Below are 57,671 nucleotides of genomic sequence, written 5' to 3' on the forward strand. Positions count from 1 at the left end.
CCAATGTCATTAACTTTAGAATGAATTAACCAACGCCAAAGATATGTTCGGTTAACTTTAGCATGATACATCATCAATAAGTTCCGAAAGCCAAGCTATTGCACTACCCTCAGCATAATTTATCGCTATAGAAATATTATTATACTGCACATTGACAATTGACAAGCATGACAAAAAGACGAAATCACCTAATGTTAATAGAGAGGTGCCTTCATCAGTATAAATGTTGTATGATTGTATATGGAAATGGTGGAACTCTATTGTTTAATTACGATAGCAGAAACTTATCGGAAGCTTAAACCTGTGCTGGCGGGCAAAGGTTCTTCCAGGCCTGATTGGCTCAATATTTTGAGCAATCAGGCATTCCACCTCCATTACGGTTAGACAGTCATGAATTCTCAGAAAATCTCTGCATATTTTAAAGGCTTCTGCAAAATTTGGCTGATACAGATATTTGGTATCTTGCTGTTCAATTTCTACTCCATTTATGATTTCTGAACTGAAATTATGGAGAATTGCACGTGCCCATATCTCTTGTACGATATACTCATATTTTTTTGAATGAAGTGCCTTAAGGCAAAGCGGATATTTGAGGTCACGGAATGAATTTTCCTCGTTCCATCTCATGTGATAGAGACCTTTAAAATCCTCGAAGTCGAACTCTATGTCTGGGAGATTTGTAACTATGTTCTCGTAGCAACCAGGCATAATTTCGAATCTGACAATGCGTAGCGAGATATTGTATTCTGGATGTTCATCATCAAGATAGTCCATTGGAACAGCCTGACAGATATATCTGTACTGATCTGCAAGGTCAGGCCAGTTGTATTTCTTTTTGGATTGTGTCCTCGTAAGAATGCGGTTGACACGGCAATCAACTTCCTTTAGTCCTTCTATTGAATAGCCGAGAATGCCTTTAAGCCGCTTATCGTTGCATCGAATTAGAAAGTACTGGTCGTTTTCGATAACATGTGCAAAGTTGTTATAGGATGCATATCCCATGTCGGCAAAATAGATTGTGGGAGGTCCGTCGTTTCCTGCCTCATCAAGCATTTCACAAAAGGCGGAATACTCATTGCGTTTTCTTCCGGGTTGGATTACAAGATTTGTAAACCTTCTGTCAAGTATGGAATAGAATGCATTGACATGAACTTGATTGAACCCTCGCGTAGACTTGCCATTAGGTTCAAAGAATGTGTCAGGATCATTGGGATTACGATAGATATCAATTGCTGAACCATCACAGGCGATGATCTGATATTTTTCGTTATAGAGTTTCTTGGAAAGTTTTGAGTTAAATGCAAACAGCAGATTTGCGAGAGCGTTCTCATTTAGCTTTTTTCGTTGCTTATAGAATGCGGCCTTTGATGGTGCTGATGTAGATCTCCCGAAATATCGATACAGTTCTTCTTTGATACAATCGGCCTCCATCGTAAGTAACACCATGATAGTTTCGTGAAATCCAAGTTTGCGATTTCTTGTGAAATCCTTACCCGGATTGACTGCATACAATTTGGGGTTATCTGCGATTTCGCTAATGGTAGCAAGTAACAGTGCCTTAATTGCGTCAGAATGTTTCATATAAGTGCCTCCTTGTAGTGAAAGTAACGTTTATGCCTTCACTACAAGGGCCGCACTCGTTACCTCTAAACAGCATCAGTAACGAGTGCGGCCGCGCATTTTGAACGGCTTGTCAACTATTTTTCATAATAATTTTTGTTAGGGGTAAGAAAAAAGCAGATCTTCGTTATTTACGAAAATCTGCTAAAGTAAATGACATTGGTTCACACCTTACGGCGCTCACAGCAACTGGATTTGCCCATTCCAGTTGCCTTCGGCAAAGGGGCAAATCCTATATTCAAGACGTAGAACATTCTCACGCTCAGCGCAGCAAGTGCGCAGAGCTGTCTGAACAGTAACATTTATGCTTCATATACAGCCCTTAATTCCTTTCTTAACGAAAGGATCATCTCCGCATGATGCTCAGCTTTTTCATAGTCTTCAGTATAATTATAATAGATATCTCTTATCTCTTTTTCATTATAATCTCCCCAGACCATTTTAGCTCTGCAAAGATAAAATAATGCTGCATTAGATGTTATTTCCTCAAGATCCGAGTATTTTAATGCGTGCTTTAACAGAATAAGGACGTGATCGTGCTCGCTCCTTATCAGACTGTGTATATCCCCAAGTTTTTCCAGCTTCATGTAATTTAACATCTGAAGATAATCTTCCGCGCCGACTTCTATAAGCTTTCCTCCGGTAAGAGCTGTCATATCGTCGTACAATCCCCTCATGGCATTACTGTATTGCATGAAGGCATTGAGGGTCAATATGTCCAGTGAAAGCTCATCTGCCCTGTCAGCCTGAATTTTCTTAAGCATTTTCAGCTCATACTCTTTCAGATTATTTTTCAGATTCTCAAAATAATCATCTGCGACCTCCAAAAGTCCTGCGATTCTGGCAAAATCCCTGCGCATATTGTTAGGGATTTCAAGCACGGTTTTGTATCCAAGGTCATGCTCAATTTCAGCCCAGGCATGCTGCAAAATTGTTTTTAGCTGAATCTCGAATTTAAGTTCCGTAAGATTTTCAGGATATCCGGCATCCTTCTTAAGTGAGCAGATCATATGAAGAGAGATATAGCCAAAGCTCGAAGGCGATATCTCTTCCCGCTTATCGCTTGATTTATCACTATCCACATCAAATAATCTGTGGACCACTTTTGCAGATTCATCTACCTGAGATAAAAAGTAGCAGATTATACGCAAACCCAAAATGTCGGTCAGATCCTCCACCTTAGAATATTTGTCCTGCTTCTTTACCAGCTTATCTTCAATAGATTCCCAGGATTTAATTCTGGAGGGAATCTGCATGATATTAATCTTCGCTTCTTCCAGCCCTTTTTCCAAAAGCTCTCCGGCTATTTTCTGTACCTGAGCAAATTGAGGTACCAGCTCATCATAATTTTGTTTTTGTATCTGTAGGCCGAAATTCATTCTATCTACTCCCTCTTAGGACAGTTCACAGTTTCCATAATCTGCTTTATAATAATCAGTATTTGAAAACATCATTCAACTTTCCAAAATTATCAAGCTTCATTTCAGGTGAAAACTCATCTATTGTAAACCTTAAAATTCTTGGTTCAGTTTCCTCTGTTGTAATAAAATCAATATAACTCTTAAGGTCAGATGCATATGGTGTAACTTCTGTTCCCTCTGTCACGTAGAACATGCCTCCTGAATTTGCAGCATCCTCAACGCTTGAAGGGTTGTATCTTCCTGTCTCTTTTATTTTTACCTTAGATCCCTGCAGCCTGTATATATTTGAGACACTTGCAGGAAAACCGTCCACATCAACCTTGAAAGCGCCTGTCGGATACATAAAGCATACTGTTCCGTCAATAACTTCATTCATATTCATGAGAAAATAATCCGGATCAAGGGTAGTGTTCTCTGCCACTGTAAGTCCCAGATCTCCCTGCTCAGGAAGAGTCTCTAATCCGCTCTTTTTAATCTCATATATCACACCGTGAAAGCTCACATCTCCTGTGGGAAGATTGAGATATAGATAATTCTTATTGTTCTTCCTTACAAGATATGCTTCAGGAGCGTGTCCGTAATAAGTAGCTTCACATACGTTTTCTCCGACAATTCCTCTCCAGTAGATATCTTCCTCACCGGGATCTTTGTCGCATTCCATCTTAAATTTCAGTCCGTCATCAATATAATAATCTGTATCGTAATCAAGTCTTGTCAGGGTATCCGCGGGATATATTTTATAAAAATTACTTATAAGTTGTGGATAGTCCTGCAATGAAAGGGTTAAGTGATACCCTCCCGGCGCATCATTTAAGACATATTCATTTATGAAAATATGTATAAACCCGTTTCCAAGGGCAAAACATATATTACCGTCTTCATCAGTTATCGATGCTTCTATGGCTTTAGCTGCTTCTTTTGGGAATCTCTGACCCTTATATTTTTCCAAAAGCTTGTCTGCAATCAGCTCTGATAATTCATCATAATCTCTGAAAACATCCCTAAAGCTCAGTAATTCTCCTGTGGAAGCATCAATGTTATAAGTTTTATAGGTAGTGTTTTCATATTCCTGATCCGCTTCTTCCAAAGAGCATTTCTTTATATAAAGCGATACTACCTCTGTGTCATTTCGTGTTATAAACAAGTCGCTGTCATAATAAAAGCTTTTATCCTGACATCCCTTGCCAAATCTTCCCGAAGCCAGAAAGGCTTCGTCATACTCCTCAGAATTAATCTGATTTATGGCATATCTAAGCTCATCCTCTGCAGGATACTTAAGATCATCCGTCTCCCCAAATACATCATTTCTTCCTATGGTTAGCACAGGATATTTCAGGTATCCACTACCATTTTGTACATCTACCATCTGTAATGAATCAGAAACCGAGACACCTATAACTTCTTTTCCATTGGCGCAGGCTGCCGCAAACAGCTGCACAAGCTCGTCCTCTGCCTCCGGCGGAAGAAAATTATTTGTATTATCACTGGCATAAATACTCTCTCCGGAATCAAATACCACGCTGATCGTAGCGCCATATTCATCCGGAATTCCTTTTGTTTCTGTATCAAGGCCGTTATAGCCTGCCAGGGCAAAGCGATCGATGATACTGAAAAGATCCCCCATGAAAGCTTTGTCTGCTTCGAATCTTCGCTCATCCGATGATTGAAAATCCCAGGCACTGTAGGAGCCCTTCACAAGGCTGCCGTCAAGGTCTGCCCTGAGTTCCCATCTTTTATTACCTAATATGTTTGTTTCATCATAAAGTGTTGAAAATATACAGAAAAAAGATGTGATTTTTGTAGATTCGATTTTTTTGGGAGCTTCAATATCCGTATTATCAATTGTGTATCCGTCCTCTGTGATTCTCTCAGGAACACTGGCTTCTAAAGGTGTCCCGTTATCTTCAATCGTCACATTATTTCCGGGCTTTTGACGTAAGCCGGTTCTATCAAGTGCCTTTAGACTTGACACTTGATAGAATATGGCTATGAATATTCCCAATAATGAAAGAACTGATATAGATAAGACAATTCCCTTTTTCATACGATCACCAAATTTTCCGCATTTTAATAAGTTTTTAATCCTATATATATTCTAAAAAACATGACTAAACTTATTGCGAAATAAATATTAGCTACGTATAAAAATTTCATTAAAAAACTATTTTATATGAATTTAATTTTCGTAACATGGCTGTGTTATCAGCCTTTTCTTCTCTTCATTTTTATAATTCTCCCTCATAAGAAATATTAAAATGTTTATTTCGTAAAAAATCATAAACCTCTACGTCCAACACATGTCCAACAAAGTCATAAACACCTTGTAAAACGGGCATCCACAGCAGAGTGTTTTTTATTCAGGAAATCCAACGGCATTTCCCCCAAAAAAACACATCTCATCCGGAAAAATCCATCATGAAATGTGTTTTGTATGTTATGTATCTATTTATTATATTTGCCCTAACCCATATATTAATTGTAACCGGAAAAAATGTGTAAATCAGCCACCGATTGTCTTTGCGACATATTCTCTTGCGGCAGTTTCATCAAGTTCAACAGCCTCAAAAACCTTGCCTGTTGTATCAACAATGATTCCTGTTGTCAGGTCTTCATTGAAGTAGTATCCGTAGGTCTTGTCACTTCCTGTGATCTTAGCATACTCTCTGCCATCCTCAGTGGTAGCATCTTCAGTTGTGTAAATACCGTAATCGAGACTTCCATCCTCTTCATAAATATAGATGATATCGCCCTGATCATTTCTGAACATTGCTATATCAATGCTCTTTTCAGCATCATCTGCTGTCTTAAGACCACCCATATATACCAGTGTATCCTGAACTGCCTGGATCTCATCATCAATATTCTCTGTGTAATCCTCTTCCTCTGAAGCGGTATCTGCCTTGGGAGTTTCAGCTTCATCAATCTGTGTATCTTCTCCCTGCACATCTTCGGAAACAACGATTGCATCCTGCGGCTGTGCCTGTTCTTCCTTGCTTCCGCATCCAACCATCGTCATTACTGCTATTGCTCCTGCAATTGCAACTGTCAGTGTCTTTCTAACCAATTTGTTTTTCATATTCAGATCCTCCTCATATAATATCTTTTAATAGTGATTTATATTCCCGTTATAGCGGTCAAAAATCATTATTAAAACGTTTATGTGCTATCTGAATATAGGATAACCTGCCCTGTCCAACAAATGTCCAACACCTTTTTTATTTTTTTACTGATGATTAATCATTGATGCAAGATATCCTGCACCGAATCCGTTATCGATATTTACTACGCTAACTCCGCTGGCACAGGAATTAAGCATTGACAAAAGTGCTGACACTCCGCCAAAGGATGCACCATAACCTACGCTTGTAGGAACCGCAATTACCGGGCAATCCGCAAGTCCGCCTATAACACTGGCAAGTGCTCCCTCCATTCCTGCAATGGCAATTATTACTCTGGCAGACATGATCTCATCTCTGTGTCCAAGAAGTCTGTGAAGCCCGGCAACGCCCACATCATAAAGGCGTACCACCTCATTTCCGTAGACTTCCGCTGTTTTGGCAGCTTCCTCAGCTACAGGCATATCACTGGTTCCACCTGTGGCAACTACAATTGTTCCTTTTCCGTCCTTCTTGGGAAGCTCTCCTGCGATTCCTATGTGGCTGTACTCATCATAGGTAAAATCTGAAATATTCGCAGTCAAAAGCTCACCGGCTTCCTTTTTCATTCTTGTTATCAGCACTGTTTTTTGCCCGTGCTCTCTTAAATTATTAGTGATCTTCAATATCTGTTCAGGCGTCTTGCCTGCGCCATATATTACTTCTGCCTCGCCCTGTCTTATTCCTCTGTGATAATCAGGTTTTGCAAATCCAAGATCCTCATAGGGTGCGCCCTTTAGCTTTAAAAGTGCTTCATCTACAGATTCACTTCCTGCAGCTACGTCTTTAAGCAGCTGCTCAAGCTCATGTTTATTCATATAATAACTACCTTCTTACCTTTCTGCTAAGTATATTTCTGGTATAGAAAAATGCCGGAAACAAAAATACATCTGCCAGAATCCACGCAAGAGGACTTGCAAGACATATTCCGGTAAAACCGATGATCGGCACAAGGAAAAGTGATGCACCTGCTCTTGCTATCATCTCACAGACACCTGCAAGAATTGCCAGCATGCTGAATCCCATTCCCTGAATAAGAAATCGTACAATATTAACAAATGCAAGCGGAATATAAAATATACTATTCCAAATAAGATATGTATGTGCCAGAGAAAGCACCGCTTCTTCTCCTGCATCCATAAATAAAAGTGCAAAAGTTTTTCCAAAGAAATAAAGTACCACAAAAGCAAGTATCGCATAAACACTTCCCAGAATTCCCGCTGATCTTAGTCCTTTACCAAGTCTGTCGATTTTACCTGCGCCAACGTTCTGCCCTCCATAAGTTGACATAGTTGAACCAAGGGCATCAAAAGGACACATGAAAAACATTCCGACTTTTCCGGCAGTAGTAACTGCTGCAACAACATCCGCGCCAAGTCCGTTTACCGCAACCTGAAGGAGCACACTTCCTATAGCTGTTATGGAATACTGAAGTCCCATTGGAATTCCCATATTAAAAAGCTTATATACGTGATGCCTTTCAAGTGAAAGATCCCGCCTTCCTACATGCAAAATGTCCACACTTTTTATAATAAAAAGAAGGCACAGTATTGCTGAAATAAGCTGTGATAAAACCGTTGCCAGTGCTGCTCCTGTAACTCCAAGTCCGAAAACAAAAATAAACAGAAGGTCAAGAGCGATATTGATAAAGGATGCTATCACCAGAAACATAACCGGATGTTTACTGTCGCCCACAGCACGTAAAACTCCGGACAACAGATTATACATGTATATTACCGGTATTCCTATAAAGATCACTATGATATATCCGTAAGCATGATCAATTACTTCAGCCGGAGTGTTCATAATGATAAGTATTTTCCTGCAGAAGATGGCTGACAGTAAAGTCATGACAGCAGCAAATATCACACATAAAACGATTGCATTTCCAAAGTATTTTTTTAAGCCGTCAAAGTCCTTTGCACCAAATGTCTGGGCAATGGGAATGGAAAAACCTCCTGACACTCCCATGCAAAAGCCTATTATCATAAAGTTTATCGACCCTGTGCTTCCAACACCGGCCAGAGCGTACTTTCCAAGAAACCGCCCTACTATCATTGTGTCGACAACATTGTAAAACTGCTGAAACAGCATTCCCATAAGCATGGGAACCGCAAATCCAAGTATTAACTTCATTGGAGATCCATTAGTCAGATCCTTGGTAGCTGATTTTTGCATAAATCCTCCATTATACTTTTTTTTCTTCTAAATCCAGAACCTCATTCATACTTCCTGTTCTATAGCCCTGCATATCCATGGATACATATGAAAATCCAAGTTTCTTTATTTCGCCGGCTATTTTTCTTCTGACATCTGATGCCATAAGCTTTTCTATATCATCCTCCGGAACTTCTATTCTTGCCATGTCACCATGAACACGGCATCTTGCCTGCTCAAATCCCAGATTAAATATCAGCTCCTCTGCGGCACCTGCCATTTTTATCTTTTCCTCTGTTATCTCTTCACCATAGACAAACCTTGTTGCAAGACAGGCAAATGAAGGTTTGGACCAGGTAGGAAGTCCAAGTCTTTTGGAGAGAATTCTTATCTCATCCTTGGAAAGTCCTGCATCCTTTAGCGGACTATTGACCTTAAGCTCCTCTATTGCCCGCATGCCCGGTCTGTAGTCTGTGACATCATCAGCATTTGAGCCTTCTGCAACCGCGGTTATTCCATGACTATTAGCAGTGGCAATGATGTTTTCAAAAATAACTTTCTTACATAGATAGCATCTGTCCGGCGGATTATTTTTAAAGCCGGGAATACTCATCTGATCCACCGCAACTATAATCTGTTCTATTCCATTATCCTTGCAGAAATCTTCAGATTCCTTGTGCTCCCTTTCAGGAAATGAGATGGACTTTGCTGTTATTGCCATAACATTTTCGCCAATTACATCCTTTGAAACCTTAAGAAGAAAGGTTGAGTCAACACCTCCGGAAAAGGCAATTGCCAGCTTTCCATAGCTCTTTATACTATCCTTTAGATTTTCATATTTCTCATCAATAGTACTCATAACGTGTTCTCCTATCTCTAAATGCTCCGGGACTCTCACTAAACGCGAAAACACCTCGCTAAGTACTCTGCTCAAAAATAAGTGAGCCAAAGACATAAAATGTCTAAGGCTCATTCTGTTTTAGTCTTCCCTCTTTTTTCCCCAGAAAAATAAAGCTACTGTCCCGGGACCGGTATGACTACCAATAGTAGTTCCGATATCATAAATCTCAATTTTCCCTTTCATGGCAGGTACAAGTGCTTCAATCTCACGTATAAGTTTCTCGGCATCATCCATACATGCCGACTGAGAGATATAGCATTTATCTGCATATTCGGCACCGCCATTAGCATTTTTCAACATTTTTTGAGCAGCTGCGTGAATCACATTTTCCTTTCCACGGTGCTTTGTTCTTGGAACAAGCTTGCCTTCCTTATCAACATCGAGCAGTGGGCAGATTTTCAAAGCGCCGCCAACCCAGCCTGCTGCCTTTGTTATTCTTCCGCCTCTCACAAAATATGTAAGATCTGTTGTAAAAAACCAGTGATTAAGGTATAACCTGTTTTCAATTACCCAGCTTTTTACCTCCTCAATACTCCTGCCCTCATCTCTAAGATCTGCAATCTTATCCATGAGAAGGCCATACCCTGACGAAGCTGCTAAGGAATCAATAATATACAGTTTCCTGTCAGGATACTTTTCTCTAAGCTCATTTGCTGCAACATTAGCAGAGTTTATGGTTCCTGAGATGCCTGAACTTAACGTAAGATGAATTATGTCATTTCCCGCCTTTAGATACTGCTCAAAATGCGCTATATACTCATCTACATTTATCTGAGAGGTCTTAGTCATCGCCCCTGCAGCCATTGCTTTATAGAATTCCGCTATCGGATATTCGCCATCATCAAGGTACGGTTTGCCATCTATTTCATAATGGAAATACGCAACCTTGATATTCCTTTTAACGTAGTGCTCCAGGTTTAGGTCTGACGTAGAGCAACAACTTATCACATAATCTGCCATTTATTTTCCTCAAAAAGATCATTCACATAATTCTGCAAAGACATAAAGCCTTGCATCATTTGTGCGGAACATACGGGTATCCTCGCCATAACCTGTTCCGCCGTAATCGGGATTAAGACGAACTCCGCATCCGTTCAGAATACTTCCGGTGGCGATAGCCTCGTCCTTTTCTCCATGCATCTTATAGTGTCTTGCAATTATTCCATGGAGGATTCCGTCCTGCTTTACATGGATCGGGGCCATAGTATTTATAAGGCTTCCGAAAGCTTTCACATTAATCTTGATCTGACGGTTTGCAACCTCGTAAACCTTATCATCAGCAAGTCCCATGGTCTTAAGTGCCAGATAATCATTGTTTGGTCTGCTCTCCTTCTGGAAAATGAGAGCAACTGCCAGAGTCTTATCCTTTGATACCACCATGAAACGATAGTCATCAAGTCTGTAAAAATCACCAAACTGGAAGACTTTTCTCCACTGCTTATAGAACTCAACCTGATCTGCTACCTGCTTTTTCTGCTCATCACTTAACTCGCTTAAGTTAAGCTCATATCCAAAGCAGCCAAATGCAGCCACTGAAAATCTGGTCTCAAGAGGAACAACATGAAGTGTCTGATGGTTAGGAACAGCAGACACATGCGCACCCTGAGTATTTGCAGGATAACCGTAGCTGTATCCTCTCTGTATGTCCATACGGCACACTGCATCAGTATCATCACTTGCCCATATCTGAGGAAAATATGAAAGTATTCCCAGGTCGAATCTGTTTCCTCCTGAGGAGCATCCCTCAAAGAGGATATCAGGGAACTTCTCTGTGAGCACCTTCATTACTCTGTAAAGTCCGATGTAATATCTGTGCTGGAATTCCTTCATTCTCTCTGCAGGAAGTTCCAAAGAATATCTGTCAGAGAAAATTCTGTTCATATCCCATTTAATGTATGTAATATTGGCTGATGAAAAGACTTTTGACAAGGCATCAATAATATAGTCCTGTACATCAGTCCTGGACATATCCAGTATTATCTGGGTTCTTCCGACTGAATGATGATGCCCCGGAATCTTTACTGCCCATTCGGGATGTGCTCTGTAAAGGTCAGAGTTTTCATTGACCATCTCAGGCTCAACCCAAAGTCCGAAGTTCATTCCAAGGTCATTTATCTTTTCAGCCAGACCCTTCAACCCATCCGGCAGCTTTTTGGTGTTGACATACCAGTCACCAAGTCCGGCATGGTCGTCATTTCTTTGTCCAAACCAGCCATCATCCAGTACAAAAAGCTCTATTCCTGCTTTGGCTGCTTCCTTTGCAATTTTGAGAAGGCTGTTCTGATTGAAATTAAAATATGTAGCCTCCCAGTTATTTATAAGAATTGGTCTTTCCTTATCTCTCCACTTACCACGCACGATATGTTTTCTTACAAAATCATGCATACTGCGGCTCATTCCGCCAAAGCCCTTCTTTGAGTAGGTCATTACTGCCTCGGGAGCTTCAAACTTCTCTCCAGGCTCAAGACTCCACTCAAAGCCTACCGGCTGAATACCGCTCACAAATCTGCTAAGAAATGTTCCGTTAGATGAAAGAGATGTGTAATGATTTCCACTGTAAACCAGATTAAATCCAAAACAATCGCCTGCTGTTTCGGTGGTATCCGGCATACTTACCATTGTAAAAGGATTGCTTCTGCTGCCTGACTCACCTGCTGCAAGCTCTTCGTTTACTACTTTTCCTGCCCTGCAAACAACCTCGGTTTTGCCCATCTCATCAGCCCAGCGTCCGTGGAAACTGGTAAGCTGGAAACCTGTCTGCTGAAAATCCAGCTGATTAGACATGAGCCTGTCTATACGAACCTTTTCATTACTGTCATTTATAAGCTTACTGCTTCTTGTGATGGTGTTGCATTCAGGGTATACCTTGTAGATCAGCTTAAGTCTGATATCATATTCCCTTTCCTTAAGGGTTATTACTAGCTGCTTCGCCTTATCCTGCATATAAGCCGGGATAACTGTATCAATCCCCATGTCGGCAACGCCGTCTTTAATTCCGTCATCATAAGAGCTTGGAAGCGTCTCCAGGGGTGTTATTTCGTCAGAAATAACTGCATTTTCAAAGAGAAAATCACAGGTCGTAACTCCGTCAGCATGGGTCAGTTCCACGAAGGGTTCTCTGATGTCTCCTTTTCCAAAGCCAGATATTTCAAGGGGCATTACCTCAAGGCACATGGGATATGTCTCATCGGAATACACTACCATGTTTCCGCCTTCATTTTTGTGCTTTATCTCAAGAACCTTTGCCATATCTGACAGTACAGAGGATTCCTCATCTTCATTCTTCAATATTTCCTCGTACTGACGCTCTGATAAAAGTGATGCTCCGTAATGAATATGCTCTATATGCCCCGACGGAAGCACCTGCATAAAGTAACTGCTGTTTTTTGTCTGTAGTAAAAATATGTTGTCTTTCCTGATTATCATCTTGTGCAAATTCCTCTCATTAAAATATCTATCATAGTCTGAAGAACATCATCATATGTGGTGTTATCATCAATAATAACATTTGAACTAAGGAATCTCTCGATTGAAGCTTCTGTCATAGCCTTGATCACAGATACCGGAAGAGGTCTTATAACGCCTTCCCTCATACCTTTCTCAATAAGCATAATCGTATCTTCCCAGTCATTCTCAAGTCTGTTCTGAACCTTTATGTAAATCCTGGGATATTTATCCTTTAAGGTAAATACCTTACGAAAATCCACATCCCTGTACTTATCAGGCATGCAAACCATTATACGCTCAATCTTCTCAATTGTAGAGAGAGAATCATCATTAAATATTTCAGCCTCTTTTTCTTTAATATTGTCAAAACAATAATCTACCAGCGCATCGAATATTTTCTCTTTGTCATCGAACTCCTTGTAGATAGTTTTTTTACTCATGTGAAGATCGCTGGCAACGTCATCCATGGTAAATTTGGAGCCTTTTTCTTTAAACTCATTTAATACTGTCTCAAGTATCTTTACTTTCGTTTCGTTCATATTTCCTCCTATAAAACGATAGTTTAAATTCATAATTACAATTTTTTATTAGCAATAAAAAAGTCTCTGACTGCCTGCAATAGTTCTGTTTTAGGCATGGACTTTAAAAGATAACCATTTGGTTTAAGCCCTACAACCTTCATAACGCTTTCCTTATCTCCTTTACCGGTAAGGAAAATAACAGGGGTACTTGATGTACTTGATTCGCTCCTTATCATTTCAAGAACCTGAGGTCCTGAGGTTACGGGCATTTCATAGTCAAGCAGGATCAGATCCGGCGTATTGGTTGCAAGATATGTTATCGCCTGCATTCCGGAGCTGACTATCGTAACCCTGTACTCTTCGTCCAACCAGTTTTTTACAAGCTTTAAAAAGGTCGGATCATCGTCAACAAGCAGAATATTTTTCCTTCTCGACAATTCGTCATTAAGCTGGCACAGCTCCTGTATCCTCTCAGTGACCTTTTTGATATCAAGAGGTCTCTCAAATTTTTCCGCGATAAGGTCACCCGGTATGCTCTTTAAGGTTATGTCATACTCCGAAGCATCGCCGATCATGCAGAGAATCTTTTCATTCTCAACGCATATGTCCCTTAGATAGATCAGTGGCTCGGGAATGTCATCCACATATGGTCCAAGGTAAAACAGAAATACATTTGGTTCACTTCTGTATTTCTCAAGCTCATCTACTTTCGGTTCACAGGATATGACCTCCAGCCCTGCCTCTGTCAGGTTTTTCTTTATAGCATTGACCATAAAGGTTGACCCGCTACTTATCAGAAGAACTCTATTATCCATCTCTTCCTCCAACTCTCATACCGGCTTATGATTCAATCAGCTGTGCAAGTCTGTCCCGTTGTGCAATCACTTTAGTTATAAGATCTGTATAGTCCATATCAGTTCCTGCCCGCAAAAGCTCGGTCATTTCGCTGGTTGGATCATAAATAGGCGTAAGGGCGAGATTCCCCAACACTCCTTTAAGTGCGTGGGCTGCTTCAAAAGCTTCAGAGAGTTTCTTTTCATCAAGAAGTTTTTGAAGTTCCTCATAACGTTCCCTCTCAAGAGCCTCCGGGATAAGCTCCAGATAAAATTCTTCATCATCAAGACATCTGGCAAGTCCCTCTTTGGTGTCTGCTCCGAACTCATTTAAAACATCAATGGTAAGCATGGCATCTCCCTTCTGAATTACGGTACTTCCTGAACGAAGATTCTTAAGAAAATTCAGCAATCCAAATTATCCAAAACCTCGTTAATCTCTTTGCTAAGCTCATCATTTTCATTTTGTATAAGCTTTTCAAAATCTTCAGTCACACAGGGCATGGAAAAGTAATAGCCCTGAATGATGTCGCAACCAGCATTCTTCAACAGGTCATACTGCTCCTGCGTCTCGACTCCCTCAGCAACCACCTTGACTTTAAGGGATCTGGCAATATCAAGCATGAGCTCTACCATTTTCATGTCCTTATTGCCCTCATGGATATTCTTCACAAACTGCATATCGAGCTTTAAAACATCAATAGGAATAGAAGTTATCATATTTAGTGATGAATAGCCTGTTCCAAAGTCATCCATCTCAATGGCAAAACCTCTCTCCCTTAGCTTGTTCACGACGCTTATGATCTGCTCGGAATTCTCAGTATAGGCTGACTCTGTAATCTCCAGGTTGAGCATTCCCGGAGAAATCCAGTTATTCTGTACCACCGTGAATATTTCTTCATCCAGATTCGGAGCGCCTATATCCACTCTTGATACATTTACCGACACAGGAATCTTAATATCATATTTGACCATCCACTCCCCGACCTGTTTGGATACTTCGTCCCATACATAATGGTCGAGCTTGTGGATAAGACCATTATCCTCAAAAAGCGGAATGAATTGATTCGGTCTCAAAAGTCCCAGCTCAGGATGTTCCCATCTCACAAGGGCTTCTGCGCTGTAAAGTGAATCTCGCTCTCCCTGAATAGCGTACTTGGGCTGATAATATATCTTGAACTGCCGGTTCCTGATTCCGCTTTGCATATCATTTATCAGCCTCTCGTCAAGAGCCTCCTTCTTATGCATGTCATCGTCATAGACCGCAAGCTGAATGTTGTAATTCCCGCGGATGCTGTTACATGCAACTCTGGCTTTATCAAACCGATGCTCTACGGTGAGATCCATATTTACATTTCTGTAAACACCCATTCTTAGATATACTCTGGAATTATTCAGTATATACTCAAGGCCTTCTCCTATTTCTTTTAACAGGCTGTCTGGATCTGAGCCGCTGGGAATATAAAGAAGGAATTCATCAGCTCCTCCTCTGCCTGCGATTCCGCCCTTATTTTTTGCAATTTTCTTTATACTGTGGGCAATTTTAATAAGGACATCATCCCCTGCTCGCCTGCCCTGAAGTTCATTTATCAGATGGAATTTATTAATATTAATAACAATTGCATCCATCCCTGAATTCTTGTAATGGATATCTCTGAAATGGGAATACTCCATAAAAAAGTCATGGGTAAGAAGCCCTGTCAGAGCATCATTCTGAGTCGCACGGATCAGTCCTCTTCCCTCTCTGAGCTCAATAGCCCTGTCGATTCTGGCTCTCATAACCGTAGGATGCTGAAAAGGTTTAGAGATAAAATCAACGGCACCGAGCTTAAAGCATTTGACTTCTGAATCCTTCTCAGTGGTGCAGACGATAACCGGTATCTTCTTTAACACATTGTCGGATCTCATGAATTCAAGGACCTCCAGGCCATCCATATCAGGCATCATAAGGTCCAAAAGTATAAGAGAAATCTCATCGCTATATTCTCTTATGGTTTCAATCGTTTTTAACCCATCTGTAGCAAAGATCACTTCGTAACTGTCTTTTACGACGTTTTCAAGCATCTTCCTATTGATGGGCTCGTCTTCAACTATGAGTATTTTCCTTCTTACACCAAGTTGGTTAACCATAGTAAAATCTCCTGAATCTTATCAACATGGTACTATTCTACCACTAATTAGTTTCCAATTGAGCAGACTAGTTATGAAAGTTGTATAAACTTTTGGAAAATTTTGGTTTCCATTGTAGAATTACGCACTGAAGCCGGCGGTTATTTTAAGAAAAAATTATTGATATTGATTATAAGATCATCTTTGGTGGCAGATTTCAGGATATAACCCTGCGGCTTAAGGCTTAATACCTTTGCAACGCTATCCTTCCTGCTTACCCCCGTAAGGAAAATTACCGGAATATCTTGAGTTCCTGCTTCGCTTCGCAGCATTTGAAGAACCTTAGGTCCGTCCACAACAGGCATTTCATAATCAAGAAGTATCAGATCAACCTGATTTCTGCTAAGAAAGTTAATGCACTGAGCCCCTGAAGTCACAACATCCACCTTGAACTTTTCATCAAGCCACTCCTTAACCATTCTGGCATAGGCGGGATCATCATCTACGACAAGTATTCTCTTCATGGAAGCATGTCTTTCGTTATCTGAAAGCGCTCTGTTTATCTTGCGCTCCAGCTCATCCATATCAAGGGGTCTATTAAACCACCTGACACTATCTCCCAGAATAACAAATTGAGACATTATTATTTCTCTCAATCTGATATCACCAATCAAAAAAATGCATTTATCCAGGTCCCTTGCGTTATCAGCAAGATATAAAAGACATTTCATATATTTATCCGTAACGTCATCAGGCAGATATGCAATAAAAAGGGAAACCTCTTCGACATTACTCTCGACGTCCTCGATCGTTGCCCTTGTCATAATCGGTGTATACCTAAGCTCAGATACCTTCTTCTCTATGCTTCTGACAATTATACTTTCCTTTTCACTTACGACCAAAATGCTTTTTCGTTCCATAATATAGCCTCTCTTTGGTCCTAAGGGGTACCGCTTCAGGTGGATTCCTTAGAACAATCTACAGTTTTCATAGCCTGTTTGACACTACCTCTCAAGCCTGTCACTTCAGTAATTCTTCAATTCCTTCATAGTCATAATTATCATATTTTTCTTTAAGAGCTTCGAATTTTTCCTTCTCTGATTCAGGGACTGAATAATCTTCAATCTCTTTGAACGCCTCTGCTATTGAATCGGCGTCCATTGCTTTTGCGGCTTCTCCTATCATTTCATAGACGCTCTCCATGATAGTCATATCTGCCACAGGTTTATCTTTACTTTGTCCATCTTCATTGCTCTCTTCAAACAATGGCGCAAGTATTTCTCTGTATTTCTCATAATCTGAGAGCAAAGGTTCTGTCTTTTCTCTTATCAGTTCTATGTTATTATCTTTACCTGCATACTCCAGTTCCTGTGCCCTGTCACCTATATCAAGAGCCCCCACAAGTCTTGCGGAGCTTTTTAGTGCATGAACCTTTATCGTATAGTTCTCCCAGTCCTCATTTTCATAATACTCTTTGATTTCGGAAAACTTTACAGGAATGGATTCATAGAACACCTTAAGTACTGACTTTAAGGTCTTCTCAGAACCGCTGTTTTTTATAGCTGCTTCAGGGTTAATGCCTTCAATGTTCTCATACCACTTAGCCTCCCTTTTGATTTCTTCCTGCTCCAAAGAGGTAGCTTTAGCACTCACTGCCGATGCATTTCTCTTGGGTCTTGCTTTAATAAGCTTACCTTCGAAACTGAAGAAGTTTTCAAGATTATATTTGGTATTTATATTGTACAGATAAGAAAGTCCAAATGTTCCCGGTCCGCAATTGGATGAACCACCTGCAGACATTTTCTGAAAAATAACCGTATCAAAGGCAAATCTTTCATGTACCTTTTCTTCAATAATAAGCAGCATATCCTCCGGAATATCCGCATAGGTTATAAACAGCAGTCCATTATCAGGGCGCACTCTTGATGAAAATTCTCTTGAAATGAATTTATTAAAGCAGTTTTCCATCGTTCCCATAAACAGTCTGTCTACAACAAGCTGATTATTACTCATTCTAAGTGAAGGACTGATTTCCATAGCAGTCATGAACTGACTGATTGCAGGATTTAAAAAGCCCTTCTTTTTAAGGAAATTGACATCCGAGATAATGAAACCGCAATTTATCTGCTTTCTGACATCCAAAAGCTCATCCACAAGCTTTTCTACAGGATAGTTAAGGGCTGCCAGCCTGCAGGCTATAAGCACCAGCATGCCTACTGCACTTGATAACAGCTGTGAGTCGATAACTATTACATTATCAAAGGTTTTTGCTGCCTCCGCAGCCCTTTCATATTCAACGCTGATACTGCTTGATATTGCGATATAAATCACGTATTGCGCAGTCAGAAGCTTTCTTGAAAAAAACTCAGTAAAATCTGCAACTACAGGAGGTTCCGTCTTAACCATTTCTCCGGTTGTATTTATGTAATATATCATCTCATCAGATACAGTTTCTATCCCGTCAAAAAATACTCCGGTCCTGGTTCTTATGGTGAATGGCAGCTGCTCAACCTGCAGATCACTTAATACCGTCTCGGGAAGATCACACATCGAGCTGGTAGTAATAAGAATAGGCTTCTTCCTGATATATCCCTTTGCAGTGTCCATGGTTTCACCGGTTTGTTCTTCACTGCCGTTTAGGATCACCTTTTCTGCAGAAAGGTTTTTTATAAGGCACTGTTCAAGCTGCTTACCCGAAACAGGTTTAATGAGATACCCGTCAAACCCGCTCTTTTTATATAACTCTTTGTTGTCAGAGCCAGCATTAGCAGTGAGAACAATTATAGGTGTGTCCTTATTCAAACCTCCTGTCTGCCTTCTTATATTTTCAAGGCATACGATTCCGTCCATCTCTGGCATTAGGTGATCCATGAAAATAAGATCATATTTTTTCTCTATAGTCTTTGTCAGAGCATCATTCCCATCAAGTGAGAGATCAATGCTCATACCGGTTCCGTCAAGAAGCTTTTCCTCAACCTGAAGGTTCATCTCATTGTCATCAACTATAAGGATTGATACATCAGGTGCTGTGAAGCTATTCTCATATTTGACCGCAGTAACATTAAAACTGTTTTCAATATTGATATTGCCTATGGGCTCTAATGAAACAATTCTCTGCTTTAGTGAAATACTGAAGGTGGATCCCTGGCCATAAACACTGTTTACAGTGATAGTGCCACCCATCAGATCAGTGAGCTGTTTAACTATGGACAGTCCAAGTCCCGTTCCTTCTATGTGTCTGTTCTTTTCCTTATCAAACCTCGAAAAAGAATCAAAAAGATATGGAATCGCCTCCTGTTTGATTCCCATTCCGGTATCGCTGACACTTATATTCAAAATGACTTCATTTTCATTTAAGGCTTCACACTCAATATGCAGGGATACTGAACCCTTACTGGTATATTTGACCGCATTATTCAGAATATTGATCAGAATCTGCTTGATGCGCACTTCATCTCCATAGAGTTCTGAAGGAACTCCCGGATCAATATTTACCGTAAATAAAAGGCCTTTTTCCTGTGCCTTGAGCCAGACCATGCTTACAATTTCAGATATCATTTCTTCAACTTTATAATTGACAGGAACAATATCCATTCTGCCTGCTTCAATCTTGCTAAAATCCAGAAGATCATTTATAAGAGACAGCAGCATTCTCCCGGCACCCTGAATATTTTTCGCATCCTTTATAATTTCTTCTGATGCGTCCTCCTGTCTAAGGATGATCTCATTAAGACCAAGCACTGTATTTATGGGTGTCCTGATCTCATGACTCATACTGGAAAAGAATCGATTCTGAGAATGATTCAATTCCTCTGCCTTTTTAGTCTGCTCATTTGCACACTCTGTTTCTCTTCTTAATAAACGAACCTGATACCAGACCAGACAAAATGTCAAAAGGCCTACCGTTATCGTTGAAAAACACGTGTCATATATTTCAACTTCCTTCGAATGATCGATGATTATTTCCGGATAAAAATATGAAGCAGCATATAAAGCTACGGTCAGAAGAGAAAGTACTACAATCGACACTCTCCTCCAGACACCGGTCATTACAATTCCAATATAAAGATACGCAAAGATAATCCAGGCTGCACCGCCTCCGTTTACTCCACCTCTCAGAATAACAATTGCCGGTATGATAAAAAAAATCAGACATACAACTGTAATCTTCTTACCGATCTCCACGCTGTGAAAATGCACTGTTAAAACAGATACGATGGGGAAAAATGCCGCAATCTCAATAAAAATGACTGTTTCAACCAGATTATCTTTATACAGGATATCTCCGATGATGGTCAAAATACACGCTATTGTTGTTACTAAAGAAAAGACAATAAAAGTCTGTTCATTATTTGATCTTTTGCTACTGAAAATATCTTCTTTAATCTTCTCTATTATTTTCACAGCAGATCACCTCCCTTCTTTCCAATCCGGCTTTCAGGGAGTTTTTTCTTCATAACACTTTCAAACTCATTTGTATCAATGGGTTTTGCCAAAAATCCGTCAAATCCCTCCTTTTTAAACATTTCCTGCGCACCACTTAACGTATTTGCGGTAAGCACAATAATGATCGGGTGTTTGCCGCTTCTTTCAGCATCTGCTCTTATGCGTTTCATACATTCAACGCCGTCCATCCCAGGCATCATATGATCCATGAAAATCAAATCAAAATTACCATTTTTGTATTTTTCAATCGCGTCGGCACCGCCACCTGCGGTATCTGTGATCATCCCATATTCTTCAAAAATAGCCTTCGCAACAATAAGATTAGCCGGTTCATCATCAACTATAAGGGTTCTCACACCCTCAAAAGCTGTTTTTACATTATTATCAGAGCTTGCGAAAATGTACTCCTGCAGCTCATTATTAAGAATTCTCGCAATTGGATAACCGTAGATAGGCTTGGGCATGAATGTTATCCCGCCTCTCTTCTCAGGCTTTCTGTCAGAAGGAACAACAACAGCCACAGCGATACCATCATCTGCAATTGCATCAAAGTACTCCTTAGACTCAAGATATTCCTCCTCACCGATGAAAATATGTGAGATATCCAGCCTCTCAATATATCTTTTTGCTTCATCAAAGGTGCCTGATACGACAAGCGGAAGTTTTAGCCCGATAGAAATATTTTGGGCCATATTTTTATAGTAGTCCCTCAACTCCGGGACCTCATATTTTTCATTTCTCAGATAAATAAGCACATTCCTTATATGTGTATAATCAACCTTTATACATTCAGCAGAATCTACTACCCTCTGCGGCACACTGATCTGAACCGTGGTGCCTCTGCCTTTTGCAGACTGTATCTTAACAAAGCCTCCCATCTTATGAACAAAGCCATAAACAACAGGAAGCCCCAACCCGATTCCGCCACTACTTCTGGTTCTTTTCTTATTTACCCGATGAGCACCTTTGGCTACTGCAGCGATGTCCCTTCTGGACATACCCATACCGGTGTCAGTAATCTGAATGATCAGATTTATTCCATAATCCCTTTGTGATGAATACACTCTTACATAAATGCCCCCGACTTCAGTAAACTTTTGCGCATTATCCATCAGTTTAATAAAAATCTTTTTGAGCCTTTTAACATCGCCATTTAAAAGAGTAGGTATCCTCGGGTCAAAATCAACTATAAGTTCCAGTTGTTTGTCAGCATTTTTTTGCTTAAAACGCTCAAGCATATCATTTATAAGAGATACTATCTCATAGTTATCTTCTGACAGAATCACATCTCCTCTTTTAATTTCTATGTAATCCTGTATATCCTCTATCTGATGTGAAAGTCTTACTCCTGCGTCATTTATGGCAATTATTTCTTCATCATGATTTCTCTTTCTGATAAGCTCAGACATTCCATTGATAATATTCACAGGCGTACGAAGCTCATGGGATATACTTGTCAGGAAATCATCCATATCATCCTGGTTGGCTTTTAATTTTTGATCGCTATCTGATTTGCTTTCTTCCAGCAAAAGAACACCTTTAACGTTTCGTCTGCAAACAAAGAAAACGCTGAGCACTACCATAATCTGTAGAACCAGCCTTGACAAATCCTGCACATTTACCTTCAAATTGCCTTGACTCACAATGAAAACAACATGAAATACCGTGATCAAAAAGAACTCTCCAAGAATGCAATTAAGCATATAGAATTTATTAAGGAGAGAGAAAATGGTCAGCATCATAATTATGATAATTGAAATATTTATGAAGCCGGCCATGCGCATGCTATAAAAAAATGTAGCAACTACGCCAAATATAAAATAAAAGGCTTCTCTGAAATTAGCCTCAAACATCTGCGTGACATGGATTATCCAAAGCCCAAGAATGCCGAGAATCATGGGAACAGACAGCCATAATTCCCAGCTTTCTATAGCGCTTTCGATAGAAAGTCCAAGACAGCCGATTGACATTATTACTAATATAAAACGGTCTCTTCCCAATTTATCCATAAAATAGTCACCTATTGTAATACAAAAAATGATATACAGTAAAAACCTATATGTAATATCATTGTATCAGAATTCGTTTGCGCAAAATTAGAATACTCTGTTACAAAGATGAATTTTCTATAAACTATCGGTAAAAAAAGACTTTCTTATAATTATTGTGTCAAAAGATCAGTCGAAACAATCCTCTCCAAATCTTACCTTTGCATAAGCCTTGATAGCTTCAACGCATTTTGCAAAGCCAAGTTTTCCACTGTCCAGGCAAAGATCATAATTAAGAGCGTCTGTCCAATTGTGCCCTGTGTGATATTCATAATAATCAGCGCGGGCCTTGTCGATCTGAGCAATGAATTTTTCAAGCTCTTTTCCTGTCATGCTCTGAACCTTACCGGCTTCCTGCATCAGGAAATCGTGATCTGCATGAACAAATACCCTGAGGGCATTGTCATAATCCTTTAATACAAAATCAGCACATCTTCCGACAATAACGCAGGGTTCTCCTTTTTCTGCCAGCATCTTTATTGCCTTCGCCTGATAACTGAATATGTTTTCATCAGATGTAAAATCCGAGTCTCCCGGCTTCTTAACACTGCCATCATAGATTGTAGATATAAGTGAGAGCTTATTCTTCCAGCTTTTCTTTACCTTCTCATCAGCATCAACAAAAAGGCCCTCATTTATTCCACTTATCTCAGATGCAACCTTGGAAAGTTCCTTGTCGTAATAGTGGATTCCAAGCTCGTCTGCAAGCATCTTACCTACAGTGCGGCCGCCGCTACCATACTGTCTTGCTATTGTGATGACTATATTTTTCATGATATTCCATTCCCCCTAAGATTTACTCACCCAAATATGCTTTTCTGATTGATTCATCGCTTAGAAGTTCGTCAGCGATTCCTTCTTTTACGATGCTTCCTGTCTCCAGTACATAAGCTCTGTCAGCAATTGTCAGGGCTTTCTTCGCATTCTGCTCTACGAGAAGAACCGTAACTCCGTCCTTGTTCACATCCTCAATTATGCTGAAAATCTCATTTACAAAAATCGGAGAAAGTCCCATCGAGGGCTCATCCATAAGTATTATATCAGGATGAGACATGAGCGCTCTGCCCATTGCCAGCATCTGCTGCTCTCCTCCTGAGAGGGTTCCGGACAGCTGGTTTTTTCTTTCCTCAAGTCTTGGGAATCTCTTGTATACCATTTCCAGAGTTGACTGAAACTCGGCTGCATCATTTCTTGTGTACGCACCCATTTTCAAATTCTGTAATACCGTCATGTCGGCAAAAACTCTACGCCCTTCCGGCACATGAGCCATTCCCAGTGATACTATCTTATGCCCGGGTGTATGGACAAGATCGGTATCGTTATACATTATCTGTCCATCAGCAGGCTTTATAAGGCCTGAAAGTGTGTGAAGTATTGTGGTTTTGCCTGCTCCGTTTGCACCGATAAGGGCAACTATTTCTCCCTTTTCAACATGAAAAGATATTCCCTTTAATGCCTTGATAACGCCATAGTTGACGCTTAATCTCTTTACATCAAGTAGTGACATTTTTTGCTCCTATAAATACAAATTTTATTCTCCAAGATAAGCTGTGATTACTTCAGGGTCTGCAAGGACTTCCTTCGTATTACCCTGCTTCAGTACACGGCCAAAGTTTAATACCGTCAGCTTTTCACAGATACCTGAAACCAGCTTCATATCATGTTCTATGAGAAGTATGGTCATATCAAATTCCTTACGAACAAGGGCTATCGTATCCATGAGTTCTGCAGTTTCATTCGGATTCATCCCGGCTGCCGGCTCGTCCAGAAGAAGAAGCTTTGGTGACGTAGCCATAGCCCTGGCAATTTCCAGTTTTCTCTGCTTACCATATGGGAGGTTACTTGCAAGAACATCTCTCTCCTTATCGAGATCAAATACTTTAAGAAGTTTCATGGCCTCTTCATCCACCTGCTTCTCCACTGCCCTGTATCTTCCGATATGAAGCACTCCTTCAAGTCCGCTGTAACGGAAACGCTCTGTAAGTCCCACTTTAACATTATCTATAACTGACATCTGATGGAACAATCTGATATTCTGGAAGGTTCTTGCTATACCTGCATGATTTATCTTAATGGTGTTGTCTCTGGTTATATCCTTACCATCAAGTCTGATCCTTCCTTCATTTGGTTTATAAACACCTGTCAAAAGATTGAATACTGTAGTTTTTCCGGCTCCGTTAGGACCTATCAGTCCGTAAAGTTCTCCCTTTTCAATTGAAATACCAAAGTCATCCACTGCACGGAGTCCGCCGAATGAAATGCTAAGGTTATTAACTTCAAGTAATGCCATGGCTTACCTCCTCTTTTTGAATTTTGAAAGAATCATCTTTCTGAATATGATTACGTTAGGTGACCAGTTAAAGATCATCATCACAATCAGAACTATCGCATAGATAAGCATGCGGTAATTATTAAGTCCTCTTAAGAGCTCCGGCAGCATGTAGAGAATAACCGCAGCAATGACTGAACCTCTGATATTACCGATACCGCCAAGAACCACATATACGAGAATCATGATTGAAGCATTGTATCCAAAGTATTGTGAAGCAGCAGTAAGTGATGTGATATTGTGTGAAAAAAGAACACCTGCAGCGCCTGCAATTGCTGCTGAAATAGTAAACGCCATCATTTTATAGCCGGTAACATTTATTCCTGTTGCCTCAGCCGCAATGCTGTTATCACGGACAGCCATAATCGCACGTCCGTCTCTTGAATTTATAAGGTTCTGAACCACAAAAAGAGAAATCAGAAGTACTATAACAGCTATTGTAAAATTGGAATCGTGAGGGGTTCCGGTAATACCCATAGCTCCGTTTACTATTATCTCGCCCTCAGGTAAAAGCCCAAGTTCCATTGAATTCTTAAGAGACATATGAAGTCCGTTAGCATCAACTCCAAGATAGATGGCATTTATTACATTTTTAATGATCTCACCAAAGGCAAGTGTAACGATCGCCAGATAGTCACCTCGAAGTCTCAAAACCGGAATACCTATAAGGAATCCGAACAATGCCGCAAATGCAATGCCCACTACAAATGCCAGAAAAAATCTGATGGGAGTAGGAAGCATATTCTCAGTAACTTTTGAAAAGAATGCACTGAAAAAAGCACCTATACACATAAACCCGCAATGTCCGATACTAAGCTCTCCCAGTATACCTACACACAAATTAAGAGCTACGGCGATTACCGCATAGTATGTCATGGGAACCAAAAGTCCCTTCATGTGACTTGAAAGATTTCCGGTTAATATTAAAATCTCCATTATGATATATGCCGCTATCACTATTCCGTATGTGATTAGCTGGTCCTGCATTCGTTTTTTATTCATCTGTTTACACCTTCTCCTGAATTTTTTTACCGAGAATTCCTGTGGGCTTAACCAAAAGCACGACTACCAGAATTCCAAACACAATCGCATCAGAAAGCTGTGATGAGATATATGTCTTACTCAGAATTTCAATTATTCCAAGAACAAGACCTCCTATCATCGCTCCGGGAATAGAACCTATCCCTCCAAGTACAGCTGCAACGAATGCTTTTATACCGGGCATTGCTCCGGTATAGGGTGAAAGTGACGGATAGGCGGAACACAGAAGAGCTCCTGCTACAGCAGCCAGCGCTGAACCAATTGCAAAAGTAAGTGTAATTGTCTTATTTACATTTATTCCCATCAGTGTTGCTGCACCTCTGTCCTCAGCAACTGCAAGCATTGCCTGCCCCTCCTTTGTCTTGTGTATAAAAAGCTGAAGGGCTATAAGAATCACGATGCTTACCGCAATAGTCACAATGGTAACTCCCTGTATCCTGAGAGAACCATCCCCAAGGGTTACGCCATTCCATTTAACAACTGATGAAAATGATTTGATATCTGCACCAAAGATAAGAAGTGCGAGATTTTCCAGAAAATAGCTGACACCGATAGCAGTGATAAGAACTGCCAGCGGAGAAGCTGCCCCTCTAAGCGGTCTGTAGGCTATCCTCTCGGTGGTGACACCAAGCAGGGTGCAAATGATTATGGCTGCAATTATTCCAACAAAGGTATTCCCACTTAATGTAGAACATATGGTGAAAATAACGTAACAGCCAACCATAATGAAATCACCGTGGGCAAAGTTCAGCATTTTGGCAATTCCATAAACCATAGTATAGCCAAGGGCGATAATCGCATATATACTCCCAAGGCTAAGCCCATTTATCAGATAGGTTAGAAAGCTCATAATTATTCCTCCAAAAAACTTTTCTATACACTGTATTGTATCATCTAAGTCACCTATAGTGTATAGAGAAAAACGAGGAACGCTGAGTGTTCAGCATTCCTCGCCGATCTAAATCATATTAAAGATTATTGAACGCTTTATCCTTATTTATTGCGTTCCAGAAGTCAAAATTTTAGATTCCTGTTTTTCCGCTTTTGTCCACAAAAAGTCATAGAAATCAGTCAGCTGATACGTAAGCGCCGTCCTTGATAACAACAGCCTTAGGCTCTTTGTTAGGCTCACCGTTTGCTTCCCAGCTCATCTTAGCAGATGTAAGACCTGATGCCTCGATCTCTGTCATGGCACTCTTGAGTGCTTCGCAGATGTCGCTTGTGCTTGTATCAGGAGTCAGTCCTTTTGCTTCAATAGCCTGCTTGATGATGAATACTGCATCATAAGCATCAGCTGCAAACTGGTTAGGAACCTCACCATACTTTTCCTGATAGTTCTTAACGAAGTTAACTGTAAGATCATCTGTCGCATCAGCTGCGAAAGGTGTAAGAAGCATAAGTCCCTCAGCAAGTGATGTATCAAAATTCTCAACTGTAAGGATACCATCCATACCATCAACACCGAAGAATACCGGCTTGTAACCCATTGTGTCAGCCTGTGTAAGAATAAGTGAAGCATCCTTATAGTATATAGGAAGGAACACAAGATCAGCACCTGCATCCTTAGCCTTCTGAAGCTGTACAGAGAAGTCTGTGTTGTTATCTGCTGTAAATGCCTCTGCAGAAACTACTTCATAGTTTTTACCGTTTGACTCTTCAACAAACTTCTGATAAATACCGCTTGAATATACATCTGAGCTGTCATAGATGATACCAACCTTAGTAGCAAGATTGTGATCATTTATATACTGAGCAGAAGCGATACCCTGGTTAGGATCTGAAAAGCATACACGGAAAACGTTGTCGTATTTTACACAGTCAACAGCTGAACCTGATGGTGTGATCTGGAACATGTTGTCCTCTTTTGTATACTCGGAAACTGCAATTGAGCATGCACTTGTTGTTGAACCTACAAGAACCTGCATACCCCAGTCCTTAAGTGTATTGTAAGCGTTTACAGATTTCTCTGCGTTAAGTTCATCATCTTCCTTGCTGTATTCAACCTGATATCCATTGATACCACCAGCAGCATTAATCTCTGCAACAGCAAGCTCTGCAGCGTTACAAACTGCATTACCATATGCAGCCGCACCACCGGTAAGAGGTCCGATAGCACCAATCTTAAATACTCCTCCTGCACTCTCAGTACCCTGTGCGTCAGAAGCAGTATCAGCTCCTGCAGCGCCTCCATTTGCATTGCCTCCGCAGCCTGCTATTGTTCCTGCAAGAAGTGCAGATGCCGCCATAAGACTAACAATACTTTTAAGCTTCTTCATAATTTCTCCTCCTTAAAATCGTATTGGCACGATTACTTCGTAATCCTGCCCTTTCGGTCGGAACCATTCCAAATCATGACTTCGCCATGATGGCTCCCTAAAATCCATCGTGTGGATTTATGTTATTTAAGACTTTACAGTATTAAAGTCTTATTGTCAACCAATTTAAAAAATCACTTTATTATTTTTAGACTAAATATTATTTTGTAATTCTGATAGAAAATGTTTACAATTTAGTCTGATATTGATTTTAGGCAAAAGCTAATAGTTTTATCTGATCATGGCGACAGCTTCCTGAATTGTTGAAACTCCTATAATCTTAATATCCTTAAAGGCTCCCTTAAGCTTTGCTTCTGCACTCTTGGGAACTATACAGGTCTTAAAGCCAAGTCTTGCTGCTTCAGAAACGCGGACATCAGGCATGTTTACAGAACGGACTTCTCCTGAAAGACCAACTTCACCAAAAGCGATAAGATCATCCGGAATAGGTCTGTTTCTAAAACTTGATACTATTGCCATGCACATCGAAAGATCCAGGGCCGGCTCTATTAGCTTCATTCCACCGGCAAGATTTATATAGCAGTCATATGAAGAAAGTTCCAGTCCTACACGCTTTTCAAGCACTGCCATAAGAAGATTTACTCTGTTGTAATCAGTTCCGTTGGCCTGTCTTCTCGGAAAATTGAAATTAGTATGGCTGACCAACGCCTGAATTTCTATAAGGATTGGTCTTGTTCCTTCCACAGAACAGGTCACGATTGAACCGCTGGCATTCTCAGGCTTTCCCTCAAGCATAAATTCCGAGGGATTCTCGACCTCGATCAGCCCCTCCTGTCGCATCTCAAAGACACCTATCTCATTGGTAGATCCAAATCGGTTTTTTACTGCTCGAAGAATTCTGTAGGATGCATGTCTGTCACCTTCAAAATAAAGAACAGTGTCTACCATGTGTTCAAGCACTCTTGGTCCTGCAACGGTGCCCTCTTTAGTTACGTGTCCAACGATGAAAACTGAAATTCCAAGCTGCTTCGCGATTCTCATAAGGACAGCAGTGGACTCCCTTACCTGGGATACGCTTCCGGGTGCGGAGCTGACATTCTCATTAAACATGGTCTGAATTGAATCTATTATAACTATCTCAGGTGAATGCCTTCTTATCACTTCCTCTATTGTGCCAAGATCAGTCTCGCAGAATAAATTCATATCATCAGAAAAATCACCTATTCTGTTTGCTCTTAGCTTTATCTGTTGAAGCGATTCCTCACCTGAAATATAAAGGACTTTCTTCTTATCTGCAGCAAGGAGTCTTGCGGTCTGAAGAAGAAGTGTTGACTTACCTATTCCCGGATCTCCTCCCACAAGGGTAAGCGAACCCTTAACAAGACCACCCCCAAGGACTCTGTTAAGTTCTCCTATGTGCGTATCATATCTGTCCTCTTCATTTAATGTTATTTCTGAGAGCTTCATGGGCTTGGTCTGAGGCTCTCCACCTACTACTCCGGATATTGATGATTTCTTGCTTGATTTTCCGGTTACAGAAGGCTTTATTGTCTCCTCTACAAACGTATTCCACTCCCTGCAACCGGGACACTGCCCCATCCACTTTGCAGATTCATAGCCACAGTTCTGACAATAAAATACTGTTTTTATCTTTGTTGCCATTATTTTGGTACTCCCCTTTTAACGCATTCTTCCGGCCAGATATGGATACCGTAAGCTCAAATAATATACACTAACGTTAACCAGTTCCTACATAATTCATTTATTGCTTATCTTCAATTTCTGGTCCCATATTATTCATTTTTGCTCATCTTCATTGCATGCTCACATATAATTCATTTAATGCTCAACGGCAATTCCTAATGTCGTTTATTATCAAAGTAAAAGGGCTGACAAGCAGCCCTTTTTATCATTTGTATTTATTTATGAATTTCTACTTTTGATGGAGCAGTTCCAAGCGGTACGCTCAAGCTAAGCTTTCCACCAACTCCTGTTTTCATCGGCCCGATATTCTTGCCATCCACGAGTACGTGATACTCTGCATTCTCTTCAAGACCAACTGTAATCTGTGCATCTCCCGGTCCTTCAACCTCAAAGGCTACGCCTGAATCACTTTCTCTAAAGTGTGTAACTGTTGTCCCCGGCACTGATTCATAGAGGAACATCTCATTTTGTTCCAGCTTGGTAATGTCCTTAAATGTCTTGACCTTCAAAATGTTTCCTTCATGTTTGAAGTTATCAAGCTTGTTCTTTTCAGGTAATTCATAATTACCAAAGCTTATAGTCCCATCAGATTCCGCTCTCAGTAACTGTTCTACGACAGCCATTTTCTACCTCCTATTTGATTATTCTGTTTATAAATATAACAGAATAATTGTACAAAGTATTTTTACTGCTTTAATTATATAGCATCCTACTCATTTTTTTTATTAAAACTTTATGAATCATTTCGATTTTTTGGATACTGATTTCTTGGCAGTAGTTTTTCCGGCTGCCTGTTTCTTAGAGGCAGTTTTACGGGTGGTCTGTTTCTTGGCACCAGCCTTCCCGGAAGATTTCTTATCTGAGGATTTCTTATCTGCGTTGTCAATTCCACCCTTCTGTGAAAAAACAACCTTGTCATCCTTGATGCCAATTGTGACATTGCCGTCACGTTTAATATTACCCTTCAGAAGCTCCTCAGCCATAGCATCTTCAATAACTGACTGTATCGCCCTCTTAAGCGGTCTTGCACCCATCTTGGCATCAGAGTATTTCTTAACCAGAAATTCCTTCACAGCCTGAGTCATGGTAAGGTTGATATCAAGCTGTTCCTTGCATCTCTTTGCAAGATTCTTGCTAAGAAGAGTCACAATCTCCATCATCTCATCGTTATTAAGCGGATGGAATACCATGATCTCATCGATACGGTTAATGAATTCCGGCTTAAAGAGGCGCTTAACCTCTTCCATTACGCCGCTCTTCATGTGCTCGTAATCCTTCTTCGCATCAGATGCGGTATCAAAGCCAAGTTTCTTAGGCTCAATGATTCTCTGAGCACCAACGTTTGATGTCATTATGAGAATAGTGTTTTTAAAGCTTACCTTTCTACCCTTTGCATCTGTGATATGTCCATCATCAAGCACCTGCAAAAGTACGTTGAATATATCAGGATGAGCTTTTTCAATCTCATCAAACAAAATTACAGAATAAGGATGGCGTCTTACCTTTTCACTGAGCTGACCGCCCTCATCATAGCCTACATATCCCGGAGGTGATCCGATCATCTTGGATACGGAGTGACCTTCCATATACTCAGACATATCAACTCTTATAAGGGCATTCTCATCGCCAAACATAGCTTCAGCAAGTGCCTTGGAAAGTTCTGTTTTTCCAACACCTGTAGGGCCAAGGAAAAGGAATGATCCAATAGGTCTGTTTGGATCCTGAAGACCTACTCTTCCTCTTCTGATAGCCTTGGAAACAGCAACAACTGCATCCTCCTGTCCGATAACTCTCTGATGAAGTATCTTTTCAAGCTTAAGAAGTCTCTCAGACTCTTTCTCTGCGATCTTCTTAACAGGAATCCTGGTCCACATAGCCACTACTTCAGCTATATCATTCTCAGTAACTACATAATCTGCGTTTTTCTCTTTCTTATCCTCCGCAGCCTTCTTACGATTGAACTTCTTAATAAGTGCTTCCTGCTCGCGGTGAACCTCTCCGGCTCCGGCAAAATCTTCCTTGGCAAGAAGTTCTTCAATCCTGCCATCCATCTCTCTGATGTCCTGCTCCATCTGGCGAATGGCAGCTGATGAACCTGTGAGACGAAGTCTTACTGCTGATGAAGCCTCATCTATAAGGTCAATTGCTTTATCCGGGAGATTTCTGTCATTTATGTAACGACTGCTGAGATCAACCGCTGCCTGAATAGCTTCAGGAGTGATCTTTACATGATGATGCTCTTCATATTTTCCGACAATTCCGTTAAGGATAGCAAGAGTCTCATCTCTGTCCGGTTCCTCAACGCTAACCGGCTGGAAACGTCTCTCAAGAGCAGCGTCCTTCTCAACATACTTGCGATATTCAGTGATGGTTGTTGCACCAATCATCTGGATCTCGCCTCTTGCAAGTGAGGGCTTAAGGATATTGGATGCATCGATCGCACCCTCTGCACCACCGGCACCGATAAGGGTATGCATCTCATCAACAAAAAGAATTATATTGCCGTCATCTATGACTTCTCTGATGACACGCTTAATACGTTCCTCAAATTCTCCACGATATTTTGATCCGGCGATCATACCTGACAGATCCAAAGTCAGAAGTCTCTTATTCTGAACAGTAAAAGGCACATCTCCTGAAATGATTCTCTGGGCAAGGCCCTCCACTACTGCTGTCTTACCTACGCCGGGCTCACCTATAAGGCACGGATTATTCTTGGTTCTGCGGCTAAGTATCTGAATCACACGCTGAATCTCATTATCTCTTCCGATAATTGGATCAAGCTTGTTATCAGCAGCCAGTGCCGTAAGGTCACGACTGTACTGGTCAAGCATGGATGCCTTTTTATTGGCGTTCTTCTTTCTTCCAAGGTCTTCCTTAACCAGGTTCACATCCTCGCCCATGGCGGACAATGTCTCTGCATAAATCTTCTGAATAGAAACATTCATAGTTCCTATAAGACGTACAGCAACATTCTCCCCTTCCTTGATAAGTGCAAGAAGTATATGCTCCGTTCCAATCTTCTCAGCACGGAATCTGTCAGCCTGTCTTGCTGCTTCATTAAGGACATTCTCAGCTCTTGGAGAAAATCCCTCTTTATCAAGAAGTGTAAGATTACCGCCTTCTACAATGAGGTCTCTGATGACATCCATCATCTTATCCTCATTAATTCCATTATCAATAAGTATTCTTGAAGCTACGCAGCCTTCAGTTTTTATAAGGCCCATCAAAAGATGCTCAGTTCCAACATAATTGAGCTTTAAGGTCCTTGCGGTTTTTCTTGCGAGCTTCAGCGCTTCCTGCGCTTTCTCTGTATATTCTTTACTCAAGTAGGCTCCTTTCTTCGCATATTTTCCATATTACCTGCGAAAAAGTATTTGTTCATCACAGCCCGTAGTCACTATAGATATTATCTACGAGTTCATGTATTTCATTCTTAGTCACACCTTTACACATGGCTCTCGCCAAAACCACGCTCAGCATATCGTGTGCCTCATCCAGTGCCTCCAGCTTGTTTAGATCAATAGCTATTATAGCACCTCTTCTCCTGTCAATCTTAACAAAGCCCTCCTGCTGTAAAATGGAGTAAGCCTTATTGACCGTATGCATATTAATGCCGATCATCTCAGCCAGCTGCCTGACACTTGGGAGCTGCTCTCCCTCCCGGAACTGAGACGTGGCAATTCCCATTATGATCTGATTGCACAGCTGAACATATAAAGCCTCGTCACTGTTAAAATCAATTTCAATTACCATGGCAGTCTCCTTTCCTGTGATACGTCTAGTATAACAAAGGATGCCAGGTTGTCAAATAGGAATCTATTAGAAAAAATCCACTTAAATCGTGAAAAAGCTTACTAAGTGCTCTCTTCAAACTAAATAAAGAGTTGTAAGTAAAAAGACCGCGCAACAAAAGCTGCGCGGTCATACCAAACTCTATAAATATTAAATACTTAGTTACGATCTTCATCATCCAAATCAAGGAATTCAAATTCAAAATCCTCATCATCAAGAAGGAAGTTGCGGGACTTACGTCCTGTAGGAGCCTGTGGAGTTACCTGTCTGGGAGCATCATTTCTCTCACGTGAAGGAGCTACTCTCTCAGGTCTCTCTGCTCTGCTTACTCGCTCTGATCTCTCAGGTCTCTCTGGAGTTATAGGTCTTCTTGCCGGCTTGTCATCCTGAAGAAGAGATGCAGCAGAACCCATAGGAGCATTCCTTCTGGGTGAAGTTGTTCTCTTGCTGTCAGCTACTGTTCTTCCAAGAGACTTGGGCTCATCATTTTCGTCCTTATCAAAGAATCTCTTAGCCGGCTTCTGCTTCGGAAGATCATCGTACTTATTCTTCTTCTGAGGTGCAGCTTCTTCTTCCTCATCCTCGTAATACATAGCATCACGAAGCTTATAAACAAGGAGAAGAATACCAAGTACCAGAATTGCGATAACTACTGCCATTCCGATAAGAGCACCTTTAAGCTTGCCTACCTGCTCCTGAAGTGCATTAGCCTGCTGACCTGCCTTGGCATAATCTAAAAGATCACCGAGCTTAACCTGTGTACTCTCAACGTTATCATAGAGATACCAAACCTGATTGCCGGTTCCGTCATCCTTATAAGCAAGCGAAAACTCACCGTTACCTACATCCACAGGATTAGCTGCAGGCTGCTCTGCGGGCTGTTCACCCTCTGCAGGCTGTCCTTCAACTGCTTCGCCTTCTACAGGCTGTTCACCTTCAGCGGGAGCCATCTCTCCGCTCTCACCCTGAGGGTCATCTGCAGGTGCTTCTGCAGCAGGAGCACCCATTGTCAAAAGGTCAGCTCTTACAAATCCTGCTCTTCCGCTCTCACCAAACTTTATCTGATACCATTTCTTGGAATCAGTTCCCTGTGCTTCTCCTGTAACAGTAACGCCATCCCCGTTTTTAACGGTTCCAACAGTAGTATATCCTGTGCCTGCACCTGATCTTACATTAGCACTTTCTACAGAAACCGTAGCAGCCTGTTCAGCAACAGCTGTAACCTGTGTCTCAGGAAGTGATGCACTTGCTGTACCGGCATCAGTACTCTTGGTCTCACCTGATTTCGAAACAAGGTCACTTCTGATATATCCGTATTCATTCCCATTTACATAAATTCTGTACCACACATATCCTTGCGAATCTGTAGTCTCATCAATAATATCAACCTTGTCCCCCGAATCAAGACTTGATACCTGCTGGGAAGATGTGCTCGCTTCTGATCTGACCTTAACATTTGATGATGTTACGGTACCTGTAGCAGCCAGTGCTACGATGGGCTGTCCAAAAGCCAATACACCGGCAGTCATTATAGATGCCGCATATATGGCACTTTTCCCAATTTTCCTACTCATCATACCTTAATACCTCCGGTTGCAAGTGCATTATTTTTTTTAAATCCAATGCACAAAATATTTCTGTCTGCTGATAATTACAACTCAACATTTGGTGCTAGTATACCACAAAGCCACTATATTTTCATCCACCAAAGGATATTTTGCAGTCATATATTACAAAATCACCTGGCCCTGTGCTCTGCTCAAACAAGCTCCACTAAGCTCGACAATACCTCGCTAAGTGCTCTGCTCAAGCAAGCTCCACTAAGTTCGAGAATACCTCGCTAAGTGGACTTGCATGGCTCGCACTAAGCTCGAAAATACCTCGCTAAGTGCTCTGCTCAAACAAGAGCTGTGAAAAAGCTCTCTTTTCCACAGCTCCTTATTTAATATTTTCTTTGCTTAAGAAAACAATCGCTTACGCTTCTTCGATAGCTTTACCTATATCATGGCGCATGTATTTATTCTCAAAACTTACCCACTCTGTAGCTTCGTAAGCTTTCTGTCTTGCTTCCTTTAAGGTATCGCCCTTTGCTGTAATACCAAGGACACGGCCACCATTTGTTACGACCTTGCCGTTTTCATCAAACTTTGTTCCGGCATGGAAGCAATAGTAACCATCCTTATCCTTGAAGTTCTCAAGGCCTGTAATCTCCTTGCCTTTCTCGTAGCTTACAGGATAACCGTCTGATGCAAGTACAACACAAACTGCTGCCTTATCCTCAAACTGAAGGTCAAGCTCATCAAGAGTACCGTCAATAACTGCCTCGCAGACTTCGATCATATCTGTCTTAAGTCTGGGAAGAACAACCTGTGCTTCAGGATCACCAAATCTTGCATTGTACTCAAGTACTTTGGGCCCGTCCTGTGTAAGCATAAGTCCAAAGAATATTACACCCTTAAATTCTCTTCCCTCTGCTCTCATGGCATCTACTGTCTTCTGATAAATGTGCTCCTTGCAGAACGCATCCACCTCAGCTGTGTAGAAAGGACTGGGTGAAAAGTTACCCATTCCCCCTGTATTTAAGCCTGTATCGCCATCTCCTGCTCTTTTATGATCCTGAGCAGAGCTCATAAGCTTTATGGTCTTTCCATCAACAAATGAAAGAACAGATACCTCGCGACCTGTCATGAACTCCTCGATGACCATCTTCTTACCGGCATCACCAAACTTTCTGTCCTCCATGATCTGGCGGACGCCTGCCTTGGCATCTTCCTTTGTCTCACAGATAAGAACGCCCTTACCAAGAGCAAGTCCGTCTGCTTTAAGAACAATCGGATACTTGGCATCTTCAAGATATTTAAGTGCTTCCTCGGGATCCTCAAAAGTCTCATATGCTGCTGTTGGAATGTCATACTTTTTCATAAGATCCTTGGAAAATGCCTTACTGCCTTCCAGAATAGCGGCATTCTTTCTGGGACCAAATACTCTGAGTCCCTCTGCTTCAAAAGCATCAACAATTCCGCCTACTAGCGGATCATCCATACCTACAATAGTAAGATCAATTTCCTTTTCCTTGGCAAAGCTTACAAGCTTATCAAACTCCATAGGTGAAATGGCAACGCACTCAGCAAGCTCTGCAATGCCTGCATTTCCGGGCGCACAATAGAGCTTATCAAGATGCTTACTTCTTGAAACCGCTTCTGCTATTGCATGTTCTCTGCCTCCCCCACCAACTATAAGTACCTTCATTTCTTCCTCCTCTTGTGTATTGGCACGATTACTTCGTAATCCTGCCCTATCGGCCGGAACCATTCCGAATCATGACTTCGTCATGATGGTTCCTCCTCTGTAAATGCTGGTTTATATCTGACTCAGTACGATTGGATACGGATACCGTAAGCGTCCAAATGTCGTGCACAAACGGTATCCGCTCATCATATAAACATTGATCTGCGAGGCTCAAAGCTCGTCAGGATCATAACCATCAATTATAACTTTGCCATCCTCAATTCTGATTTTCTCATTGGCTATGAGATCGATTGCCTTGGGAAGTATCTTCCATTCAGCCTGCTCCATAATGCGCTGCTGAAGACTCTTTGCGTCATCATCAGGTCTTATCATCACAGGTTTTTGTAAAATGATAGGGCCGGTATCAGTACCCTCATCAACAAAATGAACCGTTGCTCCCGATACTCTGACACCTCTTTCCAGCGCTTTCTCATGAACCTTAAGTCCATAGAAGCCTGTTCCGCAAAATGACGGAATAAGTGAAGGATGAATATTTATGATTCTGCCACTGAATGCTTTAACGATTTTTTCAGGAATCACAACAAGACATCCTGCAAGCACAATAAGATCCGGATTCTCAGCCACCAGTAAATTATAGAAAGCATCATTAAATGCTGCGCGGTCCTCAAATTCCCTGGGTACAAGCACCTCTGTCTTTATTCCGTGCTTTTTGGCGCGCTCTATAGCGTATGCGTTTCTGTTGTTACTAAAAACCAGACCGATCTTAGTATTGGTTATAGAACCATTATCTATGGCATCAATTATTGCCTGAAGATTTGTTCCTCCACCGGAAACAAGGACTGCAATGTTTAGCATATCTCTACTCCCTTGTCACCTGCCTCAACAGAACCTACGATCCAAGCCTTCTCTCCTGACTTCTCAATAGCCTCAAGAGTCTTCTCTGCGTCTGCAGGATCAACTGCTATAACCATGCCAAGACCACAGTTGAAGGTGTTGAACATCATATGCTCTTCAAGATTACCAGTCTTCTGCATGAGCTTGAAGATAGCAGGAACCTCATAACTGTCCTTCTTAACTACAGCCTTGCAGCCTTCAGGAAGCATTCTCGGAATATTCTCATAAAAACCACCGCCTGTTATATGGCTGTAGCCTTTAACTTTAACGCCGGCATTTTTGATGCCCTTAACCATTTTTACATAAATTCTTGTGGGCTCAAGAAGTGCCTCACCAAGTGTGCAGCCCAGCTCATCATAGTACTTTTCAAGGCTTTCCTTAGTCATATCGAAAACCTTTCTTACAAGTGAAAAGCCGTTGCTGTGTACTCCGCTTGAAGCCACACCGATAAGTGTGTCTCCGGGCTTAATTGTACTTCCGTCAATCATGTCAGCCCTGTCTACAACACCTACAGCAAAACCTGCAACATCATACTCATCCTCAGGCATAAGTCCGGGATGCTCTGCTGTCTCACCACCTACAAGGGCACACTCTGACTGCTTGCAGCCTTCTGCCACACCCTTAACGATTGCTGCGATCTTCTCAGGGTAATTCTTACCGCAAGCTATATAATCAAGGAAGAATAACGGCTCACCGCCGGCACATATTACGTCATTAACACACATCGCAACAGCATCGATACCGATTGTGTCATGCTTATCCAAAAGAAAAGCAAGCTTAATCTTTGTTCCTACTCCGTCAGTTCCCGAAAGAAGAACGGGATCCTTCATATTTTTAATATTTGCAAGGGAAAATGCTCCTGAAAATCCTCCGATACCACCAAGAACTTCGGGTCTTGTGGTCTCCTTTACATATCCCTTTATCATCTCCACTGACTTGTAGCCTGCTTCGATATCAACACCTGCGTTTTTGTAGTTAAGCTCTGACATTTTTTCCTCCGTTTAATACACTTCACAATTAATAATTTTTATATCCAACTTCCTGAAGATGCTCATCCTTCTTAACAACGGCATCCTTAAGACCCTTAGAATATTCCTTAAGCTTATTAAGAAGCTCCGCATCACTTGTAGCAAGAATTTTTGCTGCAAGAAGTCCTGCGTTCGCGCCACCATTTATGGCAACTGTTGCAACAGGAATACCTGTGGGCATCTGAACGATGCTGTATAATGAATCTCTTCCGCCTAATGAAGTTGTATGCATGGGAATTCCGATAACAGGCATAGGGAAAATTGCGGCGCACATTCCCGGAAGGTGTGCTGCCATTCCTGCTCCGGCTATAATGACTTTAAAACCTTTTTCCTCAGCGCTCTTCGCATATGTAAAGAACTCATCGGGTTCACGATGTGCTGATATAATGTTCATCTCATAAGAGATACCCAGCTCATCAAGTATCTGTGCTGCTTTGGACATAACCGGCATATCCGAATCCGAGCCCATAACAATTCCAACCTGTGCCATATTGCTCCTCCTGTTACCAAAAAAATAGAACTACTATACTAGTGTACTGACATGCTATTTTAATCAAAATATTACCATGTCCGTACACTAGGCAATCCTACCACAACCATAGGGTTATTATCAACTAAATAAATCAGAAAAATTACCACATTTTAAACGAAAAAATCCCCTTCTAATGTGTCAGAGACTTCACTCTGCTCAAAGCTCTCTTAAGCCTCTTATCCAGGTCTCTGAATCTCTCAAGATGCGCTAAAAAGGCTTCATCATCATCGTCCTTAATACCTTCCTCCATTAAAAGTGCCTCATTTGCCAGTTCCTGTGCACCTATGAGTCTTGCACTGTCCTTTGCGGCTCTTACGTCATAAAGATATTTCCCGATATCAGACATATCAGGCTTTTCAAAAGTAATAGCTGAGCTTTCAATCTGCTCATACTCCTTTAGTATCTCAACATAAAAAGTCGGATCAAAGAGAAAATACTTTTTTGAATCCTGAAGATTCAGTCCCTTTAAATGCTGCTGGAGTTCCTTCCAGACTTCATCCACGGTAACACTACCGATAATCCCGTATTTAATAAGGATATCCTCCACTATTTTTGCAGAAAAAGGCTTCTTCATATAATCTGAAAATCCTGCCTTCAGATACATTGTTCCGTCCATGGCAGAATCATTGGCAGTAACCATAACTATGGGTACTCCATGGCAGAGATTTTCTCTCTTCATAACTGAAAGTGCTTCCATTCCATCCATCACAGGCATCAGATGATCCATAAATATCAGGTCATAGTAATTTTGGCGCACTAATTCAACCGCTTCCTTTCCATTGGAAGCAGTTTCCGTTTCAGGTCCCAGCATTTTTACCATCTCCGCAAGGACCTCTGCATTCATTTCCGCATCATCTACAATAAGAACTTTAGCCATGAGTCTCATTCTCCGCAAGCATGTATAAAAGGCCAAATGCTCCACTTCCATGGATTGCTGCCATTGAAGCGGATTCCTTCTGTACTATAATTTCATCAAAGGTCATGATATTTGCTACCCATCTGCGAATGTCCTCAATTTCTGAAGTAGACAGATCCGAATGGGTTATAAATAAAAGCTTCCTATCTATAGGAGCATAGTGCGTCAGCTGATCCTCCACATAAGCTTTACGGGTCTTAGTTGCAGGTCCTATCATCATTTTACCAAGAGTTCCTCTGCCATCCCTGAACAAAATAGCAGGCTTCATCATAAAAATTCTGCTCATACCGCCGGTTCTTCTTTTTATTCTTCCCATTCTGATAAGGTAATCGATGGTGTCAATAAGGAAGCTTGTGTGTATGCGCTTCTTAATGGAATTAAGAGCAGCCACACAGTCCTGTACACTCTTTCCTTCTCTGCATAGCTTTATCGCCTGAAGCACCAGAATTCCGATTCCACTGGAAAGGCTCTCGGAATCAACAACAGTGACCTTATCAAAGGAGCCTGCAGCCTCAAGTGCCGCATGATAAGCCCCGCCTGCTTTTCCTGACATGCTGATATGAATGATATTCTCAGCATCCGATAGATGGGATGCAAAGAAATCCTCGTATTCCTGAACCGATGGAATATCCGCTGACAGATCCTCCATTCCTCCCTCACGCATATACTTAAGAACGCCCTCTGTTTCCACCTCAACTCCGTCAAGGAACACGCCGTTCTTGGTCTTTATGTAAAGAGGAATGGTTGGAATTCTAAGCTTCTCGATCATTTCCTTCGGAAGATCGCAGGCACTTTCTGTGGTCACAAGAATTGGAAGCCTCTCTCTTGCCGACAGGAGCTTCTCTTCCTCAGGGTCAATATATGTAGGACTTGTCCTGTGAATCTTCTCAGCAGGAAGTACGCGCAGCAGCGTATTTTCAAGCATTTCTCCGGAAATAGGCTTAAGCAGATACCCATCAAAACCTGCAGCCCTGTACACAGCCTGGTCATCTGCAGAAGAATACGCCGTAGTAACTATAACCGGCGTCTCACGGCACATGCCTCCAACCTGAGACCTTATCTGCCTCAGGCACTCTATTCCATCCATCTCCGGCATCTCATAATCCATGAAAATGCAGTCATACTCAATATCCGCACATCTTGATATGCAGTCCTGCCCGCTGTCAGACTGATCGATTACCATTTTTGTATCCTTCAAAAGCTTGGCTGTAACCAGTCTGTTCATCAGATTATCATCCACTATCAAAATCCTACAGGTCGGAGCCTCAAAGCTCTGTCTGTAGAACTGACTGGCTTCCCTTTTCCTCAGGGTCTCAATAGCCATATCTCCTATAGGCTCTGCCTTCACAATTTCCTGGGGAATGGTCACCGTAAAGGTTGAACCTTTTGTGTATATACTATTGACCTGAATATCACCATTCATTGCACTCGTCAGCTGCTTGACTATGGCAAGTCCAAGTCCCGTTCCGTTTATTCCCTTTGTCTGCTCTATATTTACTCTCTTGAATTCATCAAAAAGGTATGGCATGCTGTCTCTTTTTATACCCATACCTGTATCTTCTATTGAAAAAGAGATAAGTACCTGATTACCTTCCTTAATCCTTCCCTTTACAGTCAGCTTGACGCTTCCTTCATTAGTATATTTAATCGCATTGCTTATAAGATTCATAAGAATCTGTTCAATTCTTACGTCATCTCCCTTAAGCTTTCTTGGTATGGTTCTATCAATGTCCACATAGAAAGCAAGCCCCTTTCTTGAAGCCTCTTCCCATATCAGGTTTACCGTCTCTGACAGAAGAACCACAAGATCATATTCAGCAGGAACAATCTCCATTTTTCCTGACTCTAATTTACTCATATCCAAAACATCATTAATAAGCGACAGCAATATCTTACTTGCGCTCTTGATATTCTGGGCATTTTCCGAGACCTCAGGCGAGTTGGCGTTTCTTAAGATAAGCTCATTAGAGCCAAGTATTGAATCCAGAGGAGTTCTGATTTCATGACTGACGCTTGAAAAAAAGCGCGTCTTTGACTGCCCCAGCTCTTCTATCTCCTGCTTTTGCTTTTCTATAAGCCTGTTCTCCGATTTATATATCTGTGTCTGGAAAAGAATCATAACTGTCATCAGGACACTAACAATTACCACACTTGAGAAGGAATCAAAATGCGCTGCTTCAACAGTATGTTCTGCCACGTATTGCGGAAAATGGAATGCAATATAATACGCGAGAGCTGTTGTAATCACACCAACTCCAAGTAGTACATATTTCCGCTTACCCTCTACAGTCATACCTACATAGGCGAATCCAAACACGAACCATACAGGGGAGCCTCCGTAAATTCCTCCACCGAAGATAAATGCTGCAGGCAGAATAAAAAGAATCAGTACAGCTGCGATTATGGTTGCTCCGGTCTGAACCTTACGCTTCTTTATAGTGAGTGTTACAATTATGGAAAATACAAGTAAAAAAGCGGCAATAATAATAGTATTAACTATGTCATCCTGAACGATTATCCCAATGAATATCAGCAGAAACATAGCCAGAAGTCCGATTGCAGGAATGACAGAAAAGATTCTTTCCTGCAACGTTTTATTGCGGTCATTAGCCACATTAAACAAGCGATTGATGATCATGATGCATTACCTCCGTAAACGCGCATAATGTCAGCTCTGACATCACCTATCTGCCGTTTTAGAGCATCGTGGTTTGCAATTATGAAAGCTTCCCATTTAACATCTGCTGCCTTTTCAACCTCGGCAGCTTTTCTTGAAAGGTCATATGCCCCTATGATTCTGCTGGAGAGTTTTAGAGCTTCAAGCTTTATCCTGTAATTCTCCCAATCTCTCTCATCATAAAGCTTTTGAAGCTCTTCAATTATAGAGTCTGCTTCTCTGTCAAATTCATGAAGCATCTCCTCGTAGAACTCATCACTTCCTCTGCAGATCCTCGTACCCTCAACTGCATTTAAAACCGCATAATTTCCTCTTCTGTTTGTGGAAGCATCGGATATATCATCATCTTTGACAACATCCATGGTCACATATTCCCACATGGTTGAAGGCAGAAGCTTTTTAAGAACTCTCTCAAGCTCAGATATCTCAATGGGCTTTGCCAAAAACTCATCAAAGCCCTCCTTCATAAACATCTCCCTTACACCACTGACAGCATTTGCCGTAAATGCAATAATGGAAGTATGGTCATCAGGCCCTGCATTATGCCTTATCATCTTCATTGCTTCCACACCGTCCACATCCGGCATCATATGATCCATGAAAATAACATCAAACTTTTTCTTTTCACAAAGATTGACAGCTTCCATTCCACTGCGGGCAAGCTCAGCATCCATTCCGTAACCGGCAAGGATACCCTTGGCAACAAGAAGATTCATCTCTTCATCATCAACAACCAGGGCACTTACATTATTGAATACAAGCTTCTTTCCACTGGTTTCGGGATCAAACTCCCATACAGCCATCTTTCTGTTTACAGAATTCACTATAGAATGGCTAAATACCGGTTTTCTGATAAAGGATACCTTACTGCCATTAGGAATTCTGAACATACCGGACACTGATGCAATAACCGATATATCCGGCTTTATATTTTCATAGTAATCCCGATTTTCTGTATATTCTTCCTCAGCGATTATTATGTGAGTGATCTGATTTTTAGAGCACAGACTCTTAAGTTCCTCAAACTCAGAGACCTTATGAATAGGCACAGAAAGCCCCTTTAGAATATTGAGTATCATCGTATTGTAATACTCTCTAATTGCGGGGCTTTTATACTTATCATTTCTTATATAACATGCAATTTCCAGCTTTTCAGGGTGATCAACCATAACGCTGGGAGTTTCATCCTCAACCTTTTGAGGTATTGTGACCGTAATCTTGGTTCCCTTTTTTACTTCGCTCTCAATCCTGATAAAGCCGCCCATCTTCTTTACAAAACCGAAGACTATGGACAGTCCAAGCCCTATACCTTCAGCTCTTCTGCTTCGTCCGGAATCTATCTGGTACATTCCCTCAACTACTCTTTTTCTCTCATCTTCCGTCATACCGATACCGGTGTCAGTTACTTCTATGCACAGATTGACACCATAATCCTTCTTACGGGTAAAAATGCGCAGATTGACACAGCCGTTTTCACCCGTGAATTTAACCGCATTTACCATGAGATGTCTCATGATTCTCTTAATCCTTGCGGCATCTCCCACAAGCCTCGCCGGGATATTGGCATCCATATCGATGACTATCTCAGGAGTTCCCTGCCTTACCATCCTGAACTCCGTGGCAATATCATTAACTACAGATGATATGCGGTAGTCCTCCTCTGAAAGCACAAGGGAACCTGTATCTATTTCCGTATAGTCCAGAATATCCTCAATTCTACTGAATAACCTTCTACCAGCCCCCTGTATTGCATTAAGATCAGCTTTCTTTTTCTCCTCGCGCTCATCATTTAATAAAAGCCCTGATAGTCCTGTAACAACATTGATGGGCGTGCGGAGCTCATGGGAAATATTAGCCATGAAATCCTCGGATTTGCGCTTCATTTCACTCATTTCATCCTCAAGTTCATCCGCCATCCTTTTGGACACAGAGAACATTTCACAGATATACCCCGCCACCCTGTCAGCCAGGATCACCGCAAGAATATCCAGAAAAAGGATTGGAATGGACAGCTGTTTAAAGCTCTCCACCTTGGAAAACATCAGAATTACGTGATAAAGAATCAGAATCACATATCCCATCAGGAATATGCGAAGAGCAGCTTTTTCCTCAGTAAGAGAAAACAGCATCATGGCAAGCACTATAATAAGTGTAGCATTATACAATTGTTCAATATGGGATCCATAAAAGAATATGGCCAGAACGACAAAACCGGCATAGACAAAAATCCGGAACCTGAATACAAACTGTCCGGAAACATAAATACTCCAGGAGATGACAACTCCGACAAAAATTATCGGAATTGTCCAAAACTCCCATGAACTGGTAACAGATACAATTGCAAGACCCAGAGAAAAAACCGTATAACAGACGAGTATTACAATCTGAATACTCTTACGTATTTCCTCATTTCGCTTGCCTCTATCCATAACTGCACCTCACATAAAGGAAAAGTACAACAACAACCCTACCCAAATTATTGAAATAACATTGAGTATTATCCCCACGTTCGGAAAAAGTTTGAATATGTCCCTTTCCATCCTGGCTAGTATACCAAGAACAAGTCCTGTGATTGAATACAGCAGGCAAAACATAACCGCCACCGCGTATTTTGCTTCTGCCTGTCCGCCATTTCTATAGCTTAAGTAAACAGCATAGATAATTGTTGCTACAGAAATCACTCCAAGGGCCGAAGAAAGAACTCCCTTTTCAGGATGCTTCTTATCAGTAAACACGTATCTCCCACGGCTCCTGACAGGAAGCTTAATATTGAATTTTTTCCTCTTTTTTCTCTCCTCCATCATAGAACCTGATTAGTTTGCAGACAGATTGCCTGCGCCGTACTCCTTGTAATACTCATCTATTGCTTTCTTGATGTTCTTATCTATAACAACATCACCATCGAAAGACTTTCCATAGAGGTGTTCAACAACCTCCTGCATTGTTACAATGGCACCTGTCTCAAAGCCATAGCGCTCTCTGATCTCATCAAGGGCGCTCATATCAGTCTCAAGGCCCTTCTCCTGTCTGTTAAGTGAAACCATGAGACCAACTATATCAGCATCAGCCTGTTCTCTGATGATCGGCACTGTCTCTTCGATTGACTTTCCGGAGGTTGTAACATCCTCAATGATCATAACTCTGTCGCCGTCTCTAAGCTTTGTTCCAAGAAGGATACCCTTGTCGCCGTGATCCTTGATCTCTTTTCTGTTGGAGCAGTAACGGATCTCTCTTCCGTAAAGTTCGCTGATGGCGATTGTTGTTGCAACTGTAAGCGGTATTCCCTTGTATGCAGGTCCGAAAAGTACATCGAACTCAAGACCGAATCTGTCATGAATTGCTCTTGCATAGTACTCACCGAGCTTCTTTAACTGAGCACCTGTAACATATGCTCCCGCATTCATGAAAAACGGTGACTTTCTTCCACTCTTAAGTGTAAACTCCCCAAACTTAAGGACATTGCTGTCCACCATAAACTCAATAAACTCTTCCTTATATCTTTCCATTTTTGGACATACTCCTCTAAAACTATATTTATTATCCGGTTTACTCCGCTTTGATGCAAAACCACACACTCCGGGCTTGCATTCGCGGAGAACACCAGACTAATTCACTGTACTGTTATCAGAATTGTATCATAATAAAAAGCTTGTAAACTATTAATTAAGTATTAAAAATGACTTAACCAAGCGGTTTGTCGTGTAAAAATATTTTTATTTTAAAGCAGAAGCTATATCTTCCTTCATATCAAGAACCGCTTTTCTTGCAGCCTCTCCAAGAAGTTCCTGTGAAGGATCTCCATACTTTTCATTCTTCCATGCAGCTATGATTCCGCGGGATGAATTAACAATTGCTCCAAGTCCGTCCTTATCAAAGAAGTGAACAAGGTCTTTTCCTTTTCCGCCCTGAGCGCCATAGCCGGGAACCAGTATAAATGCATGAGGCATAATATCGCGAAGTACCTTACCCATCTCCGGATATGTAGCTCCCACAACTGCACCGACGTTACTGTAAGAACCATCCATAGATTCTGCACCCCAGGTCTCAACAAGACTTCCTACTGTCTCATAGAGAGGCTTGCCGTCAGCTACCTTATCCTGAAGCTCACCGCTGCTGGGATTTGAAGTCTTTACAAGTACGAAAATACCCTTGTCAAATTCATTACATACATTTATGAAAGGCTTTACTCCATCTGATCCCAAATAAGGATTAACGGTAGCAAAATCAGCATCGAACCCTTTTATAAGTGTATCGCCTACCTTAGATGCTCCAAGGTGCGCGATAGCGTAGGATTCAGAGGTTGAACCTATATCGCCTCTTTTTACATCAGCAATGACAAGGAGCCCCTTTTCATGGCAGTAATCAATGGTCTTCTTATAAGCTTCAAGTCCGGGAAGTCCGAACTGCTCATACATGGCAACCTGCGGCTTAACGGCAGGAACGAGATCGTATATATTATCAACTATCTCTTTATTAAACAAAAAGAAGCTCTCGGCAACTGCTTCCTGAGACGGTCCGAACTCAGAAAACGCTTTGTCAAGAATTCTCTTTGGGATGAAATCCGTCTTCGGATCCAGGCCTACAACAATAGGTGCTTCGGTCTTTTTAATACCATCAATCAACTTTTTAATCATGGGAATTCTCCTCTATAAACTGTATTTATTCCACGATAGTATACATGATTTTTTCACATTAGTTAACCCCTCATTCAACAGGATTATCTGCGAATAAGGGGCGGTTATAATTCTGATATTTTATTTGTTTGAACCAAAGAAAAAATCATCGATGCTTCCAAGGAGTTTAGCCTTGGGCATGGTCTTCAAAAGATACTTCTCAGGCTTTAGCGCTGCTACTGAAACCACACTCTCCTTGTCACTCTTGGATGTAAGGAACATTACAGGCAACTGTTTTATCTTAGGATCATTTCTGATTTCATTTAGTACATGAGGACCATCCATCTGAGGCATCATGTAATCCAGAAGAACCAGGTCAACTTCATTACTTTGAAGGAAATTCAAAGCTATCTTACCTGTGCTTGCCATGTAAACTCTATATTTAACTGAGAGCCAGGTCTTTATCATCCTGAGCATCGTACCGTCATCATCAACCACGAGAATTTTCTTTTTCTGATCTTCTCCAAGTGCATTACTCATTACAACAGTGTCGAGCTGATCAGCCAGCTCCTTCACATCAAGTGGTCTTAAGAATGTCTCTGTGACCTTGATCTTTGAGATGAATCTGGCTGCACACTCCAGCTCATCGGTATTCCCCACCTCATATAGAAAAAAGCGTTCCTTATCAATTGCTTCATCCAGATATTTAAAGGTTTCGATATCATCCATCTCCGGATTTTTGGCGTCAATATCACCAAGATATAAAACAAATAACTCAGGTTTGTTCTCGAGTGCCATGATGTCGTCCTTAATAAAACCACATCTTACAACCTCGTATCCGTCATTCTGTAGTCCCTTGGCTATGGCATTTACCATGAAGCTTTTTTGTGAACCTATCAGCAAAACTCTTTTATCCATATGATTCTTCCCTTCTTTATGTTAAAGAATCTTTAACAGACCATCTCTATCTACAGCTGCCAGTAGCCTCTTAATTTCTTTATACGTATCTTTAAAATCATCCGGCATTCTGTAGTCATCCATCATGGATACAACATCATCCGCGCTGTCGAAATAGTTACCTTCAACAAATTCTCTAAGACTTTTAAGCGCTCCACTAAGCTCTTCCGGTTCTATCAAAGGTTTACCAAGTTCATCTTCAGCCTCACTGTTTGCAGCTTCTATCAGTGGGCTTAAGAATTCAGCATATTCTTTGTAGTTGTGCAAAAGTTCAGGTGTTCTTCTCTCAATCTCATCAAGATCACCCTTGTTACCGCATTGTTCGAGGTATGCAGCAAGATTGGATAATTCTGTTGCACCTATAACTCTCGCGGAGCTCTTTAAACCGTGAACATAGGTAGTATAGTTTTCGATATCCTTAAAGTGCCAGGCATCTTCTATCGATTTGGCATTAGCTTCTATCGCCAGTGCAAAATTGGTTGCAACCTGTTTTAGTGCAGCAGGTCCTCCACAGTTTTTGGAGCCTGTTTCGTAATCTATACCACTTATATTGGTCATGACGCTTATAGCTTCAAGATCATCTGCTCCTATCTCATCTACCGTTGAGCTAAGTTCGAAGCCTTCGTCCTCAGGTTTTATTATAAGGTCTCTGGGCAACGTCTTTAATATTACATCTTCTAGCCGTGCTGAATCAACAGGTTTTGGAAGATATCCTGAAAAACCTTCCTTAAAGTACATTTCTCTTGCGCCGCTTATTACGTTAGCAGTGAGCGCAAATACCGGAACATCCTTATTCAGGTTCTCATCCAGCTCTTTCATTGCACGGAAAGTTTCTATTCCATCCATCCTTGGCATCCTGTGATCCATGAAGATAATATCATACTTGTTATCACAAACTTTTTCCAGTGCTTCAAAGCCACTTTCTGCAACATCCACCTGAATCTGTGTCTGCTTCAGAAGTCCCTGGATAACAGTGAGATTCGCCAGAGTATCGTCAACTACCAGGATTCTGGCATCGGGAGCATGGAAGCTCTCATGATAAGTATCCTGTCCCATGAGTGTCTCTTCATAGGTCGCAGCAAAATCACCGATAGGACTCCAGTTTAAGACCTTCTGCTTTATTGAAAATGAAAACTCACTGCCTTTTCCATACTCACTGCTGACAAGAAGCCTTGAATCCATAAGGGCAAGGAGCTGTTTTACTATATTCATTCCAAGGCCGGTGCCTTCAATTGTTCTGTTTCTGCTCTCCTCAATCCTTTCAAAGGGTGAAAAAAGCTTATCCATATCTTCTTTGCGGATTCCGATACCGGTATCCTTAATGTTGAATCTTAGGGATATATTATCCTTATCTATAACCTTATGATCTATGGTAATTGTTACACTGCCTTCATTCGTATACTTTATAGCATTCGTTATGACGTTCATAGCGCACTGCTTTATACGTATCTCATCGCCCATTAGTATGCACGGAATGTCTGTAGAAATATTGGTCTTAAGTTCAAGCCCTTTTCCCTGCATTCTCATATGTGCTGTGTTTATCAGGTCATTAACTAGTGAACTGAGATCATATTCAACAGGTATTATCTCGGTTTTTCCTGCCTCAATTCTGGAGAAATCAAGAACATCATTAACAAGTCCAAGCAGCAGCTTTCCAGAGCTGTTAACGTTGGAGGCATACTTTAATATCTCAGGATCTTTACTTTCCCTGAGGATCATTTCATTAAAACCAAGCATGGCATTTATTGGCGTTCTAATCTCGTGAGACATGCTTGACAGGAAGTTGTTTTTAGCCTCATTTGCCATCTGCTGGGTTCGCAGCTCATCTGCAAGAGACCGCTGGGCCTGGATCATCTTAATATAGTTAACCATGGTCTCCGCAGTTTTCATAGAATTTGCATACATATATTCAATCTCATCATCCGTATGGATATCGAGATTACGGAGTTTTTCAAGACATTCATCAAGCCCTGTAACTCCTCCGTCATAGAATGCCTGCACAGCATCCGCCAGCGACATGATAGGCCGCGCTATCCTGTACTGGGCTATCTGATTGGCAATTACACTAAGGGGTATAATTACCACCAGAATAAGCAGTATTAGTTTTATATCAAAAATAAGTGTCTCATTGTTCAGTCCGAAATTAATATAGCTTGGTGCTCTTGCAGCCTCTATCTCACTGACCTGCTTCTCAAGAGCTATAATGTTAGTCATCTTGGACCAGTCAATTGAAGAAGTCACCTTTTCTACAGCCCGATTGACTTCCTCAGAAATGGAGCCCTTCATGTTGGGAATAAGTGTATTAGCAAAAATTGCAGCGGTAAGTCCAAGTGCAACTGCCTGTATAGAGATGATAAGAGAAACTGTAAGACTTAGCTTTGATTTTCTTATATCCGCCATTTTCATGGTGAGTTCATCCACATCATCTCTGTAATATACGCCACTGAATATCAGCGATTTTACCTTATTGGGCGACTGTTTAAGTATTATATAAGCTATCGCTACTGAAACGAATGCCTCCGGAAGTTCATTAAGAAAATAGAATATTGATCTTGAGGGAGCAAATTCAGCAAATCCTCTTCCTGCAAGGATTCCAAGGCAACCTCCCCACAAGCTTCCATAAAACAACATATAAAAGAGCATAACAAAGAAAGCTTTTCTCTTTTTACCAAACATTCCGCTCATGGAAAAATAGTGCGTAATGGCTACCCCTACAATATAAATACCGGTAACAAATGCCAGCTCTTTATTAACAGATGTTTTTGCTGCAAAAAGAATAAAGCAGGAAAGTATTGCAGGTATAACACCTTCAAATGCAGAAAGCACAATAAGAGGTGAAAACTTGAACAGGTAGACAGAGGTGTACTGCCAAAAGTCCAGATTTTCAACACTATCCATATGCAGGCTGTTTTTAATTGTTAATATAGTTGTTATTGAGAAAAGGATTCCCAAAACAGCATATCTTAGGTAAAACTGTAAATCATGTTTATGATACATGGCAGTTTCCTCATCTAATCACTGTTCGTTGAATTGTAGTCCCATCCCCTTGCCTTTCTTTTTTGCATCTCCCAAAGCCATATCGGCTTTCCTGAAAAGATCATGATAACCTCTTCCCTGATCCGGATGTATCACAAATCCTGCTGAAATCGTGAAGCTTATCTTATCGTTGTGATAGTTAACTTCAAAAATATTTTCACAAAGGGTATCAATTCTGCTCTTTAGATTGTCCTCATCAATGTTTTCCACAAAGATCAGAAATTCATCCTGATCAAGATGACAAACAATGCCATCTCGTCCGAAGATATCATCAAGCCTTGCAGAAATACGCCTCAGAACCTCATCCCCTGCAAAATGTCCATACGAATCATTAATCCGCCTGAAATCATCTATATCAGCCATGATCAATGCAGATTGTCCGTGCTGATGTCTGTATAATCTGTTTCTTATAAGCGGTACAGCCGTATGCCTGTTGTAGAGCCCTGTAAGTGAATCTCTTTCAGCCATCTGCCTTACAAGATCCTTGGAACGCTTGTACTCATCTATATCAAAGGAAAGGAAATAACCTATCAGATCCCCCTTGTCCTCCATTACCTGATAAATTGTATGCGTCCATCTCGGAGCCATCTTTTTATCAACTATTCTGTGGAACTCTATCTCATCAGAGGTAATTCCGCTGTGATAAGCAAGTATCAGTCTGTCTTTTCCAAAGAAGTCCGCAACATTTTCCTGCTCATCCTGAATTACCGTATTCTGCACTATTTCATCAATCATGTTCTGATAGGACTCATCACTATAGTAAGCTTTATCCAGAATTTTCCTCTTGCTGCTAAGATGAAGTCTTAAGAGCTTATTCTGGGATAAATTGGCTACTATGAAAAATGAGTGCTTCTGGAACTGAGAGTATGAGTTGTATTCCAATAGCGAAACAAAGCCTCTTGCCGCAAGGGTAAGGTATACCGGAGATTCCGCCATAAAAAGCTCGTCGTCAATACTTCCGATTCTCTCTTCTTCCGCGGGATCATCATCTTCCTTTTTCAGCTCTATGATCTTTTTATTATGATCAAGTGCCTCTTCATCTTTTTCCGCGACAGATTGTCTGGTGATTTCTTTGCACTCATCCAGATAATCCAGACACTCCTCTTTGGTCATGGGTCTTCCAAAGAAGTAACCCTGAGCCTTCTCACAGCCTACTCTTTTCAGGAAATCCCAGGCTTCAATGGTCTCTACTCCCTCTGCAAGAGTCTGGATTCCAATCTCTTCTGCCATGTTTATAACGTTTTCCCAGATGGCAGTTTCTTTGGGATTCGACCCGAAATTCTGTAAAAACTTCATATCGAATTTGAGGACATCGAATTCATAATCCTTCAAAAGATTAAGAGATGAATAGCCACTGCCAAAATCATCCATCCATACCTGATAACCGCCTCTTCTGAATTTATCTATTGTGCCTTTAAGTACATCCTGGTTGTCATCCAGGGCACTCTCAGTAACTTCAACATGGATAAGATTCTTGGGAATATTGAACATTCCAACCGCATCATTAACAACCCGGTACATATCCTTTTGATGAAAATCCGTGCGCGATAAATTCACCGATACGGGATGAGGCTTAAGCCCCATATCCATCAGTTCCTTGATATCCTGACAAACCTGCCTGATTATGTAGGAGTCAAGCTTATATATAAGATGTGCATCTTCCAGAATAGGAATAAAAACGCCGGGCATCAGGAAACCATGCACAGGATCCACCCACCTTGCCAAAGCCTCAAATCCACAGACTCTTCCGGTTATAACCCTTACCACGGGCTGATAGTAAACCTGAATATAACCATGAAGCACAGCATCTCCAATATTGTGAATGATATAATGAGCAAGCTCAAGCTGAATACCCAGTTCCTTATCGTAATATCTGAAAATACTGTCGTAGTTCTTTTTTATGCTATTGCAGGCTATCCTCGCCCTGTCGCAGGCAATACTGATATCCATATCATCCGGATCGATCTCATAGATACCGGCGCGAAGATCAACCCCGGCATCAGGATTATAGCTTTTAACCCTTCTACCAAGATCGTCAATTCTCGATTCAATGCTGTCATAATATGCAAGCACAACAAAATGATCATCCGAGAACCTTGCCACCATCAGTTCCGGGAAGATCTTACTTATGTGTTTAGCAATATTCTGCAAAAAACGGTCCCCTGCCTCAAATCCATAGCGCGCATTATAGCTCTTAAAATTCTGAATATCAAAATAAATAATGACAAACTCCCGCTCTCTGTTCTTGCGGCTGTCCATTAGTTTTTGCGCTTCTTTTCTAAATGAATATAGATTCGGCAGTCCAGTTAACTGGTCAATTTCCTCATTTCTATGCATATTCCCCTCGCAGAAACAAAAAAATCAAATCTCTTTTGGTGCGTAATACTGATTATGCTTATTTATTATTACCGGAGCAGTACTAAAAACTTCGTCCCCTATATAGCATCTGTCCCTGTCTTCGTCTAATGTAAACTTTCGTCCGTCCGGATCGTTTTTCATAATGTTATCAAGAGCCTCATTTAAGCTTTCTTCCGGACTACATAAATAAATATTCATAACAATTCCCCATTATTTTTTATTTTTGGACAAGCCTCCGACATTGCGAAGCTTTTGTCCGAAACCAATTTCTGACATTCCAAAGAACCTCAAAAATCCAATCTCCCATGATTTATCTAAGAACTATAATACAACGAATATAGCAGCAAAAGAGCGTTTTTATGTTTTTTTAAGAGTAACTACAGTATTACTTTACAAACTTAATAAAATAAATCAAAATAGGAAGGATTGCGAAAAAAGGAGGATTATGAAATGAATTTAGGAGATAAGATACGCAGGTATTTTAGTCGCCCCGGATTTGCAAAAAAGTTTTGGATCATGGCTATTGGAGTTTTCTTTATGGGATTTTTCCTCTCATTTCTGATTGAGGTTGATCTCGGAACCGATCCGTGTACCTTTATGAATATTACAATTTCAAGGCGCCTTAACATACTCTTTGGAACCTGGCAGCTGATAATGAACACTTTCCTGTTCATTATAGTAATACTGTTCGACAGGCATCAGATAGGCCCCGGTACTATAGCCAACATGGTCTGCATCGGATACACCGCGGATCTTTGCAGATGGATATGGAAAAGGACCATCCCTGAATATCTGTTCAAAGAATGGCCCTATAGAGCTGTTATATTTGTCGCAGCACTTATTCTGTTTGTTATCGCCGCATCCCTTTACATGAATGCGGACATGGGAGTTTCTCCCTATGATGCAATTCCGAATATCCTTAGCAACAGACTTTTTAAGAATATCTCTTTCAAGTTCGTAAGAATCGCTTTTGATGGAACTGTCTTACTGATTGGCTTCCTTCTTGGCGGACGAGTTGAAATCTGCACAATTCTTATGGTCTTTCTGCTTGGTCCCACCATTACTGCAGTGGGCAAATTCTTAAACAAGTTTGAGTTTTAATCATAATAATTAAACTATCAGACTGCATCTTCAGTCGGCGTTTCTTCTTCAGAATCGCCGGCTGTATTTATTTGTTCTAAAGATTCAACTGCTGATTCATCTGTATCTTTATCCGCTTCTTCAACTGTCTCTTTATCTGCTTCTGAAAAGACATTAGCTTCGCTCTCGTCATTAAGCGGAGTATCAAAATTTTCGCTCTCTTCTGCCAGAGAGTTTTCAGCTTTTTCCTCATCTTTTGTCAGAGATGTTTCAGTCTTTTTATCATCTTCTACAGGAGATGTTTCTGCCTTTTTCTCATCTTTTGCCGAAGCTGTATCAGCCTTTTTCTCATCTTCCAAGGATTTGTCCAAGAGATCCTCAGAAGTTATGATTCTAATCTGTTCAGCGGTAGGATTCTCAAGCTGGGCAATTCTTCTTGCCTGGTTGGTAACTATCTCCTCGAAGAGATTTCTGATTTCTCTTGCATTAGCAAAGTTCTCAAGTCTTGACAGCTTCCTCTGGCTTATCATTTCCCTTACGTGCTTTTTAGCATCTTCCTCAAGCTCGTACTCATATTTATTAAGATTCATATTGAAAATCTCTTCGAGCTCATCAACAGAATAATCCGGGAATTCAATGTACTTGTTGAAACGGGACTTAAGTCCAGGATTGGAGTTGATGAATTTCTCCATAGGTTTTGTATAACCCGCAACGATTACCACAAGATCATCTCTGTGATCCTCCATCGCTTTAAGGATAGTATCTATAGCTTCCTGGCCAAAGGCATCATTTTCCTGAGAAAGAGCATAGGCTTCGTCTATGAAAAGCACTCCGCCAAGGGCCTGGTTTATCTTTTCCTGAGTCTTAAGCGCTGTCTGTCCCACATATCCTGCAACAAGTCCGGATCTGTCCACCTCTATGAGCTGACCTGATGAAAGCACCCCGATCTGCTTATAAATTCTTGAAATGATTCTCGCCACAGTGGTTTTACCGGTTCCGGGATTACCTGTAAATACAAGGTGAAGAGATACCGGCACAGATTTCATGCCCTCATCCTTACGCATCTTCTGAACCTTGGCAAAATCCGTAAGTTCTTTTACATCATGTTTTATTGAAGAAAGACCGATCAGACCATTAAGATCCTCCATGGGATCTGTCTCCGGCTCCTTCTCCTTTGGCTGCTCCTGCTTTACAGGGTCTGATGTGGTTGTAGCTGTGGGCATGGGAGGCACAGGCTTATCTGCATTATTGAAAAGTGCTCTTGCTTCATTTAATGCTTCATCTGCACTTGTGATTGCCCTGTTATTCTTTTTATCGTCTTTGTTTTTATCCTGTGCTGAAGACTGGATTTTTCCTAAAATTCCTTTGTCCTCAGACTTTCTTACCCCAATGATATCCTTACCGTCTTTTACTCTTTCAAAATCTTCACTTACCTGTTTTGTTATCTCCGCTTCCTTTTTAGGATCATCAAACTTCGGAGGCTTTCCATCCCCTCCTGATCCAGGTCCAAAGAAATCGTTATACATATTCCCCAAATAGCTGTTTGACATTTTATTAGCTCCTCATCTATAAACATATATTTTTATCTGATACAAACCGGTCTGTTACTATCGTAAGCGCCAGATAACTCTGCTGCTTACGGTAATACCGTTGCCCTGTAATGCTTCGCTATCACGGATGGTATCAGACTATATATTACTATAATTTATTCAATATCACTACTGCCTCAGGCAGCATAGCCACCTGAGGCAGATCATTTTTTAACAAATATCTCTTAACAATTTAGTTATACCAGTTGGATACATCGCATCTGTTAGCCACACCGTAACCTGTTGCACTTGATGTGTACTGCCATGCGAATTTACTGCCTGTGTAACCGCAGTATCCTCTGTAATCTGCAGCCCATACTGAGTACGGAATCTGTCCCATATCCAGGTTATTGTATAACCAGCTTGTGGATGCATAAACTCCTGAAGGTATTCCCTTTGCTGCAAGCTGTGCACATGCAGCCTTAACTGCTGCTGTTCTCTGTGCCTTGGAAAGTCTGTCTGATCTTCCGCTTCCGCCACTGCTCTCTGAATCAATGAATACAGGCATTGATATACTCATTCCTGCAAGCTCATTAGCAATCCAATTGGCTTCTTCAACACCCTCTGCTTCGTTAACTGCAGTTGTAAAGAAGTATACAGAGAAAGGAATTCCATGCTGCTGACAATTGTAAACATTACTTCTGAACTTGATATCCTCCTGTAATGTTCCACCTGAATATCCACGATATCCTACACGGATTATCACTCCGTCACAGCTGTTCTTAAGCTGCTGCCAGTTGCTTACCGTATTGTGGCTTGAAATATCAACCAGTTTTCCTGTTCTGTAAGTCAGCTGATTATATCCTGTATTACCACCGCCCGCATTCTCATTTGCGTTGGGATCTTTTACCTTAACACTGCACTTTGCAACCTTATTATTTGAACCTGCCTTGCAGTATATCTCACAATCACCAAAGCCCTTTACGGTTACGAGTCCTC

General features: G+C 41.1%; 44 protein-coding genes (1 of these 44 running past the window's edge). 1 reads left to right on the forward strand and 43 read right to left on the reverse strand.

All coding sequences use genetic code 11. The features are described 5' to 3' along the window. Positions 1–264: 264 nt before the first annotated feature. The 41 genes from G622_RS0113610 to G622_RS0113810 form a co-directional block, all read right to left on the reverse strand. The gene (locus G622_RS0113610) at positions 265–1,581 is read right to left on the reverse strand and encodes an IS4 family transposase (RefSeq protein WP_026510296.1); all 1,317 of its coding nucleotides are present in this window, start codon (positions 1,579–1,581) and stop codon (positions 265–267) included. Positions 1,582–1,922: 341 nt separating this feature from the next. Next, a complete protein-coding gene (locus tag G622_RS24735) occupies positions 1,923–2,999 on the reverse strand; it encodes a GTP pyrophosphokinase (RefSeq protein WP_049945863.1) in 1,077 nt (358 codons plus the stop codon). 55 nt (positions 3,000–3,054) lie between these two features. Then, positions 3,055–5,085, reverse strand: a complete 2,031-nt coding sequence (locus tag G622_RS0113620) for a hypothetical protein (RefSeq protein ID WP_026511161.1) — start codon at positions 5,083–5,085, stop codon at positions 3,055–3,057. 456 nt (positions 5,086–5,541) lie between these two features. Next, positions 5,542–6,117, reverse strand: coding sequence for a hypothetical protein (locus G622_RS0113625; RefSeq protein WP_026511162.1), 576 nt, complete (start codon positions 6,115–6,117; stop codon positions 5,542–5,544). Between the two features lie 147 nt (positions 6,118–6,264). Then, positions 6,265–7,014 (reverse strand): nickel pincer cofactor biosynthesis protein LarB, encoded by a 750-nt coding sequence (larB, locus tag G622_RS0113630; protein WP_026511163.1) that lies wholly within the window; start codon positions 7,012–7,014, stop codon positions 6,265–6,267. A 7-nt stretch (positions 7,015–7,021) separates the two neighbouring features. After that, positions 7,022–8,374: an MATE family efflux transporter gene (locus G622_RS0113635; RefSeq protein ID WP_026511164.1), complete on the reverse strand. Its 1,353-nt coding sequence runs from the start codon at positions 8,372–8,374 to the stop codon at positions 7,022–7,024. A 10-nt stretch (positions 8,375–8,384) separates the two neighbouring features. Beyond that, positions 8,385–9,212, reverse strand: coding sequence for an ATP-dependent sacrificial sulfur transferase LarE (gene larE / locus G622_RS0113640; protein ID WP_026511165.1), 828 nt, complete (start codon positions 9,210–9,212; stop codon positions 8,385–8,387). Between the two features lie 120 nt (positions 9,213–9,332). Beyond that, the gene (locus G622_RS0113645) at positions 9,333–10,214 is read right to left on the reverse strand and encodes a DegV family protein (protein WP_026511166.1); all 882 of its coding nucleotides are present in this window, start codon (positions 10,212–10,214) and stop codon (positions 9,333–9,335) included. A gap of 18 nt (positions 10,215–10,232) precedes the next feature. Then, positions 10,233–12,680 carry an alpha-galactosidase gene (locus tag G622_RS0113650; protein WP_026511167.1) on the reverse strand — a complete coding sequence of 816 codons (2,448 nt, stop codon included), beginning with the start codon at positions 12,678–12,680 and terminating at the stop codon, positions 10,233–10,235. Beyond that, positions 12,677–13,240, reverse strand: a complete 564-nt coding sequence (locus tag G622_RS0113655; protein ID WP_026511168.1) for a TetR/AcrR family transcriptional regulator — start codon at positions 13,238–13,240, stop codon at positions 12,677–12,679. The genes G622_RS0113650 and G622_RS0113655 overlap by 4 nt, the downstream gene beginning before the upstream one ends. 35 nt (positions 13,241–13,275) lie before the next feature. Then, a complete protein-coding gene (locus G622_RS0113660; RefSeq protein WP_026511169.1) occupies positions 13,276–14,037 on the reverse strand; it encodes a response regulator in 762 nt (253 codons plus the stop codon). Positions 14,038–14,062: 25 nt separating this feature from the next. Continuing rightward, a complete protein-coding gene (locus G622_RS24740) occupies positions 14,063–14,467 on the reverse strand; it encodes an Hpt domain-containing protein (protein WP_049945864.1) in 405 nt (134 codons plus the stop codon). Then, on the reverse strand, positions 14,461–16,185 hold the full coding sequence (locus G622_RS22995; protein ID WP_044957718.1) for a two-component system response regulator: 1,725 nt from the start codon (positions 16,183–16,185) through the stop codon (positions 14,461–14,463). Before G622_RS22995 ends, G622_RS24740 begins: the two co-directional genes overlap by 7 nt. Positions 16,186–16,325: 140 nt before the next feature. Further along, complete coding sequence (locus G622_RS0113675) at positions 16,326–17,084, reverse strand: response regulator (protein WP_026511170.1); 759 nt, start codon at positions 17,082–17,084, stop codon at positions 16,326–16,328. Between the two features lie 100 nt (positions 17,085–17,184). Next, on the reverse strand, positions 17,185–20,568 hold the full coding sequence (locus G622_RS23000) for a DegV family protein (RefSeq protein ID WP_049945865.1): 3,384 nt from the start codon (positions 20,566–20,568) through the stop codon (positions 17,185–17,187). Beyond that, complete coding sequence (locus tag G622_RS0113685) at positions 20,565–22,619, reverse strand: hybrid sensor histidine kinase/response regulator (RefSeq protein ID WP_026511171.1); 2,055 nt, start codon at positions 22,617–22,619, stop codon at positions 20,565–20,567. The genes G622_RS23000 and G622_RS0113685 overlap by 4 nt, the downstream gene beginning before the upstream one ends. A gap of 168 nt (positions 22,620–22,787) precedes the next feature. Beyond that, positions 22,788–23,432: a cytidylate kinase-like family protein gene (locus G622_RS0113690; RefSeq protein ID WP_026511172.1), complete on the reverse strand. Its 645-nt coding sequence runs from the start codon at positions 23,430–23,432 to the stop codon at positions 22,788–22,790. 22 nt (positions 23,433–23,454) lie between these two features. Beyond that, the gene (locus G622_RS0113695) at positions 23,455–24,165 is read right to left on the reverse strand and encodes an ABC transporter ATP-binding protein (protein ID WP_026511173.1); all 711 of its coding nucleotides are present in this window, start codon (positions 24,163–24,165) and stop codon (positions 23,455–23,457) included. Positions 24,166–24,189: 24 nt separating this feature from the next. Beyond that, a complete protein-coding gene (locus G622_RS0113700; RefSeq protein WP_026511174.1) occupies positions 24,190–24,948 on the reverse strand; it encodes an ABC transporter ATP-binding protein in 759 nt (252 codons plus the stop codon). A 3-nt stretch (positions 24,949–24,951) separates the two neighbouring features. Continuing rightward, positions 24,952–25,989 (reverse strand): branched-chain amino acid ABC transporter permease, encoded by a 1,038-nt coding sequence (locus tag G622_RS0113705; protein ID WP_026511175.1) that lies wholly within the window; start codon positions 25,987–25,989, stop codon positions 24,952–24,954. 4 nt (positions 25,990–25,993) lie between these two features. Continuing rightward, positions 25,994–26,878, reverse strand: coding sequence for a branched-chain amino acid ABC transporter permease (locus G622_RS0113710; protein WP_026511176.1), 885 nt, complete (start codon positions 26,876–26,878; stop codon positions 25,994–25,996). A gap of 217 nt (positions 26,879–27,095) precedes the next feature. After that, positions 27,096–28,304: an ABC transporter substrate-binding protein gene (locus G622_RS0113715; protein WP_026511177.1), complete on the reverse strand. Its 1,209-nt coding sequence runs from the start codon at positions 28,302–28,304 to the stop codon at positions 27,096–27,098. 270 nt (positions 28,305–28,574) lie between these two features. Then, positions 28,575–29,966, reverse strand: a complete 1,392-nt coding sequence (radA, locus tag G622_RS0113720; RefSeq protein ID WP_026511178.1) for a DNA repair protein RadA — start codon at positions 29,964–29,966, stop codon at positions 28,575–28,577. Between the two features lie 257 nt (positions 29,967–30,223). After that, positions 30,224–30,631, reverse strand: a complete 408-nt coding sequence (locus tag G622_RS0113725; protein ID WP_026511179.1) for a hypothetical protein — start codon at positions 30,629–30,631, stop codon at positions 30,224–30,226. Between the two features lie 117 nt (positions 30,632–30,748). After that, the gene (locus G622_RS0113730) at positions 30,749–33,337 is read right to left on the reverse strand and encodes an ATP-dependent Clp protease ATP-binding subunit (protein ID WP_026511180.1); all 2,589 of its coding nucleotides are present in this window, start codon (positions 33,335–33,337) and stop codon (positions 30,749–30,751) included. A gap of 55 nt (positions 33,338–33,392) precedes the next feature. Continuing rightward, positions 33,393–33,764: a GntR family transcriptional regulator gene (locus tag G622_RS0113735; RefSeq protein ID WP_026511181.1), complete on the reverse strand. Its 372-nt coding sequence runs from the start codon at positions 33,762–33,764 to the stop codon at positions 33,393–33,395. A gap of 197 nt (positions 33,765–33,961) precedes the next feature. Further along, on the reverse strand, positions 33,962–35,380 hold the full coding sequence (locus G622_RS0113740; RefSeq protein ID WP_026511182.1) for an SH3 domain-containing protein: 1,419 nt from the start codon (positions 35,378–35,380) through the stop codon (positions 33,962–33,964). A 397-nt stretch (positions 35,381–35,777) separates the two neighbouring features. Further along, on the reverse strand, positions 35,778–37,052 hold the full coding sequence (gene purD, locus G622_RS0113745) for a phosphoribosylamine--glycine ligase (protein WP_026511183.1): 1,275 nt from the start codon (positions 37,050–37,052) through the stop codon (positions 35,778–35,780). 210 nt (positions 37,053–37,262) lie between these two features. After that, positions 37,263–37,907, reverse strand: coding sequence for a phosphoribosylglycinamide formyltransferase (purN, locus tag G622_RS0113750; protein WP_026511184.1), 645 nt, complete (start codon positions 37,905–37,907; stop codon positions 37,263–37,265). Next, complete coding sequence (gene purM / locus G622_RS0113755) at positions 37,901–38,935, reverse strand: phosphoribosylformylglycinamidine cyclo-ligase (RefSeq protein WP_026511185.1); 1,035 nt, start codon at positions 38,933–38,935, stop codon at positions 37,901–37,903. The genes purN and purM overlap by 7 nt, the downstream gene beginning before the upstream one ends. 28 nt (positions 38,936–38,963) lie before the next feature. Then, the gene (gene purE, locus G622_RS0113760) at positions 38,964–39,464 is read right to left on the reverse strand and encodes a 5-(carboxyamino)imidazole ribonucleotide mutase (RefSeq protein ID WP_026511186.1); all 501 of its coding nucleotides are present in this window, start codon (positions 39,462–39,464) and stop codon (positions 38,964–38,966) included. A gap of 172 nt (positions 39,465–39,636) precedes the next feature. Continuing rightward, a complete protein-coding gene (locus tag G622_RS0113765) occupies positions 39,637–40,383 on the reverse strand; it encodes a response regulator (RefSeq protein ID WP_026511187.1) in 747 nt (248 codons plus the stop codon). Beyond that, on the reverse strand, positions 40,376–43,060 hold the full coding sequence (locus G622_RS0113770; RefSeq protein WP_049945866.1) for a DegV family protein: 2,685 nt from the start codon (positions 43,058–43,060) through the stop codon (positions 40,376–40,378). The genes G622_RS0113765 and G622_RS0113770 overlap by 8 nt, the downstream gene beginning before the upstream one ends. Beyond that, complete coding sequence (locus tag G622_RS0113775) at positions 43,057–45,528, reverse strand: ATP-binding protein (RefSeq protein WP_026511189.1); 2,472 nt, start codon at positions 45,526–45,528, stop codon at positions 43,057–43,059. Before G622_RS0113775 ends, G622_RS0113770 begins: the two co-directional genes overlap by 4 nt. Before the next feature lie 9 nt (positions 45,529–45,537). Continuing rightward, positions 45,538–45,903, reverse strand: a complete 366-nt coding sequence (locus G622_RS0113780; RefSeq protein WP_242833005.1) for a DUF6142 family protein — start codon at positions 45,901–45,903, stop codon at positions 45,538–45,540. Positions 45,904–45,912: 9 nt separating this feature from the next. Continuing rightward, positions 45,913–46,605, reverse strand: a complete 693-nt coding sequence (gene pyrE / locus G622_RS0113785; protein ID WP_026511191.1) for an orotate phosphoribosyltransferase — start codon at positions 46,603–46,605, stop codon at positions 45,913–45,915. 207 nt (positions 46,606–46,812) lie between these two features. Continuing rightward, the gene (pyrF, locus tag G622_RS0113790; RefSeq protein WP_026511192.1) at positions 46,813–47,733 is read right to left on the reverse strand and encodes an orotidine-5'-phosphate decarboxylase; all 921 of its coding nucleotides are present in this window, start codon (positions 47,731–47,733) and stop codon (positions 46,813–46,815) included. A 120-nt stretch (positions 47,734–47,853) separates the two neighbouring features. Then, a complete protein-coding gene (locus tag G622_RS0113795; protein WP_026511193.1) occupies positions 47,854–48,630 on the reverse strand; it encodes a response regulator in 777 nt (258 codons plus the stop codon). A gap of 21 nt (positions 48,631–48,651) precedes the next feature. Beyond that, complete coding sequence (locus tag G622_RS23005) at positions 48,652–51,666, reverse strand: ATP-binding protein (RefSeq protein WP_049945867.1); 3,015 nt, start codon at positions 51,664–51,666, stop codon at positions 48,652–48,654. Between the two features lie 18 nt (positions 51,667–51,684). Further along, positions 51,685–54,042, reverse strand: a complete 2,358-nt coding sequence (locus G622_RS24745) for an EAL domain-containing protein (RefSeq protein WP_081675324.1) — start codon at positions 54,040–54,042, stop codon at positions 51,685–51,687. 24 nt (positions 54,043–54,066) lie between these two features. Then, positions 54,067–54,261, reverse strand: a complete 195-nt coding sequence (locus G622_RS0113810; RefSeq protein ID WP_026511194.1) for a hypothetical protein — start codon at positions 54,259–54,261, stop codon at positions 54,067–54,069. A 252-nt stretch (positions 54,262–54,513) separates the two neighbouring features. Here G622_RS0113810 and G622_RS0113815 point away from each other — a divergent pair, with 252 nt between their 5' ends. Then, positions 54,514–55,164 (forward strand): YczE/YyaS/YitT family protein, encoded by a 651-nt coding sequence (locus G622_RS0113815; RefSeq protein ID WP_049945869.1) that lies wholly within the window; start codon positions 54,514–54,516, stop codon positions 55,162–55,164. A gap of 17 nt (positions 55,165–55,181) precedes the next feature. Here G622_RS0113815 and G622_RS23015 read toward each other — a convergent pair whose 3' ends face one another. Together G622_RS23015 and G622_RS24750 are read right to left on the reverse strand one after the other, a co-directional pair. Beyond that, the gene (locus tag G622_RS23015; RefSeq protein ID WP_242833006.1) at positions 55,182–56,693 is read right to left on the reverse strand and encodes an AAA family ATPase; all 1,512 of its coding nucleotides are present in this window, start codon (positions 56,691–56,693) and stop codon (positions 55,182–55,184) included. Between the two features lie 232 nt (positions 56,694–56,925). Next, positions 56,926–57,671, reverse strand: the final stretch of a protein-coding gene (locus tag G622_RS24750; protein ID WP_026511196.1) for a GH25 family lysozyme. The gene runs 751 nt beyond the window's last position; 746 of the gene's 1,497 nt are visible here — the last part of the coding sequence; the start codon falls outside the window, past its right edge; the stop codon is at positions 56,926–56,928.

Source organism: Butyrivibrio sp. LC3010 (assembly GCF_000424385.1).
GTDB lineage: Bacteria > Bacillota > Clostridia > Lachnospirales > Lachnospiraceae > Butyrivibrio.

What these genes read in the sequence shown, in the direction of transcription:
- G622_RS0113610 (WP_026510296.1), bottom strand. Translation starts at nt 1,581, where the DNA reads ATGAAACATTCTGACGCAATTAAGGCACTGTTACTTGCTACCATTAGC.
- G622_RS24735 (WP_049945863.1), bottom strand. Translation starts at nt 2,999, where the DNA reads ATGAATTTCGGCCTACAGATACAAAAACAAAATTATGATGAGCTGGTA.
- G622_RS0113620 (WP_026511161.1), bottom strand. Translation starts at nt 5,085, where the DNA reads ATGAAAAAGGGAATTGTCTTATCTATATCAGTTCTTTCATTATTGGGA.
- G622_RS0113625 (WP_026511162.1), bottom strand. Translation starts at nt 6,117, where the DNA reads ATGAAAAACAAATTGGTTAGAAAGACACTGACAGTTGCAATTGCAGGA.
- larB (WP_026511163.1), bottom strand. Translation starts at nt 7,014, where the DNA reads ATGAATAAACATGAGCTTGAGCAGCTGCTTAAAGACGTAGCTGCAGGA.
- G622_RS0113635 (WP_026511164.1), bottom strand. Translation starts at nt 8,374, where the DNA reads ATGCAAAAATCAGCTACCAAGGATCTGACTAATGGATCTCCAATGAAG.
- larE (WP_026511165.1), bottom strand. Translation starts at nt 9,212, where the DNA reads ATGAGTACTATTGATGAGAAATATGAAAATCTAAAGGATAGTATAAAG.
- G622_RS0113645 (WP_026511166.1), bottom strand. Translation starts at nt 10,214, where the DNA reads ATGGCAGATTATGTGATAAGTTGTTGCTCTACGTCAGACCTAAACCTG.
- G622_RS0113650 (WP_026511167.1), bottom strand. Translation starts at nt 12,680, where the DNA reads ATGATAATCAGGAAAGACAACATATTTTTACTACAGACAAAAAACAGC.
- G622_RS0113655 (WP_026511168.1), bottom strand. Translation starts at nt 13,240, where the DNA reads ATGAACGAAACGAAAGTAAAGATACTTGAGACAGTATTAAATGAGTTT.
- G622_RS0113660 (WP_026511169.1), bottom strand. Translation starts at nt 14,037, where the DNA reads ATGGATAATAGAGTTCTTCTGATAAGTAGCGGGTCAACCTTTATGGTC.
- G622_RS22995 (WP_044957718.1), bottom strand. Translation starts at nt 16,185, where the DNA reads ATGGTTAACCAACTTGGTGTAAGAAGGAAAATACTCATAGTTGAAGAC.
- G622_RS0113675 (WP_026511170.1), bottom strand. Translation starts at nt 17,084, where the DNA reads ATGGAACGAAAAAGCATTTTGGTCGTAAGTGAAAAGGAAAGTATAATT.
- G622_RS0113685 (WP_026511171.1), bottom strand. Translation starts at nt 22,619, where the DNA reads ATGGATAAATTGGGAAGAGACCGTTTTATATTAGTAATAATGTCAATC.
- G622_RS0113690 (WP_026511172.1), bottom strand. Translation starts at nt 23,432, where the DNA reads ATGAAAAATATAGTCATCACAATAGCAAGACAGTATGGTAGCGGCGGC.
- G622_RS0113695 (WP_026511173.1), bottom strand. Translation starts at nt 24,165, where the DNA reads ATGTCACTACTTGATGTAAAGAGATTAAGCGTCAACTATGGCGTTATC.
- G622_RS0113700 (WP_026511174.1), bottom strand. Translation starts at nt 24,948, where the DNA reads ATGGCATTACTTGAAGTTAATAACCTTAGCATTTCATTCGGCGGACTC.
- G622_RS0113705 (WP_026511175.1), bottom strand. Translation starts at nt 25,989, where the DNA reads ATGAATAAAAAACGAATGCAGGACCAGCTAATCACATACGGAATAGTG.
- G622_RS0113710 (WP_026511176.1), bottom strand. Translation starts at nt 26,878, where the DNA reads ATGAGCTTTCTAACCTATCTGATAAATGGGCTTAGCCTTGGGAGTATA.
- G622_RS0113715 (WP_026511177.1), bottom strand. Translation starts at nt 28,304, where the DNA reads ATGAAGAAGCTTAAAAGTATTGTTAGTCTTATGGCGGCATCTGCACTT.
- radA (WP_026511178.1), bottom strand. Translation starts at nt 29,966, where the DNA reads ATGGCAACAAAGATAAAAACAGTATTTTATTGTCAGAACTGTGGCTAT.
- G622_RS0113725 (WP_026511179.1), bottom strand. Translation starts at nt 30,631, where the DNA reads ATGGCTGTCGTAGAACAGTTACTGAGAGCGGAATCTGATGGGACTATA.
- G622_RS0113735 (WP_026511181.1), bottom strand. Translation starts at nt 33,764, where the DNA reads ATGGTAATTGAAATTGATTTTAACAGTGACGAGGCTTTATATGTTCAG.
- G622_RS0113740 (WP_026511182.1), bottom strand. Translation starts at nt 35,380, where the DNA reads ATGATGAGTAGGAAAATTGGGAAAAGTGCCATATATGCGGCATCTATA.
- purD (WP_026511183.1), bottom strand. Translation starts at nt 37,052, where the DNA reads ATGAAGGTACTTATAGTTGGTGGGGGAGGCAGAGAACATGCAATAGCA.
- purN (WP_026511184.1), bottom strand. Translation starts at nt 37,907, where the DNA reads ATGCTAAACATTGCAGTCCTTGTTTCCGGTGGAGGAACAAATCTTCAG.
- purM (WP_026511185.1), bottom strand. Translation starts at nt 38,935, where the DNA reads ATGTCAGAGCTTAACTACAAAAACGCAGGTGTTGATATCGAAGCAGGC.
- purE (WP_026511186.1), bottom strand. Translation starts at nt 39,464, where the DNA reads ATGGCACAGGTTGGAATTGTTATGGGCTCGGATTCGGATATGCCGGTT.
- G622_RS0113765 (WP_026511187.1), bottom strand. Translation starts at nt 40,383, where the DNA reads ATGGCTAAAGTTCTTATTGTAGATGATGCGGAAATGAATGCAGAGGTC.
- G622_RS0113770 (WP_049945866.1), bottom strand. Translation starts at nt 43,060, where the DNA reads ATGATCATCAATCGCTTGTTTAATGTGGCTAATGACCGCAATAAAACG.
- G622_RS0113775 (WP_026511189.1), bottom strand. Translation starts at nt 45,528, where the DNA reads ATGGATAGAGGCAAGCGAAATGAGGAAATACGTAAGAGTATTCAGATT.
- G622_RS0113780 (WP_242833005.1), bottom strand. Translation starts at nt 45,903, where the DNA reads ATGATGGAGGAGAGAAAAAAGAGGAAAAAATTCAATATTAAGCTTCCT.
- pyrE (WP_026511191.1), bottom strand. Translation starts at nt 46,605, where the DNA reads ATGGAAAGATATAAGGAAGAGTTTATTGAGTTTATGGTGGACAGCAAT.
- pyrF (WP_026511192.1), bottom strand. Translation starts at nt 47,733, where the DNA reads ATGATTAAAAAGTTGATTGATGGTATTAAAAAGACCGAAGCACCTATT.
- G622_RS0113795 (WP_026511193.1), bottom strand. Translation starts at nt 48,630, where the DNA reads ATGGATAAAAGAGTTTTGCTGATAGGTTCACAAAAAAGCTTCATGGTA.
- G622_RS23005 (WP_049945867.1), bottom strand. Translation starts at nt 51,666, where the DNA reads ATGTATCATAAACATGATTTACAGTTTTACCTAAGATATGCTGTTTTG.
- G622_RS24745 (WP_081675324.1), bottom strand. Translation starts at nt 54,042, where the DNA reads ATGCATAGAAATGAGGAAATTGACCAGTTAACTGGACTGCCGAATCTA.
- G622_RS0113810 (WP_026511194.1), bottom strand. Translation starts at nt 54,261, where the DNA reads ATGAATATTTATTTATGTAGTCCGGAAGAAAGCTTAAATGAGGCTCTT.
- G622_RS0113815 (WP_049945869.1), top strand. Translation starts at nt 54,514, where the DNA reads ATGAATTTAGGAGATAAGATACGCAGGTATTTTAGTCGCCCCGGATTT.
- G622_RS23015 (WP_242833006.1), bottom strand. Translation starts at nt 56,693, where the DNA reads ATGTCAAACAGCTATTTGGGGAATATGTATAACGATTTCTTTGGACCT.